General features: G+C 71.3%; 52 protein-coding genes and 2 pseudogenes (2 of these 54 running past the window's edge). 39 read left to right on the plus strand and 15 right to left on the minus strand.

Going from position 1 to position 56917, the window contains the following annotated elements; all coding sequences use genetic code 11:
• Positions 1 to 754, minus strand: partial view of an amino acid ABC transporter permease gene (locus tag BLU79_RS37910; protein WP_093910553.1) — the 5' portion only. The gene continues 308 nt to the left of window position 1, outside the view; 754 of the gene's 1062 nt are visible here — the first part of the coding sequence; it begins with the start codon at positions 752 to 754; its stop codon lies beyond the left edge, outside the window.
• A 609-nt stretch (positions 755 to 1363) separates the two neighbouring features.
• Between BLU79_RS37910 and BLU79_RS37915 the strand changes: the two genes are divergently transcribed.
• From BLU79_RS37915 to BLU79_RS37950, 8 genes are all read left to right on the plus strand, one after another.
• Positions 1364 to 2500 (plus strand): LLM class flavin-dependent oxidoreductase, encoded by a 1137-nt coding sequence (locus BLU79_RS37915; RefSeq protein ID WP_093910554.1) that lies wholly within the window; start codon positions 1364 to 1366, stop codon positions 2498 to 2500.
• Positions 2497 to 3033 (plus strand): GNAT family N-acetyltransferase, encoded by a 537-nt coding sequence (locus tag BLU79_RS37920; RefSeq protein ID WP_093910555.1) that lies wholly within the window; start codon positions 2497 to 2499, stop codon positions 3031 to 3033. The genes BLU79_RS37915 and BLU79_RS37920 overlap by 4 nt, the downstream gene beginning before the upstream one ends.
• A 44-nt stretch (positions 3034 to 3077) precedes the next feature.
• Positions 3078 to 3986, plus strand: coding sequence for an ABC transporter substrate-binding protein (locus BLU79_RS37925; RefSeq protein ID WP_093910608.1), 909 nt, complete (start codon positions 3078 to 3080; stop codon positions 3984 to 3986).
• Positions 3987 to 3989: 3 nt separating this feature from the next.
• Positions 3990 to 4922 (plus strand): amino acid ABC transporter permease, encoded by a 933-nt coding sequence (locus BLU79_RS37930; RefSeq protein ID WP_093910556.1) that lies wholly within the window; start codon positions 3990 to 3992, stop codon positions 4920 to 4922.
• Positions 4919 to 5683 carry an amino acid ABC transporter ATP-binding protein gene (locus BLU79_RS37935; RefSeq protein ID WP_093910557.1) on the plus strand — a complete coding sequence of 255 codons (765 nt, stop codon included), beginning with the start codon at positions 4919 to 4921 and terminating at the stop codon, positions 5681 to 5683. The genes BLU79_RS37930 and BLU79_RS37935 overlap by 4 nt, the downstream gene beginning before the upstream one ends.
• A gap of 54 nt (positions 5684 to 5737) precedes the next feature.
• Complete coding sequence (locus BLU79_RS37940; protein WP_093910558.1) at positions 5738 to 6724, plus strand: ABC transporter substrate-binding protein; 987 nt, start codon at positions 5738 to 5740, stop codon at positions 6722 to 6724.
• 32 nt (positions 6725 to 6756) lie between these two features.
• Positions 6757 to 7275, plus strand: a complete 519-nt coding sequence (locus BLU79_RS37945) for a P-loop nucleotide/nucleoside kinase family protein (RefSeq protein WP_093910559.1) — start codon at positions 6757 to 6759, stop codon at positions 7273 to 7275.
• Between the two features lie 295 nt (positions 7276 to 7570).
• Positions 7571 to 8860 (plus strand): sulfite oxidase, encoded by a 1290-nt coding sequence (locus BLU79_RS37950; RefSeq protein WP_093910560.1) that lies wholly within the window; start codon positions 7571 to 7573, stop codon positions 8858 to 8860.
• Here the strand turns inward: BLU79_RS37950 and BLU79_RS37955 are convergent.
• Positions 8861 to 9807: pseudogene (locus BLU79_RS37955) on the minus strand (LysR family transcriptional regulator).
• 137 nt (positions 9808 to 9944) lie between these two features.
• Between BLU79_RS37955 and BLU79_RS50140 the strand changes: the two are divergent.
• From BLU79_RS50140 to BLU79_RS37990, 8 genes and pseudogenes are all read left to right on the plus strand, one after another.
• Complete coding sequence (locus BLU79_RS50140) at positions 9945 to 10025, plus strand: putative leader peptide (RefSeq protein WP_351078001.1); 81 nt, start codon at positions 9945 to 9947, stop codon at positions 10023 to 10025.
• A gap of 189 nt (positions 10026 to 10214) precedes the next feature.
• Positions 10215 to 11264: pseudogene (locus BLU79_RS37960) on the plus strand (LLM class flavin-dependent oxidoreductase).
• Between the two features lie 66 nt (positions 11265 to 11330).
• Positions 11331 to 11888, plus strand: a complete 558-nt coding sequence (gene ssuE / locus BLU79_RS37965) for an NADPH-dependent FMN reductase (RefSeq protein WP_093910561.1) — start codon at positions 11331 to 11333, stop codon at positions 11886 to 11888.
• Positions 11885 to 13081 carry an SfnB family sulfur acquisition oxidoreductase gene (locus tag BLU79_RS37970; protein WP_093910562.1) on the plus strand — a complete coding sequence of 399 codons (1197 nt, stop codon included), beginning with the start codon at positions 11885 to 11887 and terminating at the stop codon, positions 13079 to 13081. Before ssuE ends, BLU79_RS37970 begins: the two co-directional genes overlap by 4 nt.
• A gap of 96 nt (positions 13082 to 13177) precedes the next feature.
• Entirely contained in the window at positions 13178 to 14356 is a 1179-nt protein-coding gene (locus BLU79_RS37975) for an LLM class flavin-dependent oxidoreductase (RefSeq protein WP_093910563.1), read from the plus strand.
• 122 nt (positions 14357 to 14478) lie between these two features.
• The gene (locus BLU79_RS37980) at positions 14479 to 15708 is read left to right on the plus strand and encodes an acyl-CoA dehydrogenase family protein (RefSeq protein ID WP_093910564.1); all 1230 of its coding nucleotides are present in this window, start codon (positions 14479 to 14481) and stop codon (positions 15706 to 15708) included.
• 51 nt (positions 15709 to 15759) lie between these two features.
• Positions 15760 to 16218: an RrF2 family transcriptional regulator gene (locus BLU79_RS37985; RefSeq protein ID WP_093910565.1), complete on the plus strand. Its 459-nt coding sequence runs from the start codon at positions 15760 to 15762 to the stop codon at positions 16216 to 16218.
• A gap of 430 nt (positions 16219 to 16648) precedes the next feature.
• On the plus strand, positions 16649 to 17494 hold the full coding sequence (locus tag BLU79_RS37990; RefSeq protein WP_093910566.1) for a glutathione S-transferase C-terminal domain-containing protein: 846 nt from the start codon (positions 16649 to 16651) through the stop codon (positions 17492 to 17494).
• A gap of 58 nt (positions 17495 to 17552) precedes the next feature.
• Here BLU79_RS37990 and BLU79_RS37995 read toward each other — a convergent pair whose 3' ends face one another.
• Positions 17553 to 18293, minus strand: a complete 741-nt coding sequence (locus tag BLU79_RS37995; RefSeq protein WP_093910567.1) for a class I SAM-dependent DNA methyltransferase — start codon at positions 18291 to 18293, stop codon at positions 17553 to 17555.
• Positions 18294 to 18470: 177 nt separating this feature from the next.
• Between BLU79_RS37995 and BLU79_RS38000 the strand changes: the two genes are divergently transcribed.
• On the plus strand, positions 18471 to 20072 hold the full coding sequence (locus BLU79_RS38000) for an FAD-binding protein (RefSeq protein WP_093910568.1): 1602 nt from the start codon (positions 18471 to 18473) through the stop codon (positions 20070 to 20072).
• Here BLU79_RS38000 and BLU79_RS38005 read toward each other — a convergent pair.
• Both BLU79_RS38005 and BLU79_RS38010 read right to left on the minus strand, forming a co-directional pair.
• On the minus strand, positions 20059 to 21366 hold the full coding sequence (locus tag BLU79_RS38005; RefSeq protein WP_093910569.1) for a cytochrome P450: 1308 nt from the start codon (positions 21364 to 21366) through the stop codon (positions 20059 to 20061). The two genes, BLU79_RS38000 and BLU79_RS38005, sit on opposite strands and share 14 nt — an antisense overlap.
• 16 nt (positions 21367 to 21382) lie before the next feature.
• Positions 21383 to 22702, minus strand: a complete 1320-nt coding sequence (locus BLU79_RS38010; protein ID WP_371132020.1) for a glutamine synthetase family protein — start codon at positions 22700 to 22702, stop codon at positions 21383 to 21385.
• A 383-nt stretch (positions 22703 to 23085) separates the two neighbouring features.
• On the opposite strand from BLU79_RS38010, the gene BLU79_RS38015 reads away from it, so the two are divergent.
• From BLU79_RS38015 to BLU79_RS38060, 10 genes are all read left to right on the plus strand, one after another.
• On the plus strand, positions 23086 to 23274 hold the full coding sequence (locus tag BLU79_RS38015) for a ferredoxin (protein WP_093910571.1): 189 nt from the start codon (positions 23086 to 23088) through the stop codon (positions 23272 to 23274).
• 4 nt (positions 23275 to 23278) lie between these two features.
• Complete coding sequence (locus tag BLU79_RS38020; protein ID WP_093910572.1) at positions 23279 to 24487, plus strand: NAD(P)/FAD-dependent oxidoreductase; 1209 nt, start codon at positions 23279 to 23281, stop codon at positions 24485 to 24487.
• Positions 24488 to 24498: 11 nt separating this feature from the next.
• On the plus strand, positions 24499 to 25311 hold the full coding sequence (locus BLU79_RS38025) for an acetoacetate decarboxylase family protein (RefSeq protein WP_093910573.1): 813 nt from the start codon (positions 24499 to 24501) through the stop codon (positions 25309 to 25311).
• Between the two features lie 96 nt (positions 25312 to 25407).
• Positions 25408 to 26871: an aldehyde dehydrogenase gene (locus BLU79_RS38030; RefSeq protein WP_093910574.1), complete on the plus strand. Its 1464-nt coding sequence runs from the start codon at positions 25408 to 25410 to the stop codon at positions 26869 to 26871.
• Positions 26864 to 27799: a 3,4-dihydroxyphenylacetate 2,3-dioxygenase gene (locus tag BLU79_RS38035; RefSeq protein WP_093910575.1), complete on the plus strand. Its 936-nt coding sequence runs from the start codon at positions 26864 to 26866 to the stop codon at positions 27797 to 27799. The genes BLU79_RS38030 and BLU79_RS38035 overlap by 8 nt, the downstream gene beginning before the upstream one ends.
• An 11-nt stretch (positions 27800 to 27810) precedes the next feature.
• A complete protein-coding gene (locus BLU79_RS38040; RefSeq protein ID WP_093910576.1) occupies positions 27811 to 28656 on the plus strand; it encodes a fumarylacetoacetate hydrolase family protein in 846 nt (281 codons plus the stop codon).
• Between the two features lie 62 nt (positions 28657 to 28718).
• Positions 28719 to 29363 (plus strand): TetR/AcrR family transcriptional regulator, encoded by a 645-nt coding sequence (locus BLU79_RS38045; RefSeq protein ID WP_093910609.1) that lies wholly within the window; start codon positions 28719 to 28721, stop codon positions 29361 to 29363.
• A gap of 186 nt (positions 29364 to 29549) precedes the next feature.
• Positions 29550 to 30998, plus strand: a complete 1449-nt coding sequence (locus BLU79_RS38050; RefSeq protein ID WP_093910577.1) for an APC family permease — start codon at positions 29550 to 29552, stop codon at positions 30996 to 30998.
• Positions 30999 to 31099: 101 nt separating this feature from the next.
• Positions 31100 to 32590, plus strand: a complete 1491-nt coding sequence (locus BLU79_RS38055; RefSeq protein ID WP_093910578.1) for an aldehyde dehydrogenase — start codon at positions 31100 to 31102, stop codon at positions 32588 to 32590.
• Positions 32587 to 33288: a gamma-glutamyl-gamma-aminobutyrate hydrolase family protein gene (locus BLU79_RS38060; RefSeq protein ID WP_093910579.1), complete on the plus strand. Its 702-nt coding sequence runs from the start codon at positions 32587 to 32589 to the stop codon at positions 33286 to 33288. Before BLU79_RS38055 ends, BLU79_RS38060 begins: the two co-directional genes overlap by 4 nt.
• A 14-nt stretch (positions 33289 to 33302) precedes the next feature.
• On the opposite strand, the gene BLU79_RS38065 is transcribed toward BLU79_RS38060, so the two are convergent.
• Complete coding sequence (locus BLU79_RS38065) at positions 33303 to 33875, minus strand: MarR family winged helix-turn-helix transcriptional regulator (protein ID WP_093910580.1); 573 nt, start codon at positions 33873 to 33875, stop codon at positions 33303 to 33305.
• Positions 33876 to 34288: 413 nt separating this feature from the next.
• Between BLU79_RS38065 and BLU79_RS38075 the strand changes: the two genes are divergently transcribed.
• The 3 genes from BLU79_RS38075 to BLU79_RS38085 all read left to right on the plus strand — a co-directional run bounded on the left by BLU79_RS38075 (position 34289) and on the right by BLU79_RS38085 (position 37083).
• Complete coding sequence (locus tag BLU79_RS38075) at positions 34289 to 35020, plus strand: extracellular solute-binding protein (RefSeq protein ID WP_256333620.1); 732 nt, start codon at positions 34289 to 34291, stop codon at positions 35018 to 35020.
• The gene (locus BLU79_RS38080; protein ID WP_256333621.1) at positions 34950 to 35312 is read left to right on the plus strand and encodes an amidohydrolase family protein; all 363 of its coding nucleotides are present in this window, start codon (positions 34950 to 34952) and stop codon (positions 35310 to 35312) included. Before BLU79_RS38075 ends, BLU79_RS38080 begins: the two co-directional genes overlap by 71 nt.
• A 292-nt stretch (positions 35313 to 35604) precedes the next feature.
• Positions 35605 to 37083, plus strand: coding sequence for a glutamate-cysteine ligase family protein (locus BLU79_RS38085; RefSeq protein ID WP_093910581.1), 1479 nt, complete (start codon positions 35605 to 35607; stop codon positions 37081 to 37083).
• Between the two features lie 7 nt (positions 37084 to 37090).
• On the opposite strand, the gene BLU79_RS38090 is transcribed toward BLU79_RS38085, so the two are convergent.
• The 3 genes from BLU79_RS38090 to BLU79_RS38100 form a co-directional block, all read right to left on the minus strand.
• Entirely contained in the window at positions 37091 to 38218 is a 1128-nt protein-coding gene (locus BLU79_RS38090; protein ID WP_093910582.1) for a Gfo/Idh/MocA family protein, read from the minus strand.
• Complete coding sequence (locus BLU79_RS38095; RefSeq protein WP_093910583.1) at positions 38188 to 38898, minus strand: ThuA domain-containing protein; 711 nt, start codon at positions 38896 to 38898, stop codon at positions 38188 to 38190. The genes BLU79_RS38090 and BLU79_RS38095 overlap by 31 nt, the downstream gene beginning before the upstream one ends.
• A 90-nt stretch (positions 38899 to 38988) precedes the next feature.
• Positions 38989 to 39861: a class I SAM-dependent methyltransferase gene (locus BLU79_RS38100; RefSeq protein ID WP_093910584.1), complete on the minus strand. Its 873-nt coding sequence runs from the start codon at positions 39859 to 39861 to the stop codon at positions 38989 to 38991.
• Positions 39862 to 39935: 74 nt separating this feature from the next.
• Between BLU79_RS38100 and BLU79_RS38105 the strand changes: the two genes are divergently transcribed.
• On the plus strand, positions 39936 to 40319 hold the full coding sequence (locus BLU79_RS38105) for a helix-turn-helix domain-containing protein (RefSeq protein WP_093910585.1): 384 nt from the start codon (positions 39936 to 39938) through the stop codon (positions 40317 to 40319).
• Positions 40320 to 40328: 9 nt separating this feature from the next.
• On the opposite strand, the gene BLU79_RS38110 is transcribed toward BLU79_RS38105, so the two are convergent.
• The 3 genes from BLU79_RS38110 to BLU79_RS38120 form a co-directional block, all read right to left on the minus strand.
• Entirely contained in the window at positions 40329 to 42515 is a 2187-nt protein-coding gene (locus tag BLU79_RS38110) for an NACHT domain-containing protein (protein ID WP_093910586.1), read from the minus strand.
• Between the two features lie 70 nt (positions 42516 to 42585).
• Entirely contained in the window at positions 42586 to 43188 is a 603-nt protein-coding gene (locus BLU79_RS38115; RefSeq protein WP_093910587.1) for a response regulator transcription factor, read from the minus strand.
• Complete coding sequence (locus BLU79_RS38120) at positions 43185 to 44414, minus strand: sensor histidine kinase (protein ID WP_093910588.1); 1230 nt, start codon at positions 44412 to 44414, stop codon at positions 43185 to 43187. The genes BLU79_RS38115 and BLU79_RS38120 overlap by 4 nt, the downstream gene beginning before the upstream one ends.
• A gap of 157 nt (positions 44415 to 44571) precedes the next feature.
• Between BLU79_RS38120 and BLU79_RS38125 the strand changes: the two genes are divergently transcribed.
• From BLU79_RS38125 to lpdA, 4 genes are all read left to right on the plus strand, one after another.
• Positions 44572 to 45162 carry a hypothetical protein gene (locus BLU79_RS38125; RefSeq protein ID WP_093910589.1) on the plus strand — a complete coding sequence of 197 codons (591 nt, stop codon included), beginning with the start codon at positions 44572 to 44574 and terminating at the stop codon, positions 45160 to 45162.
• A 120-nt stretch (positions 45163 to 45282) separates the two neighbouring features.
• Entirely contained in the window at positions 45283 to 48465 is a 3183-nt protein-coding gene (locus BLU79_RS38130) for an amidohydrolase family protein (protein WP_093910590.1), read from the plus strand.
• A gap of 263 nt (positions 48466 to 48728) precedes the next feature.
• Positions 48729 to 49466, plus strand: coding sequence for an SCO2400 family protein (locus BLU79_RS38135; protein ID WP_143052552.1), 738 nt, complete (start codon positions 48729 to 48731; stop codon positions 49464 to 49466).
• 174 nt (positions 49467 to 49640) lie between these two features.
• Complete coding sequence (gene lpdA, locus BLU79_RS38140) at positions 49641 to 51053, plus strand: dihydrolipoyl dehydrogenase (RefSeq protein WP_093910592.1); 1413 nt, start codon at positions 49641 to 49643, stop codon at positions 51051 to 51053.
• A 4-nt stretch (positions 51054 to 51057) separates the two neighbouring features.
• On the opposite strand, the gene BLU79_RS38145 is transcribed toward lpdA, so the two are convergent.
• The 3 genes from BLU79_RS38145 to BLU79_RS38155 form a co-directional block, all read right to left on the minus strand.
• Positions 51058 to 51759, minus strand: coding sequence for a CPBP family intramembrane glutamic endopeptidase (locus BLU79_RS38145; protein WP_093910593.1), 702 nt, complete (start codon positions 51757 to 51759; stop codon positions 51058 to 51060).
• Positions 51760 to 51789: 30 nt separating this feature from the next.
• Entirely contained in the window at positions 51790 to 53733 is a 1944-nt protein-coding gene (locus tag BLU79_RS38150; RefSeq protein ID WP_093910594.1) for a glycoside hydrolase family 5 protein, read from the minus strand.
• A 79-nt stretch (positions 53734 to 53812) separates the two neighbouring features.
• Positions 53813 to 54271 carry an Lrp/AsnC family transcriptional regulator gene (locus BLU79_RS38155; protein ID WP_093910595.1) on the minus strand — a complete coding sequence of 153 codons (459 nt, stop codon included), beginning with the start codon at positions 54269 to 54271 and terminating at the stop codon, positions 53813 to 53815.
• A gap of 62 nt (positions 54272 to 54333) precedes the next feature.
• Here BLU79_RS38155 and BLU79_RS38160 point away from each other — a divergent pair, with 62 nt between their 5' ends.
• From BLU79_RS38160 to BLU79_RS38175, 4 genes are all read left to right on the plus strand, one after another.
• A complete protein-coding gene (locus BLU79_RS38160) occupies positions 54334 to 55044 on the plus strand; it encodes an AzlC family ABC transporter permease (protein WP_093910596.1) in 711 nt (236 codons plus the stop codon).
• A complete protein-coding gene (locus BLU79_RS38165; protein ID WP_093910597.1) occupies positions 55037 to 55366 on the plus strand; it encodes a branched-chain amino acid transporter permease in 330 nt (109 codons plus the stop codon). Before BLU79_RS38160 ends, BLU79_RS38165 begins: the two co-directional genes overlap by 8 nt.
• A 32-nt stretch (positions 55367 to 55398) precedes the next feature.
• Positions 55399 to 56175, plus strand: coding sequence for a class I SAM-dependent methyltransferase (locus BLU79_RS38170; RefSeq protein ID WP_093910610.1), 777 nt, complete (start codon positions 55399 to 55401; stop codon positions 56173 to 56175).
• Between the two features lie 88 nt (positions 56176 to 56263).
• Positions 56264 to 56917 carry the start of a galactose-binding domain-containing protein gene (locus tag BLU79_RS38175; RefSeq protein ID WP_256333622.1) on the plus strand. The gene runs 1455 nt beyond the window's last position, so 654 of the gene's 2109 nt are visible here — the first part of the coding sequence; the start codon lies at positions 56264 to 56266; the stop codon falls past the right edge of the window.

Raw genomic sequence — 56917 nt, forward strand, 5'->3', positions numbered from 1 at the left:
TGCCGATCAGCATGTTCCCGGCGGTCGGCACGATGGAGCGCATCGCCTGCGGGACGACGATCCGGCGCAGGGTGCGGCGTCTGCTGAGCCCGAGCGCCTGGGCGGCCTCGGTCTGCCCGGAGTCCACGGAGAGGATGCCGCCGCGCTCCCCCACTCTCGAATTCGCTCGAGCGGGGGGACCCCCATCCTCGGCGGCGTAGGCGGACTCGTGCAGGGTCAGGCCGATGACGGCGGTGAGGGTGGGGCCGAGCAGATTGACCGTCTTCACGGTGAGGAACTGCGGTCCGAACGGGATGCCGAGGCCGAGCGTCGGATACAGCGCGCCGATATTGAACCAGAACAGCAGCTGCACCAGCAGCGGAGTGGACCGGAAGATCCACACATAGCCCCAACTCAGCGTGCGCAGCACCGGGTTGGCGGACAGTCGCATCACTGCGAGCACCGTGCCGAGCAGGAACCCGAGCACCATCACCACGGCGGTCAGCCACAGGGAGAGCAGCAGCCCGTCGAGCACGGCGGTGGTGGTGAAGTACCGGCCCACCACGTCCCATTGGAAGGCCTCGTTGCGGACCACGGAGTTGAGCACCATCGCGAACAGCAGCAGGGTGAGGGCGGCGGTCAACCACCGGCCGGCGTGTCGGCGCGCGACGATCAGCGGCAGGTCGGCGTCCGCGGTGCCTTGGCGGGCGGGTGCTTCGGGTGCCTGGGGCGTCTTCGTGGCAGGGGTGGGTGTGACATGGGGCGGCGTGACCATGGGGAGGCTCTCTCCGGGGAGGGGATCGCAGGCGTGGATGACCCCGGTGGCACCCGCAGGGCGGCGCGGTACGGGCGCTGCGCGCGGGTGCGGTGCGGCCGGGGCTCGGCGTCGTCACGCTGCCGCGTCCCTCAACGCGGCCGGAGAGGCTGCCGCGCATCGCGGAGCCGGTCCGCCGTCGATCGTATGTGCCCATGGCATCGATGTGTCAACAGCGCCGTGGGCGGCGCTGGTCGGGCCCGTCCGGCATCCGGGCCCTGCTTGACGAAGAGCGCGATGTACTGCTCAATTAATCGCATGAATGCCCAGCAGCGCTTGGTCACGCGCGATCACATCGACTTCTGTCGGGTGTGGTCCGCGGCGTGTTGCGCCTGACTCGGCAGCGGGCCGTCTGACCGGCCCTTCCCTCCCTCGGTGACCCCGTCGCGGGCCGAGTTCTCCCTTCACGCGCGCTGCCGCCGCACTGTTTCCACCGACGCCCGGCGTCGTCACGCCCGTATCGACTCGCCCTTCCTCTCGTCGCTGCTCTGACGAGCCATCACTCATGCCTGCACGCCCGTCAGTTCAGCCATGCGGGCGTGCCGCCGCATCCCCTGAAAGGCCACGCCCATGCCCGTGGAGTTCCTCGGCATCGCCGCCACCAACGACGGCTCCGAAACCACGCCGCGCTCCGGCGCCGCGTTCGACAAGGAGTACACGCTCCGGCTCGCCCGGGCGCACGAGGACCACGGCTGGGACCGGGTGCTGTTCGCCTACGGTTCCGGATCGCCGGACCCGGCACCGGCCGCCGCGTACATCGCGAGCCGGCTGGACCGCCTCCAGATCCTGCTCGCCCACCGCCCGAACGTCTCGTACCCCACCTTCGCCGCCAAGACCTTCGCCACCCTCGACCAGATCAGCGACGGCCGGCTGACCGTCCACTTCATCACCGGCGGCAACGACCACGAGCAGGGCCGCGAGGGCGACACCCTCACCAAGGACGAGCGCTACACCCGCACCCGCGAGTACATCCGGATCGTCAAGAAGATCTGGACCACCCACGAGACCTTCGACCACGAGGGCGAGCACTACCGCTTCCACGACTTCGTCAGCGACGTCTTCCCCGTCCAACAGCCCCGCCCGAACGTCTCGTTCGGCGGCTCGTCCCCCGCCGCGTACGCCGCGGGCGGCGCCGAGGCCGACATCTACTGCCTGTGGGGCGAGCCCCTCGCGGAGACCGCCGAGCAGATCGAGAAGGTGAAGGCGGCAGCGAAGGCCGCGGGCCGCACCGACGTGCCGCGCATCCAGGTCGCCTTCCGCCCGATCATCGCACCGACGGAGGAGCTGGCCTGGGAGAAGGCCTATCGCACGGTCGGCGCGATCAAGGCCCGCAAGGAGCGGGGTGAGGCCATCACCAAGCGCCACAACGGGCAGGCGCAGCCGCAGAACACCGGCTCGCAGCGGCTGATCGCCATCGCCGAGGCGGGGGAGAGGTACGACCGTGCCCTGTGGACCCCGACCGCCGCCGCGACCGGCGGAGCGGGCAACTCCAACGCCCTGGTCGGCACCCCGGAGACGGTCGCCCGGGCGCTGCTCGACTACTACGACCTCGGCGTCGACATCCTCTCCGCGCGCGGCTACGACCTGCTGGGCGACGCCGTCGACTTCGGCCGGTACGTGATCCCGATCGTCCGCGAGGAGGTCGCCAAGCGCGACGCCGAGCGGGCCGCCCGCGGCACGCAGACCCTCGCGGCGGTGAACGGATGACCTCCGTCGCCCAACCACCGGCCAGGCCGGGCGAGTTGACGGTCCTGGAAGTACCGGTGTCCGACCCCTTGGTGGAGCCGCTCCTGCGGGAACTCGGAGACGAGTACTCCGCGCGGTACGGCGGGGACGCCCACGGCGAGATGGCCCGCTACCCCGACGAGGAGTTCACCGCGCCGTACGGCGGCGTCCTGCTCCTGCTCCTGGAGCACGGCGATCCGGTCGCGGGCGGCGCCTTCCGCCGGTACGACGCGACCACGGCCGAGCTGAAGCGGATCTGGACGCACTCCGCCCACCGCCGGCGCGGCCTGGCCCGGCGCGTCGTCGCCGAGCTTGAGCGCGAGGCGGGCGCCCGCGGCTACCGGCGCGTCTACCTGACGACGGGACCGCGCCAGCCCGAGGCCCGCGGCCTGTATCTGGCCACCGGCTACACACCGCTGTTCGACACGGAGGCCGACCCGGAAACCATCGGTCCGCTGCCGTTCGAGAAGCACCTGACCGCCGAAGCACCCACGGGAAAGGCCGCCGAGCTGTGAACGTCCACGGCATCAGACCACGCCTGCGCGCCGCCGCCGCCCTCATGTTGCTGCCGCTGCTCGCGCTGACCGCCTGCGGCTCCGGCGACGCCGACGGCACGGCGGCGGTGGGCGCCCAGGCATCCCCCGCACCGACCGACGACCCGGTCGCCGCCGTACGCAAGGTGGACTCCGCCGCCGCCCTGCTCCCCGCCGACGTACGCAAGGCGGGCACGCTCCGGGTCGGCAGCTCGGTCGGCTTCCCGCCCGGCGCGTACTACCCGAACGGCCCGGACGAGGCGCCCGCCGGCCAGGACATCGACCTCGCCGACGCCGTGGCCAAGGTGCTCGGCGTGAAGCTTGAGCGCCAGGATGCCTCCTTCGAGACGATCCTGCCCGCCCTCGGCAGCGGCAAGTACGACGTCGGTACCGGCAACTTCGGGGTCACGAGCGAGCGCCTCAAGACCATCGACTTCGTCACCTACATCAACGACGGCCAGGGCTTCGCGGTCAAGAAGGGCAACACCACGCTCAAGTCGAAGGTCACCGACCTCACCCAGCTGTGCGGGCTGACCATCGGCACCGGCGCCGGCACCACCTTCGAGGCGACCCTCAGCGCACAGAAGGGGGTGTGCGCGAAGGCGGGCAAGAAGCCGTACGACGTGAAGGTCTACTCGGAGAACGCGGCGACGCTCACCGCGCTCCAGCAGGGCCGTATCGACGTGATCATGTCGACCATCAACGGCCTGCGCTACCAGGCCGCACAGCCCGCCTCGCAGACCGCGTTCCTCGGCGAGTTCCACCGCCTCGACGTCGGCTTCGCCTTCAAGAAGGGCTCCGAACTCACCAAGGCGTTCCAGGCCGCCGTCAACGTGCTGATCAAGGACGGCACCTACGCCCGGATCCTCGCCAAGTGGAGCACCTCCGCCTCCGCGATCGAGACCTCGCGGATCAACCCGCCCGAGCACAGGTGACCCATGAGCAGCGACACCATCACCCCACCAGCCATCCAACTCGCCGAAGACCCGGCCGAGTTGAAGGTCGTGCCTGCCCGCCACCACGCGCGCTGGGCCGCCGGCATCGCCGTCGTCGTGCTGGTCGCCCAGTTCGCGCACGGCCTGGCCACGAACCCCGTCTGGGAGTGGAACGTCTTCCGGGACTACGTCTTCTCCGAGACGATCGTCCAGGCCGTATGGGTCACCCTCCAGCTCACCGCCTACGCCACCGTCCTCGGCTTCCTCCTCGGCACCGTCATCGCCTTCATGCGGCTGTCGCGCAGCCCGGTGCTCTCGACCGTCGCCTGGACCTACATCTGGATCTTCCGGTCCATCCCGATGATCGTCCAGCTGGTGTTTTGGTTCAACCTGAGCGCGCTGTACCGGGAGTTGGGCGTCGGCATCCCCTTCGGCCCGGTGTTCTGGTCCGTCGACAGCAACACCCTCATCGGCACCATCGGCGCCGCCATCATCGGACTGACCCTGCACCAGGCGGCGTACGCCGCCGAGATCGTCCGCGGCGGCGTCCTCTCCGTCGACCACGGGCAGCTGGAGGCGGCCGCGGCGCTGGGCATCCCCCGACTGCGGCAGATCCGCCGGATCGTGCTGCCGCAGGCCATGCGCGCCATCCTGCCCACGGCCGGCAACGAGATCATCGGCCTGCTCAAGGGCACCTCGGTGGTCTATGTCATGTCGATCGGCGAGCTCTTCTACCAGGTGCAGGTGATCTACGGCCGCAACGGCCGGGTCATCCCGCTCCTGTTGGTCGCCACCGCCTGGTACGTCGTCCTGACCTCCCTGCTGTCGATCGCCCAGTACTACGTCGAGCGGCGCTACGCCCGCGGCGCGAACCGCGCACTGCCGCCGACCCCGTTCCAGCGCGTCCGGCGCCACCTGACGAAGGAGAGTTCATGAGTGCCGTCATGGTCGACGTCCACGGCGTCCACAAGAGCTTCGGCCCGCTGGAGGTGCTGCGCGGCGTCGACCTCCAGGTTCGGGCCGGCGGGGTCACGGTGATCCTCGGCCCGTCCGGCTCCGGGAAGTCCACGCTGCTGCGGACCATCAACCACCTGGAGAAGGTGAACCGTGGCTGGATCAGCATCGACGGCGAACTCATCGGCTACCGCCGCGCCGGGAACAAGCTGCACGAGCTGAAGGAGAAGGACGTTCTGAAGCAGCGGACCAACATCGGGTTCGTCTTCCAGAACTTCAACCTCTTCCCGCATCTGACCGTCCTGGAGAACCTGATCGAGGCCCCGGTCTCGGCGCTGCGCCGCACACGCAAGACGGCGGAGGACGCGGCCCGGCGGCTCCTCGACCGCGTCGGCCTCGCCGACAAGGCCGACGCCTACCCGCGCCAGCTCTCCGGCGGCCAGCAGCAGCGCGTGGCCATCGCTCGCGCGCTCGCCCTCGAACCGAAGGTGCTGCTCTTCGACGAGCCCACCTCGGCGCTCGACCCGGAACTGGTCGGTGAAGTCCTCGACGTCATCAAGGACTTGGCTAGTACCGGCACCACCATGATCGTCGTGACTCATGAGATCGGCTTCGCCCGTGAGGTCGCCGACACCGTGGTGTTCATGGACGGCGGAGTCGTCGTGGAGCAGGGATCGCCCAAGGCCGTCCTCGACAACCCGCAGCAGGAACGCACCCGCGCCTTCCTCTCCAAGGTCCTCTGAACTCCCCACCCTCACCCCCGTTCCGCATCTGTTCCGCACGCAAGGAGTACGACCGTGTCCACTCACCTCGCCCGCCGCCGCACCGCCGCAGCCGCGCTCGGACTCGCCTCCGCCCTCGTCCTCGCCGCCTGCAGCAACCCCACCGAGGGCGGCACGACCGAGGTCGCGGCCACGTCGGGCGCCAAGACGAAGATCAACATCAGTCCCGACCAGGACCGCGTCACCACAGGCAAGGTCGACTCCATAGCCGCCGAGGTCCCGGAGAAGATCCGCAAGAGAGGCGCCCTGGAACTCGTCGCCTCGTCCGGCTCCGCCGCGCCGCTGACCTTCTACGCCACCGACAACAAGACGGTCATCGGCGTCGAGCCCGACCTCGCGTACCTGGTCTCCGATGTGCTCGGCCTCAAGCCGCACATCAACACGGTGTCCTGGGAGAACATCTTCGTCGGTCTCGACAGCGCCAAGTACGACGCCGGCTTCAGCAACATCACCGTCACCGAGGAGCGCAAGGAGAAGTACGACTTCGCCACCTACCGCGAGGACAACCTGGCCTTCGAGGCGAAGAAGGGCAGCGGCCTGCAGATCACCGGGCCGAAGGACGTGGCGGGCCGGACCGTCGCCGTGGGCAGCGGCACCAACCAGGAGAAGCTGCTGATCGAGTGGAGCAAGGAGAACGAGAAGGCCGGTCGCAAGCCGGTCGACATCAAGTACTACCAGAACGACAGCGATACCTATCTCGCCCTCCAGTCCGGCCGTATCGACCTCTACCTCGGTCCCAACCCCACCGCCGCCTACCACGCGGCCACCACTGGCAAGACCGAGGTCGTCGGCACCTACTCCGGTGCCGGAGCCACCCTCCAGGGCCTCATCGCGGCCACCACCAAGAAGGACAGCGGCCTCGCCAAGCCCCTCGCCGACGCCCTCAACCACGTCATCGAGAACGGGACATACGCCAAGGTGCTGAAGCGCTGGGGTCTGTCCGACGAGGCCGTGACCAAGTCGGAGATCAACCCGCCGGGCCTGCCCAGGACCAACAAGTAGCCGCCGGCCGGGCGGCACCGGCAGGATCGGGCATGCTCATCGTCCTGTGCGGACTGCCCGGCACCGGCAAGACGACTCTGGCGAGGTTGCTGGCCACCCGGATCGGCGCGGTCCACCTGCGGATCGACACCATCGAGCAGGCGATCGTCCGCTCCGGTCTGGCCCGGCACCCCGTCGGGTCGGCCGGCTACGTCGTCGGATACGCCCTGGCCGAGGAACATCTCCGACAGGGAGTGACTGTCATCGCCGAGTCGGTCAACCCGCTGGCCGTGACCCGGGACGCTTGGCGTGACGTCGGCTCGGCGGCCGGAGCCGTGACCGTCGAGGTGGAGGTGGTCTGCTCGGATCCCGCCGAGCATCGGCACCGCGTGACGGCGCGGTCCGTGGACATCCCCGGACTGCCCCTGCCCGACTGGCCACAGGTGCTCGCCCGCGCCTACGAGCCGTGGGAGCGCGAGCACCTGGTGATCGACACCGCCGGACAGAGCCCGCACGAGTCGTTGGCCCGGCTCGTGCGACAGCTCGACGAGCGCGGAGCGGCACCGGAGTGAGCCCGAACGACCCGGCACGGACGGTCCGTTGACACCCTCACGCTCCGCGTGCTTGCATCGCGCCATGCCACCGCAGGAACCTCTGATACGCCGCCGCACCGTGGACCTCGTCCGCGTGGCCGCCGCGCTGTGTCGGTTCCCCGGCTGATCACCGCGCGCCCCCTCGCCACATCCTCCAACAGCCGTGCCCATCGGCCCTGTTGGATTCGACGGCCCGGTCCGTGGATGCCCCCAGCGCTCGGCCCGCGCCGTCCCCCACCATGTCCGGCCTCCACACTCACGACGAGGACCCGTCATGCCCGCATCCGCTGTGCCTCCGCCCCGTCCCGCGACCCGCGTCGACGAGTCCGCCTACGACCGTCGCAGGCTGCGCCAGTGGCTAGCCGGGGACGCCAGGGCGGACGGGGTCAGCCGCCGTCGGCTGCTCACTCTGCTCGCCGCCACGGCGGCCGCGACCGCGCTCCCCGCGCCGGCTCCGGCCCGCGCCGCCGACACCCCGATCGTCAAACCGCTGCCACCCGAGTGGTTCATCCAGCGCGGTACCAACGCCGAGACCCGCTGGGAGGCCCTGCGCGGCACCGGCCACCACACCCCGAACGAGCTGTTCTTCGTCCGCAACCACACCACCACTCCCGTCCTGGACGCCGCCGACTGGCGACTGCGGCTGTGGGGCAGCGGGCTGCGCGGCACCCCCGGCGAGGACAGGCCGGTGGAGTTCGGATACGACGATCTGCGCGCCCTGCCCGCCGTCACCCGGACCGCGTTCGTCGAGTGCGCCGGAAACGGCCGTAGCCACTACACGACACAGCAGGGCGAGACGGTCACCGGCACCGCCTGGACGCTGGGCGCGATCGGCGTCGCCCGCTGGCGCGGGGTGCGCCTCGCCGATGTCCTGCGCAGAGCGGGGCTGTCCCCGTACGCCGTGGATGTGCAGCCGCGTGGCCTGGACGCCGAGTTCGTCAGCGGCGGGGAGAGCCTCGGCCGGGTGCGGCGTCCGCTGCCGCTGGCCAAGGCGGTGGACGACGTGCTGCTCGCGTACGAGATGAACGGCGAGCCGCTGCCGTACGACCACGGGTATCCGGTGCGGGTGGTGGTGCCCTCGTGGGTGGGGATCTCGTCGATCAAGTGGGTCGGCGACATCGAGGTATCCGCGCAGCCGTTGTTCTCACCGTGGAACACCACCTTCTACCGGCTGTACGGCCCCTCCCACCCGCCGGAGGGCAGCGCGCCGCTCACCCGGCAGACGATCAAGAGCGCCTTCGAGCTGGCCAGTGGAGCCACCTTCCCGGTGGGGGAGGGTCAGGTGCTGCACGGCCGGTCCTGGTCGGGCGCGGGCGCCGTCGCGAGGGTCGACGTCAGCACCGACGGCGGCGCGAGCTGGCGCAGGGCCCGACTGCACGACCGGCCCCGCGCCGACACCTGGACCCGCTGGTCCGTCCCCTGGAAGCCCGAGACACCCGGCGCCACCCACCTCCTGGCCCGCGCCACCGACACCGCAGGCCGCCGCCAGCCGGACGTCTCCGTGCCCAACACACAGGGCTATCTGTTCGACGCGGTAGTGCGCCATCCGGTGACCGTGGTCTGATCAGGCACCCTCGCTGCGGGACGGAGCGCCGCACGCCCGGGCGTTGCGCACGAACAGCTCGTGCAGATCGCGTACCGCCCGGGGGACGGAGCCGGAGTCGCGGCGCTCCAGGACCAGCAGCACCTCGGTCGCGTCTCCCGCGAGCGGCCGTACGGTGATCGCGCCCCGCCGCGAGCGCAGCGAATGGGGGTCCCCCCGGCCGAAGGCTGGGGGAGGGTCGCCGAGGACACTGAAGTCGGGCAGCACCGTCGCCCCCAGCCCCTCGGCGACCATCAGCTTGCCCATCTCGGCGCCGTCGGTGGAGTACGAGAAGGAGGGCGTACGGCCGCTCAGCAGCCGGTGCAGGAAACGGTGCATGACATAGCCGGACCGCATCACGACCAGCAGGCTGTCCGCGTCCACCGCGTCCAGGGCCGCCAGCGGACTGTCCGGGCGCACGCACACCACCGGCCGGCCGCGCAGCACCTCGGTCGTCTCGAAGCCGGGCGGCAGGTCGTCGCCCTCCAGGTAGTTCACCAGCCCCAGGTCGAACGCGCCCTCCAGCAGCCCGCGATGGATCTCGGACTGCTGCGCGCCGACCAGCTCGACCTGGGTCACCGGGTGCGCGGCCGGAACTCCCGCACGGTCGGGATGACCAGCGGCACGGTGGCCGTGTTGACCGTGCCGAGCCGCACCATCCGGCTGATGCGGTGCTGGTCACCTGCCGCGCCCCGCAGCCGGTCGACCGCGTCCAGCACGCTCATGATGTGCGGCAGCAGCTCCCGGCCCTCGTCGCTGATCTTCGCCCCGGACCGCTTGCGCTCCAGCAGATCCACACCGAGCTCGCGCTCCAGGTTGCGCACGGTCTCGCTGAGCGCGGGCTGGGACAGATGCAGTTCCTCGGCGGCCCGCCGCAGCGACCCCGACCGGGTGACGGCGGCGATGTATTCGAGCTGTTCTATACGCACGACAGGAGACTGCTGCCCGCCGTACACCGGGTTCAAGGGAAACCCTGTCACAACCTGGTGAGTACCGACTCTCAGCATGTGGAATCACATCCGGGCATTCTTGACCGGTCGGACTCCCCGCTGCTTTGATCGAAGGCATGAAGCGACAGGACCTCACGCGGCGACGCCATGTCGACCTTGCGCGTGTCTCCAGCTCCTGCTGTCGCTGTCGGGTCTGAGCGCACCCGAGGGAAACCCTCGCACTCGCGCTGATCTTCCTGTGTGAATTCCAACTGCCGGCCGTTTCCCTCGGCGATTTCGGCTTTCCCGGGAACGGCGTGCCCGCACGCCCGACTCCCGATCACCGAACACATTTCCCTGTGGCCGCACGCGCCCTTTCGCGTGCGCATTCCCGCCAGGAGCCCTCCATGCCCGTCCCGCCCGGATCCGACCCCGCCCGCTTCGCCTACTGGGTGCCGAACGTCAGCGGCGGCCTGGTCACCAGCACCATCGAGCAGCGCACCGACTGGGGCTACGACTACAACCGCGAACTGGCCGTCCTCGCCGAGAACAACGGCTTCGACTACGCCCTCAGCCAGGTCCGCTACATGGCCGGCTACGGCGCCGAGTTCCAGCACGAGTCGACCAGCTTCAGTCTCGCCCTGCTGCTCGCCACCCAGCGGCTGGTTCAAGGGCGAGTTCACCGCCCTCGGGGAGCCCTGGCTGGAGCACGACGAGCTCCCCCAGTTCTCGGCTTCGCTCGAACCGGGGGGACCCCCATCCGACGCTCGGAGGAGTTCATCCGCGCCCTGCGCCAGATCTGGACGGAGGACCACACCGAACTCGCCGGAGACTTCTACCGGTTGCGCGACTTCTCCCTCAAGCCCAAGCCGCTGAACACCCCCGAGTGCCCCCACCCGGAGATCTTCCAGGGCGGCAACTCCACCGCCGCCCGCGCCATGGCGGGCCGTGTCTCCGACTGGTACTTCAGCAACGGCAAGGACTTCGACGGCGTCACCGAGCAGATCGCCGACGTCCGCGCGTCCGCCGCCCAAGTGGGCCGCAGGGCACCGAAGTTCGGCCTCAACGGCTTCCTCATCGCCCGGGACGCCGAGGCCGAGGCCCGCGACACGCTCCGCGAGATCGTCGCCAAGGCCGACACGCAGGCCGTCCACGGCTTCCGCGACGCCGTCCAACAGGCCGGCCGGTCCACCGCCGACGGCAAGGGCATGTGGCAGGACTCCAACTTCGAGGACCTCGTCCAGTACAACGACGGCTTCCGCACGGGCCTGATCGGCACGCCCGAGCAGATCGCCGAGCGGATCGTCGCCTTCAAGCGCCTCGGCGTCGACCTCTTCCTCCTCGGCTTCCTGCACTACCTGGAGGAGGTCGAGTACTTCGGCAAGCGGGTGCTGCCGCTCGTCCGCGAACTGGAGGCCCAGGAAGCCGAGTCCGAGCCCCTCGCCGCCCGAGCCTGACCCGGGGCCCTGTCGTCACGGGGCCCCAGCATGCCCGCATCCGACACTCCCCTGAGAGGTCCTCGCATGGCCACCGTCCTGTCCGTCTCCGGAAGCCCCTCCGCCACCTCCCGCACCGCCCGGCTGCTGCGCCACCTCGACGACCGGCTCGCCGCCCAGGGCCACGAGGTGATCCCGTTCGACGTCCGCACGCTCCCGCCCGAGGCCCTGCTCCACGCGCAGTTCAACCACCCGGCGATCGTCGAGGCCACCGAGCTGGTCGAGCGCGCGGACGGGATCGTGATCGGCACGCCCGTCTACAAGGCCGCCTACTCCGGCCTGCTGAAGTCACTGCTCGACCTGCTCCCGCAGTACGCGCTGGCCGGAAAGACCGTCCTGCCGCTGGCCACCGGCGGCAGCACCGCCCACGTTCTGGCCATCGACTACGCCCTGCGCCCGGTGCTGAACTCCATGGGCCCCTCCCACATCACGCCGGGCTGGTTCACCCTCGACAAGGACATCAGCGTGGGTGACGACGGCACCCTGACCGTCGCACCGGGCGCGGCCGAGGCCCTCGCCCACGTCACCGACCAGTTCTCGCTGGCCCTCGGTGGCCGGCCGACCCTGCTGGCGGCCACCGGATGAGCGCCGCGACGGTGATCGCCGACGATGCCGAGGCCCTCGCCGTCGCCGCCGAACTGGCCGCCGACTTCCGCAAGGATGCCGCCGAGCGGGACGCGCGACGCCGGCTGCCGCACCCGGAACTCCAGCGGCTGTCCGCCTCCGGGCTGCTCGGGGTGACGGTGCCGGCGGAGTTCCGCGGCGCGGACGTCCGTACGGAGACACTCGCCGGGATCTTCCAGCTGCTGGCCTCGGCCGACGCCAGCCTCGCCCAGATCCCGCAGAGCCACTTCGTGTACGTCAATGTGCTGCGCCGGCAGGGGACTCGGGAGCAGCGGGAGTTCTTCTTCGGTGAGGTGCTGGCGGGGAAGCGGTTCGGCAACGCCCAGTCCGAGGCGGGCACCAGCCGCGTACAGGACATCTGTACGCGGCTGCGGCGGCGCCCGGATGGGTCGTACGTCCTCGACGGCGTCAAGCACTACTCCACCGGCGCCCTGTTCGCCGACTGGATCCCCGTCCTCGCCCGCGCCGACGACGACAAGCTGCACGTGGCGTACGTACGGCGCGACGCGCCCGGCGTCACGGTCGTCGACGACTGGGACGGCATGGGACAGCGCACCACCGCCAGCGGCACCGTCCGCCTGGAGTCGGTGCCCGTGCCCGCCGACCGGGTGGTGCCGCACCACCTCACCTTCGAGGGGCCCCAACTCCATGGCGCCGTGGCCCAGTTGCTGCACGCCGCCATTGACGCCGGGATCGCCTCGGGAGCACTCGCCGAGGCCGTGGAGTTCGTCCGCACCAAGAGCCGACCCTGGTTCGAGAGCGTCGGTGAAGGACACGCGACCGCCGCCGAGGACCCCCTCCTGATCCAGCGGTTCGGTGAGCTGGCGATCCGGGTACGGGCCGCCGACGCGCTGCTCGCCACCGCCGCCGGGTCCGTGGACGCCGCCCGTGCCGACCTGACCGACGACTCGGCGGCCGAGGCCTCCATCGCGGTCGCCGCCGCCAAAGTGACCGCGGCGGAGGCGGCCGTGGAGGTCGGCAGCGCGCTCTTCGAGGTCGCCGGCACCCGCGCGGCCCTCGACTCCCTGGGCCTGCACCGCCATTGGCGCGACGCCCGCACCCACACCCTGCACGATCCGGCGCGCTGGAAGGTCCAGCACATCGGCCGCTATGTGCTGCGCGGCATCCGGCCGCCCCGGCACGGACTGTTGTGACGAACGATCCCCATGCGCTGAACGACCCCCATGCGCTGATCGACCCCCATCCGCTGATCGACCCCGATGAGTGAACGCCCCCGATCGGAGACCCCCATGGCCCTCACCTTCCACTGGTTCCTGCCCACCAACGGCGACAGCCGTCATGTCGTCGGCGGCGGCCACGGCACCCCCGCCACGGTGTCCGGCCGTGACCGGCCGCCGACGGTCGCCTACCTCAGCCAGATCGCCCGTGCCGCCGAGGACCTGGGCTTCGTGGGCGCGCTGACGCCCACCGGAGCCTGGTGCGAGGATGCGTGGCTGACCACGGCGATGGTCGCCCAGCACACCGAGCGGCTGAAGTTCCTGGTCGCCTTTCGGCCCGGCTTCGTCTCGCCGACCCTCGCCGCGCAGATGGCGTCCACCTTCCAACGGCAGACCGGCGGACGGCTGCTGCTGAACGTGGTGACGGGCGGGGAGAGCCACGAGCAGCGTGCCTACGGCGACTTCCTGGACAAGGACGACCGTTACCGCCGTACCGGTGAATTCCTCCAGATCGTCCGGGGGCTGTGGGAGGGCGGTACCGTCGACCTGGTCGGCGAGCACCTCCAGATCGAGGACGCGAAGCTGGCCCGGGTGCCCGATCCGGTGCCCGAGGTGTACTTCGGCGGCTCCTCGCCCATCGCCGGACAGATCGCCGCCCGGCATGTCGACGTCTACCTCACCTGGGGCGAGCCGCCGGCCGCCGTCGCCGAGAAGATCGCCTGGATCCGGGCGCTGGCCGAGAAGGAGGGCCGCAGCGTCCGCTTCGGCATCCGGCTGCACGTCATCACCCGGGACACCGCCGAGCAGGCGTGGGACGAGGCGCGGCGGCTGCTGGCCGGGTTCGACACGGAGACGGTACGGGCCGTACAGGCCGGACTCGCCCGGAGCGAGTCCGAGGGGCAGCAGCGGATGCTCGCGCTGCACGGCGGCAGCTCCGACGACCTGGAGATCTACCCGAACCTGTGGGCCGGCATCGGGCTGGTGCGGGGAGGCGCGGGCACGGCGCTGGTCGGCAGTCACGACGAGGTCGCCGAGCGGATCGCCGAGTACCACCGGCTGGGCATCGACGAGTTCGTGCTCTCCGGCTATCCGCACCTGGAGGAGGCGTACTGGTTCGGCGAGGGCGTGCTGCCGAGGCTGGAGGCGCAGGGGCTGTGGACGCACCCGTTCCGCGACGCGACGGCCGCCCGCACGGTGACTCAGGTCCCCTTCGTGGAGCGGGAATCAGCCAAGGTGACGCGCATTCCCTAGATTTCCTATCGAATTACTAGGGAAGTGTTGACCCCCGTCGGTGGAGCGAGTGAGGATGACGCTGACCGGGTCGGCCGGGCAGACCGGGACCGCGTTGTCTTCTGCCTTGAAGGAAGTCCGTCATGACAACTGCACCACCGGCCGACAAGACGGTCGCAGCGGTGATCGGGCGCTCCGACTGGCCGCACATCGCCCGTGAGCTCGCGGACGACCTGGCCACGGACGCGGTCGAGCGCGAGCAGGCCGGCAAGCCTCCGCTCGACGAGGTAGCGCGGCTGCGTGAATCGGGGCTCCTGACGCTGCTCGTACCGGCCGCACTCGGCGGCGGGGGAGCGGACTGGCGTACCGCCTACACGGTCGTGCGGACCGTCGCCGCGGCCGACGGCGCGGTGGGTCATCTGCTGGGCAGTCACTACTTCCTGTCCTACGGCGCCCGGTTCTTCGCCGCCCCCGACCGTGCCGCCCGGGTCGAGCGGGCGTTCACGGCGGGGCAGTGGTACTGGGGCGGCGGTATCGCCTCGAACGAACCGCCGCTCATGTTGACCCCGACGGTGGGCGGCTATCTGCTGGACGGCCATCAGCGGTACGGCTCCGGAGTCGGGGTCGCCGACCGGCTGGTGGTCCGTGCCGCCGTGCCCGGCACCGGTGAGCCCCTCGCCGTCCTCGTCGACCCCGCTCACCCGGGCCTCGTGAGCGGCGCCGGCGGCGACACCTTCGGGCAGCGGCTGGCGGCCGCCGGCAGCGTGGGGTTCGACTCCGTGCCGGTCGCGGCCGACGACGTACTCGGCTCGCTCTCCCCGGACGACGGTGCCCTCTCGCCCTTCGCCGGACTCGCCGTGCCGACCGCGCGGCTGGTCTCCGCCCAGTTCTGTCTCGGTGTCGCCGACGGCCTGCTCGGTGAAGTCCGGGAGCACGGAAGGGCGGTGCACAGCCCCTGGCAGCCCTTCTCACCCCAGCCCTGGCCGGGCGGCCCGTCGCAGGACCCGTACGTGCTGACCGCGTTCGGCGAGCTGGCCGTCGCCGCACGTGCCGCGTCCGCCCTCGCCGACCAGGCGGTGACCGCCCTCACGCAGGGCCTTGCACGGGGGCACGACCTCGACGACGAGGAGTGCGCGGAGATCGCCGTCCTGGCGAGCGCGGCCGAGGCCGCCGCCTCCCGGGCCGCGCAGGAGATCACCAGCCGTGCGCTGGACGCCGTCGGCGCGCACGCCGCCTTCGCCCGGCACGGCCTGGACCGCTTCTGGCGCGACACCCGCACCCACACCCTGCGCGAGCCGGTCGCCCACCGATTGCGCGAGGTCGGGGACTACTTCCTCAACGGCGCGCACCCCCCGTTCAGCCTTCCCGCCTGAGCGAGGGCCCGGCGGGTGAGTGCCGACACGGTAGTGATGGATAATCTCGCTATGCGGATCTCGGCGAGGGCGGACTATGCGGTGCGGGCGGCGTTGGAGCTGGCCGCGGCAGGGGACGACACGTCGCTCAAGGCCGAGGCGATCGCCGAGGCGCAGGGCATCCCGCACAAGTTCCTGGAGGGCATCCTCGGCGACCTGCGCCGGGGCGGCCTCGTGGTCAGCCAGCGGGGCGGCAAGGGTGGCTACCGGCTCGCCCGCCCGGCCGACTCGATCCCCATCGCGGACGTGATCCGGGTGGCGGACGGCCCCCTGGTCTCGGTGCGCGGCGTACGCCCGCCCGACCTCTCCTACGTCGGCCCCGCGGAGTCCCTGCTGCCGCTCTGGATCGCCGTCCGCGCCAACGTCCGCAAGATCCTCGGCGAGGTCACGCTGGCCCATGTCGCCGCGGCCAAACTGCCCGACGACGTCCTGAGCCTCGCGGACGACCCCGAGGCCTGGACGAACCCCTGACGGAACCACCGGCCGACTCTCTCCCGTCGGCCGACCCCCTACCACCGGCCGACTCTCCGGCCGCACCCGCTGCCGATTCCCCGACCGGCGTCTCATTGCTCGTCAGCCCTCTTGACGCGGCTCGGATCCGGCCTGAGACTCCATTACGGGAATCCTAGTGAATTGGTAGGGAAATATGGGCCGCTCCGCGCTGGACCTCGGCAGTGACACGGTCCGTGTCGCCGTCCGGCCGCTGCCCCTGCAGCCCCTGCTGACGTCCCGTCGCCACATCGACCTCGAGCGTGTGTGCAGTGCGGCAAGTTCCCCGCACGGTGCGGGCGGCGCCACAGCCCGCCCCTGAACCTCACCTCACGTACCGCATTCCGGCCGCGCCGAAGCCGCCGCGCGCCATCGCCGTCGTATGCCCGTGACCGAGCACCCAGGGAGACGTATGTCCGCCCCATCCCCGACCGCCGTGCCGTCCTTCCGGAGCAGGATCGGCTGTGACGCGCGCAGCGGGTACTACGCCGCGCCCCGCCGCTACCGCCTCCACCTGACCCTGTCGTGTCCGCGCTGTCTGCGCATCGCCGTCACCCACAGCCTGCTCGGCCTCGCCGACACCCTCCCGGTGACGCTGCTGCCCGCCGTGCCCGACGCCCCGGACGGTGGGCACCAGGAGCTGCGCCCGCTGTACGAGGCCAGTTCGCACCAGCACCCGGGACCGGCCGCGGCGCCGGTGCTCAGCGACACCTGGTCCGGCACGATCGTGAGCACCCATGCCCCCGACATCCTGCGGGACCTGGCCCGGCGGTTCGGCGGCGACGGCCCGGACCTCTTCCCGCGCGGCGCCGAGGAGGCCGTCGAGGGCATCGGCCGGCTCTGTGAGCAGGACATCACCGCGTCCGCGCAGCGCGCCGGGGAGCCGGACGTCGACCCGGCGGTGCGCGACACCGCGCTCACCACCCTGCTGGACGCCCTGGGCGCGCTGGAGCGGCGGCTTGCCTCCCAGGAGTACGTGCTGGGCGGCGAACCGACCCTCGCCGACGTCGAGTTGTGGGTGACCCTGGTCCAGCTGGACACCGTGCACCGCCACCACCTGGACGCCGCAGCGGTGCACCGCATCACCGGCCACCCCCACCTCTGGGCCTACGCCAAGCGCCTCGCGGCGCACCCCGCCTTCGGCCCCCACCTCGACCTGGACGGCATCGCCCGCAGGCACCACGCCCACTGCCGGGGTATGGAGGCGGCGGGCGCGGCGGTGCAGATCGTGGACTGGGCGGCGTACGCACGGGGATAGGTAGGGAGGGGGCAGGCGGCTACTCGGCTGCGAGCGGTCGGCAGGCCATGTGGAACGGTCAGTCGGCCGGCTTCTCCCACACCGACACATGCTTGCCGCTCTCGCTCGTGAACGGCGCGCGCGTCCAGTCCTCCCACCGGCCGCGCAGCCGCAGACCGGCGAGTCGCGCCATCAGGTCCAGCTCGGCCGGCCAGATGTACCGGAACGGGATGGACGAGTGCTCCGCGCGGCCGTCGACGATGGTCACGTAGTTCGAACTCATCGCCTGTGTGGCGGGGTCGTAGGTGTCGAACGCCCAGCGTGTGTCGCTGATGTGGAACGGTACGGCTTTCTGCCCGGCCGGGAGTTTCCGCAGTTCCGGCACCATGACCTCGACGACGAAGCGGCCGCCCGGCGCCAGGTGCGCGGCGACGTTGCGGAAGCAGTCGACCTGGGCGTCCTGCGTCGTCAGGTTCATGATTGTGTTGAAGACCAGATAGGCGAGGGAGAAGGTCTTCTCCACGCGTGCTGTCGCGAAGTCCCCGATCGTCACGTCGATCGCGTCGCCGCCGGGCTTGGCGCGCAGCCGTTCCACCATGGCGCGGGACAGGTCGATGCCGTGCACCGGGACACCGCGGGCGGCCAGCGGTAGCGCGATGCGGCCGGTGCCGATGCCGAGTTCGAGTGCCGGGCCGTCGCCGGCCAGTTCGGCCAACAGGTCGACCGTCCGGTCCACCACGTCAGTGCGGAACTCGCTCGCCTCCGACTCGTCGTAGTCGGCAGCGACGTTCTCTCCGAAGTAGCCATCGTCATCGATCACGCCCGGGACCGTACTCCGGGCCGTGCTTGCCGTGCACGCGATTTCCCGCGGACGGTCGACAGGGGGGGGCGGCACCACCATGACCGGGGGGTTGGGACGACTGCCCTCGGCGCCTTCGCCGCCTAGATTCGTGAACCGAAGGAAGTGAGGACCCGGAAGAAGGCACGAGGACACGTCATGAGCGCTTTGAGCAGGCGGAACGTACTGCGCGGCGGCCTGGTCGCCACGACGGCGGGGGTCGTGGCGCCCGGGCTCGGGAGGCCGGTCGCGGCGGCCGGCGACGGGGTGTCCTGCCCTCCGCCGCCAGGACCGGCCATGGTCGGGCCCGGCGATGCGCGGTTCCAGTCGCTGGCGACCCGGGGCTACAACCGCCGGTTCGTGGGCAGGCCGGAGCACGTCTGGGTGGTCGGCACGACCGCGCACGTCGTACGGGCCGTGCAGCAGGCGGTGGACAGCGGACGGCGGATCACGGTGCGCAGTGGCGGCCATGGCTTCGAGAACTTCGTCGCCGACCCGGCCGTGGAGGTGGTCGTCGACATGTCCGCCATGAACGGCGTCGCGTACGACCCGGGGCGCCGCGCCTTCTCCGTCGAGGCCGGGGCCCTGCTGGGCGAGGTGTACCGGCGGCTGTATCTGGGCTGGGGCGTGACGGTCCCGGCGGGCTGGTGCGCCGATGTCGGCGTCGGCGGACATGTCCTGGGCGGTGGCTACGGTCCGCTGTCCCGGCTGATGGGCCTGTCCGTCGACCACCTGTACGCGGTCGAGGTGGTCGTCGTGGGCCGCGACGGCAGGGCACGCAGTGTGGTCGCCACCCGCGAACTTGCCGATCCGCACCGGGACTTGTGGTGGGCGCACACCGGCGGCGGAGGTGGCAGCTTCGGCATCGTCACCCGCTACTGGTTCCGCACCCCCGGAGCCGACGGCGACGTCCCGTCCGCCCTGCTGCCCGCACCGCCGGCCGGTGTGCTGAGCTTCTCGGTCTCCTGGGACTGGCAGCAGCTCGACAAGACGTCCTTCGCCCGGCTGGTCCGCAACCACGGCGAGTGGGCCGAGAAGCACAGCGCCCCCGACTCGCCGTACCTCGCCCTCTACAGCGAACTCGCTCTCACCCGCCGCCTGTCCGGGACGGTCTTCATGATCGGTCAGGTGGCCGCCGAGTCCGGCGCCGAGCGGATGCTGGACGAGCACATCGCCGCGATCAACCGGGGCGTCCCGGTCCAGCCGGTCCGCACGCTGCGCAAGCAACCCTGGCTGGCCGCGGCCCTGGCCGGCTCACCGGGTGACCCCGGCCCGGTCTACCGTCTGAAGGTCAAGTCGGGCCATCTCCGCCGACGCTTCAACGGCCGGCAGATCGACGCCCTGCACCATCACCTCACCCGGTCCGACTACGACCACCCGGGCGGCAGCGTGAGCCTCTACACGCACGGCGGCAAGGTCAACACCGTCGCGCCGGACGCGACCGCGACACCCCACCGCGACGCGAGCATCAAGATGTTCTACGTCAACGGCTGGGAGGACCCCCGCGACGACGCTCGGCACATCGGCTGGCTGCGCGAGCTCTACGAGGACCTGTACGCCGGCACCGGCGGCGCCCCCGGCCCAGCCGACGGCGCGTTCATCAACTACCCGGACACCGACCTCGCCGACCCCGCCCGGAACACCGGAGCCCCGTGGCACGACCTGTACTTCGGCGACAACTACCGCCGCCTCCAAGGCATCAAGGCGAAGTGGGACCCCCGTGACGTCTTCCACCACGCCCTGTCGATCAGGCGAGCGTGACCTCGACCGGCAGCTTCTTGATGCCGTTGACGAAGTTGGAGCGCACGCGCGGCACGTCGCCGGCCAGCCTGATGTCGGCGATCCTCGGGATCAGTTCCTCGAACATGATGCGGATCTCGGTACGGGCGAGCAGGTTGCCCAGGCACAGGTGCGGGCTGCCCTTGCCGAAGGTGACGTGGTCGTTGTCGGTGCGGGCGACGTCGAAGTCGTACGGATTGCCGAAGACCTCCTCGTCGCGGTTGCCCGAGGCGAACCACATGACGACCTTGTCGCCCTCCTTGACCAGCTTGCCGCCGAGTTCGACGTCGAGCGTCGCCGTTCGGCGGAAGTGGTAGACGGGGGAGGCCCAGCGCAGGAACTCCTCGACCGCCGTGGGGATCAGGGACGGGTCCTCCTGGAGGCGGGCCAGCTGCTCGGGGTGCTGGAGGAGGGCCAGCATGGAGTGGGAGATGGTGTGCCGGGTGGTCTCGTTGCCGGCCACGACCAGGAGCAGGAAGTAGTTGTCGAAGTCCTGCGGGGAGAGCGGGACGCCGTCCCGCGGGGTCGTATTGACCAGCCGCGAGACCAGGTCCGTACCATCACCGCCGCGCCGCTGCCGGGCCAACTCCCGCCCGTACTCGAAGACTTCGATGGAGGCGGGGGAGCGGAACGGCAGATCGCGGTACTTCTCGCTCTCCGCGCTGTGCAGCAGCACGTCCGCGTAGTCGGGGTCGGTGTTGCCGATGATGCGGTTGCCCCAGTCGATGAGCCGCTGGTTGTCCTCCGGCGGCACGTCGAGCAGCCGGGCCAGGACGTTGATCGGGAAGTCCGCGGAGACATCGGCGACGAAGTCGAAGGTGCCCTTGGCCAGGGCCGTGTCCAGAGTCTTGGCGGTCAGGCCGCGCAGGAAGTCGGCGTAGCTGTTGATGACGCCCGCGCCGAACTGGCGCTGGATCACGCTGCGCAGTGCACGGTGCCGTACACCGTCCAGCTCCAGGATGGAGGCCCGCTTCTTGATCTGGTCGTCGTCGACCTCTTCGAGGTTGACGAACCGCGTCGAGGTGAAGGTCTCCGCGTCCCGGTCGACCCGGGCGATGTCGGCGTGCCGGGTCACCGCCCAGAAACCGGAGTTGGGCGCCTCCTCGGGCTGCCAGTGCACCGGGTCCTCATGGCGCAGGGTGTGGAACATCCGCCACGGGGTGACCCCGTCGGTGAAGTTGTCCAGGTCGGCGAGGTCGACGTCCGCCAGTGGCATGGGTTCGTCAGCGGCAGCGGCAGCGGTGGGGGACTGGGAAGGGGTCTGCGTCTCGGTCATCAGGGGCTCCAGGGCGTCACAGGTGGTAGGCGTACTCGGTGAACTCCCAGTCGGTGACATGCCGTTGGAAGCGTTCGACCTCGTTGCGCTTGTAGGTCAGGAAGGATGAGGTGAAGCCCTTGCCGAGCAGGTCGGTCAGGGCGGTGTCCGCCTCCAGCGCGTCCAGGGCGGCGGACAGGTCCCTGGGCAGCACGGCCGCCCTGGCGGTGTCGTAGCCGTAGCCCTCCAACGGGGCGGGTGGCTCCTCACCGGCCTGGATGCCGAGCAGCGCGGCGGCGATCGTGCCGGCGACGAGGAGGTAGGGGTTGGCGCCGGCGTCCCCGAGGCGCAGTTCGACGCGGGCACCCGAGCCACGCTCCGGCGGGATGCGGACCATCGCGCTGCGGTTGTCCAGCCCCCAGTCGATCAGCCAGGGCGCGAGGGTGTCGGGCCCGAAGCGTTTGTACGAGTTGACGGTCGGGTTGGCCAGGGCGGCGAGCGCGGGAGCGTGGGCGACGATGCCGGCGACGGCGTGCCGGGCGACGGCGGAGAGGCCGTAGGCGCCCGCGGGGTCGTCGAAGGCGTTGTGCCCCTCGGCGTCGTCGCAGGACAGGTGCAGATGGAAGCCGGAGCCGCCCGCGTCGCCGTACGGCTTGGCCATGAAGGTGGCGAGCCGGCCCTCCTTGCGGGCCAGCTCCTTCACCGCGGCCTTGAAGCGGAACGCGCGGTCGGCCGCGTCCAGCGCCTCGGAGTGGGTCAGGTTGATCTCGTACTGGCCGCCGTCGAACTCGTGGTTGCCGGTGATCACGCCGAGGTTCAGATCGCGCAGGTGCCGCAGAGTGCGCAGCAGATGGTTGTCGGGGTCGGCGCGCAGGCCCGCGGTGTAGACGGCGCCGGTGGTCTCCGGGGCGCGGCGCCAGCCGGTGGGCGTGCCGGGGGCGGGCTCCAGCAGGAAGTACTCCAGCTCCGGGCCGATGACGGGACGCAGGCCCTGCTCGGAGCAGCGGGCCAGCACCGCGCGCAGCAGATCGCGCGGTGACTCCGGGGCGGGAGCTCCGGTCGCCGGGTCGGTGACCTCGCCGAGACAGGTGGCGACTCCGGGCTCCCAGGGCAGCACGGCCAGCGTGGACAGGTCGGGGCGTACGGTCACGTCCGGCAGTCCGGCGTCGATGCCGCCCGCCACCGGTACCACGTCGCCCTGCGGGCTGGTGTGGTAGACGGCCCGGCAGAAGGCCAGACCGTGCTCGCGGGCCGACGGCAGATGGTCCACCAGGACGTCCCGGGCGCGGTCGGTGCCGATGAGGTCGGGATAGATCACCCGGACCACGTCCACACCCTCGGCGGTGAGCCGCTCCATGTGCCGGCGGATGTCTGGGTTGTCGTGAGCGCTCACCGATGTCTCCTCGGGCGGATGGGAATGGGTGGCGTGGGGACGACCTGAGCGGTGGGTGCGGGGCGCATCGGCGGGTGCGGAGTGCGGAGGGGCGACCCGGGGTCGTCGTTTGAACCCGAACGGTATGGACAGGATTCGCTGTCCCGCAAGGGGGTGGTCTCCAAAATTTATCCACCTGGACAGGTATTGACCAGGGTCGAGCGACTTCCTATGTTGTTTGAAGCCAAACGAGTCAGGGGTTCGGTACTCGCACCCCTTTGGCCAAAGGGCCCGGCCGGCCAGGAGCCGGCCGGGCCGCCACCCCCTTCACCCCCGCTCCGACGCCCTCACTCCCAGGAGGACCGGCCATGAAGGTCGTCGTCGACATGAACAAGTGCCAGGACCACGGGCAGTGCGTCTTCGCGGCCCCCGACGTCTTCTCGATGGACGACGCCGGACACCTGCTGTACGTCTCCGACCCCGACGACGCGCTGCGCGACGAGGTCGAGGAAGCCGCCGATGTGTGCCCGCTGCAGGCCATCCGGATCGAGGGCTGAGCCCATGGCCGGACGCATAGTCGTCGCCGGCGCCTCGATGGGCGGCCTGCGCGCGGCGGAGCAACTGCGCGCGGCGGGCTGGACCGGCCCGATCACGGTCGTGGGCGACGAGCCCCACATGCCCTACAACCGGCCTCCGCTCTCCAAGGAGGTCCTCGCGGGCAAGGCGCCCTTCGAGTCGCTTGCCTTCACCCCGAAGGCGGCAGCCGCGGACGTCGAGTGGCGGCTGGGCACGAAGGTCGTCGCGGCCCGGCTTGCCGAGCGCACCGTGGAACTCGACGACGGCGAGGTGATGCCGTACGACGGCCTGGTCGTCGCCACCGGCATGCGCCCCCGGCGCCTGAGGTGCCCCGGCCCGCTCGCCGGCCGCCACACCGTCCGTACCCTCGCCGACGCCCAGGGCCTGCGGGACGGGCTGACCCGCCCCGGTGCCCGCGTCGTCGTGGTCGGCGCCGGGTTCATCGGCTGCGAGGTCGCCGCCACCGCCGTAGGACTCGGCGTCCATGAGGTGACCGTCGTCGATCCGCTGCCCCTGCCCATGGTCGGACCGCTCGGCGAACTGCTCGCCCGCGCGCTGCTGAAGCGGCACGAAGAGCGCGGGGTGCGCTTCGCGCTCGGTGCGGGGGTCGCCGGGTTCGAGGGCGAGGACCGCGTCACCGGTGTCGCCCTGAGCGACGGGACCGTGCTGCCCGCCGACGTGGTCGTGGAGTCGGTCGGTTCGCTCGCCAACGTCGAGTGGCTTCGGGGCAACGACCTCGACCTCACCGACGGCGTCCTCACCTGTGAGCGGCTGCGGGTGGGCGGACGCCCGGAGGTCGTCGCCGTCGGCGATGTCGCCCGCTTCCCCAACGCCCGCTACGACGGCGTGCCCCGGCGCGTCGAGCACTGGTCGATCCCGACCGAATCCGCCAAGCACGCCGCGAAGGCGCTCGTCGCTCATCTCAGCGATGCGGAGGGGGAGTTGGCTCCCTTCGCGCCCCTGCCCACCTTCTGGAGCGACCAGCACGACTTCCGGCTCCAGTCGTTCGGCGTGCCCGTCCTCGGCCTCGACGACGTACGAGTCCTGGACGGCGACCCCGACGGCGACGTCCTCGTGGGCTACCACGCCGACGACCGGCTGGTCGGCGTCGTCGCGCTCGGCGGCCACAGCGCCGCCATGGGCGCCGCCCGCTATCGCGCCCAGCTGCTGAAGCAGCCCGCCCTCACCGCGTAAGGAACCCCGTCATGTCCTCAGTCCGTGGTTACTTCCAACCCAAGACGGCGACCGGTGCGTCGTCGCTGATTCCGTCGCCACCGTGGCGTTACTCGGGTGACCTGCTGACCGTCGAGTACCGGACCGATCCGGCCCGGGTGCGGGAACTGCTGCCCGAGCCGCTGGAGTTGGCCGATGAGGATCCCGGTGCCGTTGCCCTGATCTGGGCCGACTGGCAGTCGTGCTCGGATGCGGGGGCGGAGCTGCTCGATCCTGTGCTGGCCCAGTACAAGGAGGCGTTCGCGGTCGTCCGGTGCCAGTACCGGGGGCAGACGTACTCGCGATGTGTCTACATCTGGGTGGACAAGGACTTCGCCATCGCGCGCGGGCTGCATCAGGGGTATCCGAAGAAGCTCGGGTCCATTCATCAGACTCGGCCGCATCCGTACGGGCCCGCTCCGCGGATCGAGGAGGGGGCGCGGTTCGGGGCGACGCTGGCGGCTGCGGACCGGCGGCTGGCTCAGGCCGTGGTGACCTTGCGGGAGCCGTCGGATGCGAACGGGTTCGTCAATGGGCATCCCATGGCCCATCACCGGTGGTTGCCCTCGATCGAGAAGGGCAAGGGGCTGGCTCTCGATGAGCTGATCGAGTCCGGGGCCGCTTCCTTCGAGGGGGGCCAACCGTGGGTCGGGGACGCCGAGTTGGAGTTGTTCGAGGCGCCCACGGAGGAGTTGGCCCGGCTGGAGGTTCGTGAGCCGATCGCCGCGTATTACCGGCAGGTCGGGGTGGTCTGGGATGGGGGGCGGCTGCTGGAGGTCGGTACGTCGGAAGCGTCTGCCGGGTGATGCCGGTGGGCAGCCGCGCGTTGTTCGTGGCTGGTCGCGCAGTTCCCCGCGCCCCTGGTTGGCGCGGTCACCCCTCGATTGATTGGAACCCTTCCCATGACTGACAAGATCGTCGTCGGCGGTGTTTCCGTCGACACCCGGCACTGGATCGGCGGCCGACGCGTCGCCTCCGGCGACACCTTCACCGATACCTCTCCCATTGACGGCAGCGCTCTCGGTGAGATCGCCCGAGGCGGTCCCGCCGAAGCCGGCGCCGCCGTGGCCGCCGCGCGCGACGCCTTCCCCGCCTGGGCCGCCACCCCCCGCGCCGAGCGCGCCCGCATCCTGCACGCCATCGCCGACGGTGTCGAGAAGCGGCTCGAAGAGCTGGCCATCGTCGAGACCACCGACAACGGTGCGCTCCTGCGCTCGCATCGCCGGGGTGTGATGCCTCGGGTCGCCCACAACTTCCGGTTCTTCGCCGACTGGCTGCTGACGCTGGAGCACGAGGACTTCGAGACGCGTGGGCACACCAACCACGTCTCGTGGGACCCCGCCGGTCCCTGTGTCCTCATCACCCCGTGGAACGCACCGCTGATGCTGGCCACCTGGAAGGTCGCCCCGGCGCTCGCGGCCGGTGACACCGTCGTCCTCAAGCCCGCCGAGTGGTCCCCGCTCACCGCCTCCCTCCTCGCCGACATCGCGGCCGAGGCGGGACTCCCCGCCGGTGTTCTCAACGTCGTCCAGGGCTATGGCTCCGAGATCGGCGACCCCCTCACCTCGCACCCGGACGTGCGCCGGATCAGCTTCACCGGCTCGGTGCCGACCGCCCGGCGGATCGCCGCGTCCGCCGCCGCGAACCTGACCCCGCTCAGTCTCGAACTCGGTGGCAAGTCACCCCTGTTGGTGTTCGCCGACGCCGATCTCGACCTCGCCGTCGACCTCGCGGTGGAGCAGTACGACAACGCCGGGCAGGTCTGTCTCGCGGGGACGCGCCTCCTCGTCGAGGCGTCGATCGCCGAGGAGTTCACGCGCCGGTTCGTCGAGAAGGCCGAGGGCCTGACGCAGGGCGATCCGCGGGACGAGGCCACCGACATCGGGCCGAACATCCATCCCCGCCAGTTGGAGAAGATCGACGGCTTCGTGCGGCGGGCGGTCGCGGCCGGGGCCCGTGCGGTCATCGGCGGGCAGCGCAAGGACGGGCAGTACTACGCGCCGACCCTGCTCACCGACGTCGCCCAGGACTCGGAGATCGTGCAGGAGGAGGTCTTCGGACCGGTCCTGACCCTGCAGACCTTCGACAGCGAGGAGGAAGCCGTACGTCTCGCCAACGACACCCGCTTCGGGCTCGCCGCCACCCTCGCCACCGGCGATCCCGAGCGCGCCGCACGCGTCACCGCGCGGCTCGTCGCGGGCACGGTCTGGGTCAACTGCTTCTTCGTCCGTGACCTCCAGGCGCCCTTCGGCGGCTCCCGCCTCTCCGGCGTCGGACGCGAGGGCGGCACCTGGAGCTTCGACTTCTACTGCGACCTCAAGAACACCGTGACCGCCCCCAAGGGATGGAGCCGCAACCATGGGTGAGATCGTCGGGGCCGGGCTGCTCGCACACGTCCCCACCATCGTGCTGCCGGAGCAGGACCGGCTGGAGCTGAACGAGGGCAGGGAGATCACCCTCGTCACCGGGCTTCGGCAGCTCCGCGGGGACGTCTTCGAGCGGGACGACTACGACACCGTCGTCGTCCTCGACTCCCACTGGGCGACCACCGTCGAGTTCGTCGTCACCGCCCAGCAGCGCCGCGCCGGGCTCTTCACCTCCGAGGAGCTGCCGCGCGGGATGTGCCGGATGCCGTACGACTTCCCGGGCGACCCCGAACTCGCCGGCAACATCGAGAAGTTCGCGGACAAGCACGGCACCTGGATCACCGCGATCGAGGACGACTACCTGCCGATCTACTACGCCACCATCAACCTCTGGAAGTTCCTGGGGGAGGGGCTGCCGGACAAGCGGTGGGTGACCATCGGGGTCTGTCAGACCGGTGACATGGAGGACCATCTGCGGCTCGGGCGGGCGCTGGCCGACGGTATCGCCGCCACCCCCGGGCGACGGGTTCTGCTCATCGCCTCCGGTGCGCTGTCGCACACCTTCTGGCCGCTGCGCGAACTGCGCGACCACGAGGCGAGCGACCCGGTGCACATCTTCACGCCCGAGGCCCGCGAGGCCGACCACGAGCGCATCGGCTGGCTCAAGGACGGCCGCCACGACAAGGTCCTCGACACCATGGACGAGTTCTGGAAGTACAAGCCCGAGGCGAGGTTCTTCCACTACTTGATGATGGCCGGCGCCCTCGGCGAGCAGGCCTGCGTCGCCAAGGCACGCCAGTACGGCGAGTACGAGAACTCCATCGGCACCGGCCAGGTGCATCTGTGGTTCGACCGTCCCGCCGACGGCTGGACCGGCACCGGCCTGCCCGCCGCCGACAGCTCCCCGCACAACCCCCACCGCGCCTAGGAAGGCCCGCCATGCCCGAATACCGCCGCATCCTCCTCGACGGCGCCGCCGTCCAGGTCACCGTCGACGGCGACGAACTCGTCGCCGGGGACGGCCGCCGTGTGAAGATCGAGGAGGCCCGGCACCTGCCCCCGGTCGTCCCCTCCAAGGTCATCGCCGTCCACCTCAACCACCGCAGCCGGGTGGACGAGTTCCGCATCGACCTCCCGGAGACCCCCACCTACTTCCACAAGCCGACCTCCTCCCTCAACTCCCACAAGGGCGCCATCGTCCGCCCCGAGGGCTGCAAGTGGCTCAACTACGAGGGCGAGGTCGCCATCGTCATCGGCAAGACCGCGCGCAACGTCTCCCCGGCCGAGGCGGGGGAGTACATCGCCGGCTACACGGTCGCCAACGACTACGGGCTGCACGACTTCCGCGACACCGACGCCGGTTCCATGCTGCGGGTGAAGGGGTCGGACACCCTGTGCCCGCTCGGCCCGGGCCTGGTCACCGACTGGGACTTCCACGGCAAGCGGCTGCGGACGTACGTCAACGGGGAGGTGGTGCAGGACGGTTCGACGGACGAGATGAAGTGGGACATGCACTATCTCGTCGCGGACATCGCCCGCACGATCACCCTGTATCCCGGGGATGTGCTGTTGTCCGGGACGCCCGCCAACTCCCGGCCCGTGCGGCCCGGCGACCTCGTCGAGGTCGAGGTGGAGGGCCTGGGGCGGCTCACCAACCACATCGTCACCGGACCCACCCCGATCCGTGCCGACGTGGGCGCCCAGCCGACCGAGTCCGAGGAGGTGCTGTCCACCGCGCTCGGCGGTGACTGGGAGTTCCGCGGCATCCGGCCGCCGCGGCGGTGACCAGGCGTGCGGCGGTGACCGGGCCTACGGCGGTGTCCGAGGCGGCGGGTAAGGTCGCGAACATGACCGCACCCGCCGAAGGGCCCGAGGAAGGCCAGGGGCCCGAGGACCGCAAGCCGCGCCGGCGCATGAACTACGGCGAGGGCCGCGAGGCCCTGCTGAACGCCGCCGTGCGGGTCGTGGCGCGGGGCGGGCTGCGCAAGCTCACCTACCGGGCGGTCGCGCAGGAGGCGGGCACCACGCACGGACTGGTCGTCCACCACTTCGGCTCGCGCGACGCGCTCATCGAGGAGGCCCTCGCCCACGCGATCCGCACCTCGCTCAGCACCAGCGCGCTCGAACCCGGCACCGGCAAGGTCGCCGACTTCTCGGTCGGCGTCTCCGACATGGTCACGGCCGATCCGGACATCCAGGCCTTCCAGTACGAGCTGCTGCTGGAGGCCCGGCGCCGCCCCGAGCTCCTCCCGCAGATCCGTGCCCTGTACGACGACTACTTCGACGCCACCGAGCGCGAGCTGTCCCGCATGCTGCCCGACGGCGCCGACCGCCCGCTCACCCGGCTGATCTTCGCCGCCCTGGACGGGCTCGTGCTGCACCAGCTCGTCTTCGGCGAGCCCGAGACCACCGACGCGGCGATCGAGGAGCTGCGGGGCCTGCTCCGGCTGCTGGCGGCCGACGGTGACGACGTGCCGGAGAACGACGGCTGACCTGCGCACCGCAGAACGACGGCTGACCTGCGCTTTCCGGCACCCCGGGCGCCTGTGGCCCGCGGTCCTCTTCGGCGTCGTGCCAATTCTTGGGCGCACCCCTTGCCAAACGGATAGTTCCAGCCCACCATGAGGCAACTCGTTTGGCCTGAAACGAAGTCCTCTTCTCCCAGGCAGGTGATCCGAGTGGACAGTCAGACGGCGGTCAGGAACCAGACGCCCGATGCCTCCACCGCAGGCAAGCTCAAGCCCAACTCCCTCGGCGTGCTGGGCATCCTCTTCTTCGTCCTCTCCGCCCAGGCGCCGCTGACCGGCATCGCGGGCGCCGTACCCATCGCCGTCGCCATCGGCAACGGCGCCGGGGCCCCCGCCGCCTATCTCGCGGCCGGTCTGATCACCCTGCTCTTCTCGGTCGGCTTCGTCGCCATGGGCCGGCATGTAGTGGACGCCGGGGCCTTCTACCGGTACATCGGCAAGGGGCTCGGCAAAGACCTCGGCAACGGCAGCGCGGGGATCGCCCTCTTCGCGTACTGCGCGGTCCAGGCCGCCATGTACGGCCTGTACGGGGCGACCGTCAGCGGCCTGCTGGCGCACTACACCGGCGCGGACGTGCCCTGGTGGCTGTGCGCCCTGGTCACCATGGCGATCGTGCAGGTTCTCGGCGCCCTCGGCATCGAGATGGGCGCGAAAGTGCTGGCCGTGTTCGTGCTGGCCGAGTTCAGCATCCTGAGCGCCTTCGCCGTCGTCACGCTCGTCAAGGGCGGCGGGCCCGAGGGGCTCGGCTTCGCGGACACCTTCTCGCCGGGCGCCGCCCTCGACGGCGCTCCGGGCGTGGCGCTGATGTTCGCCGTGGCGTCGATGATCGGTTTCGAGGCCACCGCCATCTACGGCGAGGAGGCGCGCAAACCGCGAAAGACCGTGCCCCGCGCCACCTACCTCGCCGTCGCCCTCGTCACCGGCTTCTTCGCCTTCGCCTCCTGGATGCTGATCTCCTCCTACGGCGCCTCGAAGGCGGCCGGGGCCGCCGGGCAGGCGCTGGAGAGCGGCGACTCGACGGCGTTCGTCTTCGCGCCGATCGCCGCCCAGTTCGGCACCTGGGTCAACGACGTCCTGCCCGTCCTGCTGGCCACCTCCCTCTTCGCCGGCATCTTGGCCTTCCACAACTCGGCCAACCGCTACCTGTTCTCGCTCAGCCGTGAGGGGCTCCTGCCGCGCAGGCTGTCGGCCGTCAACCGACGGCACTCGCCCGGTGCGGCGGGCTTCGCGCAGACGTCGATCGCCGTCCTGCTGGTGATCCCGTTCGCGCTGGCCGGCAAGGACCCGGTGCTCACCCTGTTCTCGTGGGGGAGCGGTATCGCCGTCCTCGCGATCATGCTCCTGTACTTCCTGACCTCGGCCTCGGTCGTCGCCTTCTTCCGGCGCGAGCGCCTCGACACCCGGCCGTGGAACACGCTGATCGCGCCCGTGCTGGGGGCCGTGGGGATCGCCGGGGCCATCTGGCTGATCGTCGAGAACTTCACGACCCTCATCGGCGGCGACCGGACCACCGCGCTGTGGCTGCAGGGGACCGTTCCGGCCGTGCTGGTGCTGGGGGTGGTCGCCGGTCGACTGACGCGCTCGGCGGCCCGTCCGTAGGGCAAGCCCGTCGTCCGGCCGGGGCGCCGGCCGGACGACGGTTCACGGCCGGCCACCTCTGACCGCATTGTTTGAAATCAAACGTTATCTGGAGGTCCCGCATGCTGGACGCCACCCACGAGGAGTGGCTGCGTCGCGCCAAGTCCCTGGATCCGCCCGGCGCCCATCACATCGACGGCGCCGACGAACCGGGTGGGGGAGGGGCCTTCGCGGTCGTCTCGCCCCGCGACGGACAGGTGTTGGCGCAGGTCGCCGACGGGGGTGCCGCCGAGGTGGACGCGGCCGTCGCCGCCGCGCGCCGGGCCTTCGACGCCGGGCCGTGGCCGCGCCTCGCTCCGGTCGAGCGCGGCCGGGTACTGCTGCGGCTGGCCGACCTGCTGGAGGAGCGGCGCGCGGAACTGGCCCTGACCGTCAGCCTGGAGATGGGCAAACCGATCACGGACGCGTACGACATCGAACTGCGCGCCGCCATCACCACCTTCCGCTGGTACGGCCAACTCGCCGACAAGCTCACCGACGAGTCCCCGCACAGCGCCCCCGACGCGCTCGCCCTGGTCACCCGCGAACCGACGGGTGTCGTCGGCGCGGTCGTCCCCTGGAACTTCCCCCTGACCCTGGCGAGTTGGAAGATCGCCCCGGCGCTCGCGGCCGGCTGCACGGTCGTACTGAAGCCGTCCGAGAACTCCCCGCTGTCCGCCCTCCTCCTCGGCCGTCTGGCCACCGAGGCCGGTCTGCCGCCCGGCGTGCTCAACGTGGTGAACGGCTACGGGCCCGTCGCCGGACGCGCCCTCGGACTCCACCCCGACGTCGACGTCCTGGCCTTCACCGGCTCCACCGCCGTCGGCCGCCACTTCCTGCACTACGCGGCCGACTCCAACCTCAAGCGCGTCTGGCTCGAACTCGGCGGCAAATCGCCGAACATCGTCCTCCCCGACGCCCCCGACCTGGAGCGGGCCGCCGCCACCGCGGCCTGGGGCATCTTCTTCAACCAGGGTGAGATGTGCACGGCTCCCTCCCGGCTCCTGGTGCACTCCTCCGTCGCCGAACGCGTCACCGAGGCCGTCATCCGCCGCGCCCGCGAGCTGCGCGTCGGTGACCCCCTCGACCCGGCCACCGAGATGGGCGCCCTGGTCGGCGAGGCCCACCTGGGCCGCGTCCTCGACCACATCGGCACCGGCCGCGACGAGGGCGCCCGGCTGCGCACCGGCGGCGAGCGCGTGAACGCCGAGTCGGGCGGGACGTACCTGGCGCCGACCGTCTTCGACCGGGTCGAGCCGGGGATGCGGCTGGCCCGTGAGGAGATCTTCGGCCCCGTCCTGTCGGTCCTCGCCTTCGACGACCTGGACGAGGCGGTACGGCTGGCCAACGCCACCGAGTACGGTCTCGCCGCCGGCCTGTGGACCTCCGACCTCTCCACGGCCCACCGCGTCTCCCGCGCCCTCAAGGCCGGCACGGTCTGGGTCAACTGCTACGAGGAGGGCGATCTGACCGTCCCCTTCGGCGGCATGAAGCAGTCCGGGAACGGCCGCGACAAGTCCGTGCACGCCCTGGAGAAGTACACCGAGCTCAAGACGACCTGGATCCAGCTGTGACCCGCCCCCTCATCGCCGTACCCGCCCGCTTCTCCGCCACGACCTCGGCGCTCCGGTACGCCGCCGAGGTGAGCGCCCGCGCCCTGATCGAGGCGGTGTGGCGAGCGGGCGGCGAACCGGCGAGCATCCATCCCGCCTCCGGGGACGTCGCCGCACGCCTCGCCCGCTTCGACGGCGTCCTGCTCCCCGGCGGCGGCGACCTCGCACCGCACCGCTACGGCTCCGCCGACATCCACGACAGCGTCTACGACGTGGACGACCTCCAGGACACCTTCGACCTCGAAGTCGCCTGGCACACACTGGACTTGGGCGTGCCCCTGCTGGCTGTCTGCCGCGGTCTGCAGGTCGTGAACGTCGCGCTCGGCGGCACGCTGGAGCAGGACATGGGCGGTCCCGAACGTGAACACCGGCACAGCGTGCACCCGGTGCCGATCGGGCCCGGCACCCTGCTGGAGCAGGCCACCGGCGCGGAGAAGGCGGAGGCCTCCTGCTACCACCACCAGCGCGTCGACCGCCTCGGCGAGGGACTCGCGGTCACCGCGCGCGCCGACGACGGAACCGTGGAAGGGCTCGAACTCCCGGGCGCGAAGGGCTGGTTCACGGCCGTGCAGTGGCACCCCGAGGACACCGCGCACCGGGATCCGGCGCAACAGGGCCTCTTCGACGCCCTGGTACGGGCCGCGCGCGAGCGTCGCTGAGCAGTGGGCGCGGGTCAGGCCTTCGGCCGGCGCCCACTGCGCCGCGGTGCCGGCTCGGCCCCGTCGAGGAGGGCGATCCGGCGTTCCTCGCCCTGCTCCTCGACCTGGAGCACCACCCGGCGCAGTCCCTCCGCGACGCTCCGGCACTCCTCGCCGCTCAGCCGCCCGGCGACGAAGGCCTCCTCCTCGTTGAACGCCGGGAACAGGCGCCGCATCAGCGCCTCGCCCTCCTCGGTCAGGCTGAGCAGCACCAGCCTGCCGTCGGTGGCGTGCCCGGCCCGCTTCAGCAGCCCCCGGCCCTCCAGCGTCCGCGACACACCGGTGAGCGTCCCCTTGGAGATACCGGCCTCCTCCGCGACATGCCGGGTCTCCGATTCGCCCCACACCCACACCACCCACAGCACCACGAACGCCGTCCAGGTCAGATCGGCCCCGCGCAGCACGGAGTTCTCCAGGTGCTGCCGGACCGTCGAGGCAGCGCGGTAGATGTTGGCGACGACGGCCATCTGCTCCCGGTGCAGCGGGATGCCGCCGAGCTTGGCCTCGGCCAGTTTCTCGGCTTCGGTGATCGATCGTTGGCCGGGCATGGCACACTCCTTCGCCGCGGGCGCGTCGGACAGCGGTGTCGTTCGGGTTCAAATTGTACGGAGGCGCGACGGCTGTCCGCCGCGAGGGAGCCCGCGGCCCGCTCGCTCCGCCCAGTCGAGCTGATGCTCGGGCGTGCCCACCGACCTTCCGTACGCGATCGCCTCGGCCCGGCCCGCCGCGTCGCCCCGCCGGTATCGGAACACCTTCCCGGCGAAGACGACCACGCGTTCGTCCCCGAACGTCCACAGCGTCGGCTGCCCCGCGGCGGCACTCGCCGATGAGGTATCCGATCGCCCACGCATCGCGCACACCCCGCACTCACGGGCACACCCCGCACTCAGCCGGCTGGTCGCGACAGCAAAGGAGTGGCGTGTTACGCGCACCGAGGTTCAGGCAGGTTCCGATGGCCGCGATGGCAGTCGCCCTTGCCCTCGTACTCGCCGCCTGCGCCGGTGACAGCGGTCCGGAGGGAACCGGCACCGCTCCCGCCTCGCTCGACCCCGAGGCGGACCTGAGCGAGCAGCGGCTCACCGTCTCGAACTGGGACGGCTACATGCCGGAGGACCTGCCCGCCCGTTTCAAGTCCTCCGCCGAACCACCCGTCACCGTCGCGAAGCACGCGACCAACGAGGAGATCGTCGCCAAACTGACCGCCTCCTCCGACAGCGGCATCGACGTGGCGTTCGTATCGGGCCAGTACGCCCAGGCACTCGCCGCACAGGGCCTGCTCGAACCGATCCACCGCGACCTGGTCCCCCACCTCAAGAACCTGGATCCGCTGGCCTCCCGGCTCGCCCACGACAAGGGCAACGTCTACTCCGTCCCCTACACATGGGGCACCACCGGGCTCTGCTACCGCAAGGACCTCGTCGGCGCGGCACCCGACAGCTGGAACGACCTGCTGAAGCCGCGCCCCGAGCTCCAGAAGAAGATCACCATGCTCAAGACCGAGCGCTGGCTCTTCCTCCCCGCGCAGAAGTCGCTCGGCTGCTCGGTGAACACGGCACGGCCTCGGAGGCAAGGTCAACCCGCCGCTGCGGCCCCGCGACGACGTCGAGGCGCTGGGGGAGTACGTGCTCGACGGCACCGTCGACTGGGTCGTCAGCGATCACGCGTGCTGCCGGGAGGAGCTGAAGTTCGGTGAGTCGAAGGACCCCAAGGACGCCGTCTTCCTCACCAGGGCCGGTTTCGGCGGGGCCGAGTACCTCCTGCCCGGCCTCCTCACCGAGGGCACGAAACGCGGCCTGCCGCCGGGCCGCATAGCCGCCCTGACCTCCTGGAACCCCGCCCGCCGTTACGGCCTGCCCACCAAGGGCGCCCTCGCACCCGGCTACGACGCCGACATCGCCCTGGTCGACCCGGACCGCACCTGTCCGTGCGCGCCGAGGAGTCGGAGTCGTCGCAGGAGTACACCCCCTTCGAGGGCTTCGAACTGACCGCCCGGGTCACCGACACGTTCCTGCGGGGCCACCACATCCTGCGGGCGGGCCGGATCGCGGGCGGGCCCATGGGCGTGTACCTCCACCGCCCGACTACCTCTACCGCCCGCCCCTGAGGGCCTGATCACTCTGTGCCGCACGGACGAGCACGTTGTGTGCCCCGGTGCGCCATCCGGCCGTCTGCCCATGCGGTACCGCGGGACTGCCGCGCTGCCCCGACTGTCCTGCTCGCCCCCGAAGTGCCACTCTGGGGACGAGAGGATCCGCCGAGGGAACTCGGGAGGGCCCGATGGGACGTGATGTGCCGGCCCTGGTGTTCACGCGGGAGGACCGCCGTCGGTACCGGGAGAAGATGCACACCTGCCTCGACGTGCTGGCGCAGATGCTGCGCGAGTCGACGTTCGAGAGCGAGCGGCCTCGGGTCGGGCTGGAGATCGAGCTGAACCTGGTGGACGCCGACGGGCTGCCGGCGATGCGGAACACCGACGTGCTGCAGGCGATCGCCGACCCGGCCTGGTCCAGCGAGCTGGGCCGTTTCAATCTGGAGATCAACATTCCGCCCCGGGAGCTGACCACCGGCGGCCCCGGCGCTTGGGAGCAGGCGATCCGTGACGCGCTCAACCACGCCGAGGAACGCGCCTCGGCCGTGGGCGCGCATCTGATCATGATCGGTATTCTGCCGACCTTGGGGGAGACCCACGTCGACGAGGCCGCCCTGTCCGGCGATCCGCGCTACCGGCTGCTCAACGAGCAGATCTTCGCAGCGCGCGGCGAGGACCTGCGGATCACCGTGGACGGCGTGGAGCGGCTCGCGACGTACGCCGACACCATCACCCCCGAGGCCGCCTGCACCAGCACCCAGTTCCACCTTCAGGTCTCACCGAAGGACTTCGCGAGCTACTGGAACGCCGCCCAGGCCATCGCGGGCGTACAGATCGCCCTGGCGGCGAACTCGCCCTACCTCTTCGGCAAGGAACTGTGGCGCGAGACCCGCATCCCCCTGTTCGAGCAGGCCACCGACACCCGCCCGCAGGAGATCAAGGCCCAGGGCGTACGACCCCGGGTGTGGTTCGGCGAGCGCTGGATCACCAGCGTCTTCGACCTGTTCGAGGAGAACGTGCGCTACTTCCCGGCGCTGCTCCCGCTCTGCGACGACGAGGACCCGCAGCAGGCCCTCGACAGCGGCGGCGCTCCGCAGCTCGGCGAGCTGACCCTGCACAACGGCACGATCTACCGCTGGAACCGCCCCGTCTACGCCGTCACCGACAGCGGCCCGCATCTGCGCATCGAGAACCGCGTCCTGCCCGCCGGCCCCACCGTGGCCGACATCATCGCCAACGGCGCCTTCTACTACGGCCTCACCCGCGCCCTGGTCGACGAGGACCGGCCGATCTGGACGCGGATGTCGTTCGCGGTCGCCGAGGAGAACCTCCACACCGCCGCCCGGGACGGCATCGACGCCCGTCTGTACTGGCCCGGCGTGGGCGAAGTGCCGGTCACGGAACTGGTGTTGCGGCGCCTGCTGCCCCTGGCCCATCGGGGCCTGGAGCTGGCCGGCATGGACACGAGCTGGCGCGAACCCATGCTCGGCATCGTCGAGCAGCGCTGTGTCACCGCCCGCAACGGCGCCCTGTGGCAGGCGGAGACGGTCCACCACCTGGAGAAGGGCGGCACCACCGACCGGTACGAGGCGCTGCGGCAGATGACCAGGACGTACATGGACTTCATGCATCTGAACGCGCCCGCGCACACCTGGCCCGTGGACTGACCTCCGCTCACCGCGTTGCCGAGGGTCCGCCGGCGGTTCCCCGCCACTCCTCGGCGGGCGTCAGTGGGACGGGGACGGGCGGCTGCGCCGACGTCGTCAGCTCGATGCGGCGCCCCTCCGCCGACGAGCGCAGCAGCGCGCTCATCGTCTCCAGCACATGCAGGGCGAGGTCACCGTTCGCCCGGGGTGCCCGCTGCCCGTCCGCGGCGATGAAGTCGAGCAGACCCACGCCCCGTGCGGCGTCCACGTAGCCCGCGGACGGCGGCAGCGCACGCCACCGAGTGCCGCCGAGTTCGAAGAGCCGTACCTCACCGTCGAAGTGGTTCGGATCCGGAACCGCCAGGGTGCCCGCGTCACCGTGGACCTCGATCGGCGCGGCTGTCGTGGCGACGCCGTCGAAGCTCGTCGTGATCGTCGTCAGCGCCCCGTTCACGTGCTCCAGCACGCCCGAGACATGACTGTCCACCTCGACCGGAATCCGCTCGCCCGCACGTGGGCCGGAGCCGATCACGCGCTCGGTGCGCAGCCGACTCGCCGCCCCGGTCACGGCACGCACCGGTCCCAGCAGATGGACCAGGGACGCGAGATAGTACGGCCCCATGTCCAGCAACGGGCCGCCCCCGGCGGTGTAGTAGAAGTCCGGGTGCGGATGCCAGCGCTCGTGCCCCGCGGTGACCATCACGGCCGAGGCGAACTGAGGGCGCCCGATACCGCCCGCCGCCACGGCCGCCCGTGCCGTCTGGATTCCGGTGCCCAGGACGGTGTCCGGCGCGCACCCGACCCCGACGCCGGCCTTCGCGGCGGCTTCCCACACGGCTTGGGCGTCCGGGAAGTCGGCGGCCAGCGGCTTCTCTCCGTAGACGTTCTTCCCCTCGCCGATCGCGCCGAGGGCGATCTCCGCGTGGGCGGCGGGGACGGTGAGGTTCAGCACCGTGTCCACGTCCGGGCTGCTCAGCAGCTCCTCGACGGTCAGCGCCTCGACGCCGGGGAACTCGGCGGCGACCGCGGCCGACCGGGAGGCGTCGAGGTCGGCGACCGCGGTGATCCGTACGGCGGGATGGCCGGCGAGGGTGTCCAGATACGCGCGGGAGATGACCCCGAGTCCTACGACGCCGACGCGGTGCGGGTCGCCCACAGCATGCCCCTCTCGATGACGGTGCGGACGTTCGGGTCCTCCAGCACGTCGAGGCTGTGCCCCGGCGTCGTCACCACGATCCGTCCGGCGCCCCAGCGGCGGGTCCAGATCGCCGGCGAGGTGACCGGCCGGTGCCAGGGCTGCCACGGCCGGGCGGGATGGGTGGTGGTGGCCAGGACGTCGATCAGGTCGTCGTGGAGCACCCAGTACTGCTCGGTGTGCAGCTCGAAGTCCTCGATGCCCGCCGTGACAGGGTGCTCGCGGCCGAGCTCCGTCAGGGTGACGACGTACGGCAGATAGTTGTCCTCCTGGCCGCCCTGGCGATCGCACGGCTCTTTGCCCGGGTGGGTCGCGAACTGTCCGCCCACCAGGTGGAGATAGTCGGAGGAGGCGCGGAAGGAGTCGGCGATGCCGCCGTGCCAGCCGGTGAAGCCGGTGCCGGCCTCGACCGCCGCGCTCAGTCCCGCCAGTTGCCCGGCGGAGATCTGCGACATCGTGACGCACTGCACGACGAGATCGGTGGCGGCCATCTCGGTGGCGTCGGCATAGACGTCGGTCGACTCCTCGACCCGGACGGTGTAGCCGTTGCCCCGCAGGAAGGGCAGGAAGAGTTCCGTGGCCTCGACCGGCTGGTGCCCCTCCCAACCGCCGCGCACCACCAGGGCTTTCTTCAGCGTCATCTCGTTGAATCACCGTTCCCGTGGCCGACCCCGTAGCACCGCTCCCTCACTATGTGCCGGTTCGCTCGCCCTCAGGAAGGGGTGCCGAGATCACGAAAGTTTCGCGTCGGGGCCGTGGGCACCGGCTCGGGCGTCGACCAGCCAACAGGCCCCGGTGAAGCGGACTTCGGCGCCCCGCACGAACGGATCGAACGCCGCGCGGACCGTCTCGACGACCCGTGCGCGGGTCTGCTCGTCCGCCTCGGGCAGCACCTGACCGACCGGCCCGAGCCGGGTGAAGTAGCCGATCAGTTCCGGCTCGGGCAGCGTGCAGGGCACGTCGACGGGACGGATGTCGATCCCGGCCCAGCCGCTCTCCACCAGGATGCGGTCGACCATGCCGGCGTCCGCGAAGGCGAACTGTCCCGGCCCGTCCGGTCGGCGGGCGGGAAGGCTCGGCAGGAGCGGTGCCGCGGCGCGCTCGGCCGTCGTCATGAACGGATTCTCCTCGGGACCGCGCCAGACGATGAACCGCAGCCCGGCCTCGTCCCTCACCGCGCGCCGAAGATTCGCGAAGGCCCGGACGGAGTCGTTGAAGAACATGACACCGAAACGCGAGATCACGGTGTCGAAGGCAGCCGGTTCGAACGAGTGATCCTCTGCGTCGGCGCAGACGAAGGAGGCCGGTACCGCCTCGCGCTCGGCGCGCTCCCGCGCAGCGGTGATCATCGCCTCGGAAATGTCGACGCCGACACAGCTACCGCCAGGGCCGAGCCGTCGTGCGACGGCCACCGTGGTGCCGCCGGTGCCGCAGCCGACGTCGAGCACCCGACCTTCGTGCCCGGCGGGTACCGCTTCGAGGAGCAGGTCCTCGTACGGCTTGAGGGTCCTGTCCAACAGTGCCTGCGCCGCCACCCAGGCATGGGCGGCGGGGCCTTTCCAACGGGCCGCCTGCTCGTCGTCCGTCCTGCGTGTGACGTCCATGATCGCCTCCTGGGCTTGTCCTCACCGGGCCGTAATGACAGCGTGCTACTTCAAGCCGACTTGAGGTCAAGACCATGACGGACCTGGACATCGCCGAGGTGGCGCGACGCGCCGGAGTGCCCGCCTCGACACTGCGCTACTACGAGGAGAGAGGGCTGATCGCCTCGATCGGCAGGCGGGGCCTGCGCCGTCAGTACCATCCCGGGGTACTGGAGCGCCTGGCCCTGATCGCGATGGGGCGGACCGCCGGATTCTCGCTCGACGAGATCGCCCGCATGTTCGCGCCGGACGGCCGGCCGGACCTCGACCGGCAGCTGCTCGCGACCAAGGCGGACGAGCTGGACCGGCGGATCCGCGAACTCGCCCTCCTGCGCGACTCCCTACGGCATGCCGCCGCCTGCCCCGCCCCGAGCCACATGGAGTGCCCCACCTTCCGCCGCCTCCTGAAGGGACGCTGAGCCACGGCGTCACACCCGGGTCATCGGTTCCCTCTCCGCGTGCCGTCGGCGTGGGATCCAGGGCCAGGGCCGGCGCGCTCGCGGCACTCCGGACTCCTGGGACGCCTCCGGTGCGGCCAGATGATGTTGCAGGTCGATGTGGCGGAACTGGTGGACCGCTCCCGTCTGGCGCAGCACGCCGCGGTGTTCGTGGGCGTCGGTGAGGAAGGCCGTCAGGTCCCGGGGGAGATGCCTGCGGGTGGCCAGGTGGTGGCGGGTGAGGGTGTAGTACCACCAGGCGTTCTGGCTGAGCGCGGCGGCCAGGCCGACGGTGAGGCCGTAGGCCAGGCCGCGGTCGAGGATGTGGGCCGGGGTCATCGAGATGGCCCGGCCGTCCGTGGTTCCGCGGCCCAGCCCGTAGGCGAGCCCGTCGTGGACGACGTACTCGACGCCGTAGCAGAGCAGGAAGGCGGCGCCGACCGCCAGGCCCACGGCGAGCCACACTCTGGCGAAGATCCGCCGGTCCTGCTCCAGCAGGGTGACCGGACCGGTCGGGGCCGTGAGATCGGCGGGCTTGCCGGAGAGGCCGTGCGCGATGCCCACCGCCAGGCCGAACGCGCAGGAGAAGGTGAGCATCGTGGAGACCGGGTAGGAGGCCGTGCCGGAGAGGAGCGACTGGAGTCTGGTGACGGCCCAGTGGGTGACGCCGATGGCGCAGCCGCCGGCGAGCCCTGTCGAGAAGCCCCGCCAGTCCCAGGCCCACCGGGTGCGGACGGTCGGGATGGCACCCGGGCGGTGTGCGGACAGGCGTCCGGCACGGCTGCCGAAGACGCCGCCCGCCAGCGCGGACACCAGGGCGGCGGCGAGAGCTCCCACGGCAGCGGCCGTAGCACCGTGGTTGAGGCGGTACGCGAAGAAGAGCGTGCCGCCGGTGACGAAGCCCACGGCGCACATGCGGTGGTCCCAGGTCCAGCCCTGCCCGGTCGGAGAGCCTCTGCTGGAGAGCGCGCCGACGATGCCGCCGACGAAACCGTAGGCCAGCCCGTTGGCCATCGTGGCCGCCGGCCACTGCGACTGCCCGGTCGCGAGGACATGGGTCAGGCCCTCGGCGGCACCTCCGGCCAGGCCTGCGACGAGGCCGCAGCCGATACCGCCCGCGATCCCTCCGGCCAGGCCCGCGACCATGGCCGCCGGCGGTCCCGTCAGCCATCCGGAGTCGAGGCCGGCGAGCAGTGCCGTGAGCCGGCCCGCGCCGGTCGCGGCGACCCAGGCCACCGCGCCGAGGACCACTCCCGTCCACACCTGGGCGAACCGCCTCGGCAACGCCCGGCGCACCTGCCACCAGCCGAGGTCGGTGGTGCCGCCCAGGGTGCGCTGCAGATGCCGTGCCAAACGGCTGGTCAGGACCAGCGGTCGGCCGGGCGGCAGCGCCGAGTTGACGGCGTCCAGGGCCCTGGCGCGGAACGGTTCCGGGATCTCGTCGAAGCCGTCCAGGATCGGCAGGATCAGCCGGTGCTCCAGGAGGGCGTTGCCGACCGCGTGGCCGGACTCCGGGGCGCCGAGGCCGCTGTAGTCGCGCTGGAGCCGTTGCGCCATCCAGGATTCCAGCGTCTGCACCTCGGGATTCCACGACGCGAGCGAGAACAGCACCGGAACGGGGCCGCCTTGGGTGCGTACGGTCGTCAGGGCCAGCAGCAGGCGGACCAGCAGCATGCTCTTCCCGGTGCCCGGACCGCCCAGGATCAACAGGCGGCGCGTCGGTACGCGCTCCAGGAACACCTCGGTGATCTCCCCGCCCGTTCCGCTCAGTTCATCCGGTCCGCCGGCCCAGCCGGCGCGAGGAACCGTCCCGTCGTCGGCCAGTTCCCTCAGCAGCGACCACGATTCGCCGAACCGGGCGTCGGCCGCCCGCCAGGAGACCGGCAGCGGATAGGGGTCGTTCAGGCGCCGCACCCGGGCTTCGGCCTCCCACTGCTGCCGCACCGCCAGCGCCAGCCGATCCGCGACCCGGGCCAGGTCCTCCTCGCCGTCGTGCCGATCGGCGCGCAACGTCGCCCACGAGAGGTACATGCCGCCCACCGACGGCAGCAGAGCGGCCAGCGTCTCGGCGATCCGCAGGTCGAAACGGACGGCGAGGAACACCGCCCCGATCATGCCGCCGACCGACAGCGCGAGATAGACCGCACCGACCCGTCGACTCTGCCCACCAGTGCCCATGGCCGGATTTTCGGCGCGCGGCGACACCGGATGAGGGACATCGGCGGATCGGCCCCTCGGACGAGTGATGTCAGATCCAGCCCTGCTCCCAGGCGCGATGGGCGGCCGCGTGCCGGGTGGGGACGCCCAGCTTGGACATGGCGGAGGAGAGGTAGTTGCGGACCGTGCCGGACGCCAGGTGGACCTCGGCCGCGATCTCCGCGATCGACGCGCCCTTGCGCGCGGCGCGCAGGACCTCCAGTTCGCGGCCGGTGAGGGGGCAGTCGTCCTCGGTCAGCGCGGACGCGGCGATGTCCGGGTCCACATAGCGGCGGCCGGCGGCGATGTCACGGATGATCTCGGCCAGCCGCGCCGCCGGGGTCGTCTTGGGGACGAAGCCGCGCACACCGGCGGCCAGCGCCCGGCGCAGTACGGCGGGCCGCGCGTGCCGGGTCACCAAAACGATCCGCGTGGGCAGTTCGGCCCGGATCTCCTCGGCGGCACGCAGCCCGTCGGCGGGCGGCATCTCCAGGTCCAGGACGGCGATGTCGGGGCGGTGCTCGCGGGCCAGCCGTACCGCCTCGGTCGAGGTGGCCGCCTCGGCGACGACGGTGAGGTCCTGCTCCAGCCCGAGCAGGGCGGCCAGGGCGCTTCTGAGCAGATCCTCGTCGTCGGCGATCAGCAGGCGGATCATCGGGCGGCTCCGTCCGCGGGGTTCGGCGACGGGCACGGCTGCGCCGGCAGTGCGGCCGCGACCAGGAAGAGGTCCCCGTCGTGATGCCAGGTCAGCTCGCCGCCCGCCGCCTCCAACCGCTCGGCGAGCGTGCGCAGTCCCGTGCCTTCCAGGGCGGCGGGATGCCGCTCGGCGCCGTCGTTGCTCACCCGCAGTCGGGCGAGACCGTCCGCGATCCGGTAGTCGACCTCGGCGTGCCTGGCGCGGCTGTGCCGGAGCACGTTGGTGGTGGCCTCCCGCATCACCAGACCGAGGAGGTGCCGGGCGGAGTCCGTGAGCTCGGTGGCCACGGCGGCGGGTTCGAGGGTCGTCCTCGCGTCGATGTCGGCCGCGGCCAGCACCCGCGTCGCATTGCCGATCTCGGCGTCCAGTGACGTACGACGGTAGCCCTGCACCACGGCCCGGGTGTCGCTCAGGGCGTCCGCCGACAGCTGCCGTATCTCCTTCAACTCCGTGGCCGCGCGCGCCGGGTCCACCTCGACGAGCCGTGCCGCCAACTCGCTCTTCAGCGCGATGACTTGGAGGTGGTGACCCTGGATGTCGTGCAGGTCGCCGGCGAACCGCAGCCGCTCCTCCCGGACCGCCAGCTCCGCCTCCAGCCGCCGTGCCTCGTCCAGTCGCCAAGCCGTGTCCCAGGCCCACAGGGGGCCGAGCGTCACCCAGGCCGTGAAGGCGACCAGCCCGGCCGGGAACAGCGCGGCGTACGCCAGCTCCCCGTCCCCCTCGACCAGGCTGACCACGCCCCCGGGCAGCAGCGCGAGGACCACGGCGCCCGCGATCAACGGTCGCCTGCGGGGCGGCGGGAGGTACGTGGCGACGATCGCCACGACCAGGGCGGGCGCGACCGGCCACAGCCCGTAGTCGCGTACGGCCAGGGGGAGGGCCGCGAGCACGACGCCGGCTCCCACGGCGGCGAGCAGCAAGCCCGGGGGCGGGCCGGCGGGGTGTGCGTCCGTCACCGGCAGGAGCGTCAGGCGGCGGCTCAGCAGTACGGCGCTCGCCCACACCTCGACCGCGAGCGCGACGGCGGCCGGGCCGCGGGCCCACAGCGGGACGTCACCGTCGAGGACCCACGCGCCCACGAAGACGGTCAGGACGCACACGGTCATGCCGGGCACGGTCCACCAGGTGTAGCGACGGAAGCTCGAAAGCCCCGCCGCCTCGTGATCGATCCGCCCGTCCCCCATCCGGTCATTGTGGCCCAGGCCGGATGACAAATGTCATGCGCGGACGTGACAACGCCACGTGTGCGCATGGGGTTTCGGCACTACTGACGGGCTTGCCGGGAGAACAGGCTGAACGTGTCGAGCAGATACCCCGCGCCGGTACCCACGGAGGTTCCCCATGTCCACCCCAGCCCCGCACGCGACGGCGGACCGGCCGCACCCGGCCACGATGCTCAAGCGGCGCTGGCCCACGGTGCTGGCCATCGCGGTCGTCGCCGTCAACGTGCTCGCGTCGGGCTCGCAGGACGTGGCCGACGCCGTCGGCGGCTTCGCGGAGACCCTGCCGTTGCTGCCTCTGATCTATCTGGTCGTCAACCAGACAGGAAAGCCCCGGGCCACCTGGCCGGTGCTCGGCGCCGGCATGGTGCTGGTGTTCACGCTCCCCTTCCAGGACGTGGTCGCCCCGTCGACGGTCCTCGTGGCCCTCGCGCTGGCGGTCCTCGCCTGGGGTGCCGTCCGCGGGACCCCGCACGGGCGGGCCACCTTCGGGGTCCAGGCGGTGGGCGCGCTCGTGTTCTGCGGGCTCGCGCTGGCCGGGATAGCGGTGGATCCGGATCTGGGCCGCTATCTGCTGGCGGCGGGCTGGTTCTTCCACGGTGTCTGGGACTTCGTGCACCTGTGGCTCGACAAGGTCGTGGCCCGTACGTTCGCCGAGTGGTGCGGTGTCATCGACGTACTCGTCGCCGTCCAACTGCTCTTTCTGGTCTAGCCGGCACGAAGAACGGCCGAGAAACGCCGGGGCGGGGCCCGTAACCGGGCTCCGCCCCCTACGTTGCCCACCAGTGGTCTCTCCTGTCCGGCCCGCCAACTCCGCGCACTGGGAGCTTCCTTGGACCCCACAGACCCCTCCGACACCCCCCACCTCGGCCCGCTCTCCCGCCGTGGATTCCTCCAGGCCACCGCAACCGCCGGCATCACCGCGACGGCGCTCACCACCATCGGCACCCCGGTCGCGACCGCCGCCACCGGCACCACCACCCTCTCCCTCACGGCCGCCACCGGCGGTTCCGCGACCCTCGCCCCCTCCGGTGACCGGCTCGTCGCCGAGGTCCAGCACGTGCTCTGGTCCATCCCGAGGGCGGGCGGCACCGCCGTACCGCTCACCCCGCCCGGCCTCGAACCCACCCGCCCGCAGTTCTCGCCCGACGGCAGCCGACTCGTCGTGTGCGCCTACCGCGGCGGAGGCTTCCACCTCTGGACGCTGCGGCCGGACGGCACCGGGTTACGGCAGCTCACCGACGGACCGTGGGACGACCGGGGCCCGGCCTGGTCGCCGGACGGCACCCGGGTCGCGTTCGCCTCCGAGCGCGGCGGCGACACCGTGACCGGCGCCCCGTACCGCGTCTGGGTCGTGGACGTACGCACCGGCGCGCTGACCCGGCTCACCGGGCGCCCCGGACAGCAGGGCCCGGGGCAGGACGCCCGCTGGGAGGACTTCGACCCGGCGTGGTCGTCCGACGGGGAGCGCGTGCTGTTCGTCCGCGCCGGCGTCACCTCGACGGGCACCCTGCGCGCGACCACCATCGCCTCGGTGCCCGCCGACGGCGGGGGCCCGGTCGCCACCGAGCACACCGACGACTCCGGCGCCCAGCTCATGACCCCCGCCGTCGCACCCGGCGGGCGCCTGGCCTACCTGCGCACCACACCCTCGCCCGCAGCCTCCTGCACCCTCGTGGTGGACGGCCGACCGGTCACCGTCGAGGGCGACCTCCTCCCCGCACCGCCCCGCTGGACGGACGGCGAACGACTGCTCCTCACGGTCGACGGACGTTTCCGCCTGATCGACCCGGACGCGCCGGCCACCGCGGAGGAGATCCCGTTCACGGCCGCCCTGCCCGTGCACCGCCCCCGCTATCGCGGCAAGGCCTACGACTTCGACGGCGCCGGCACCCGCCCGGTGCGCGCCCTGCACCTGCCCGCCCTGTCACCGGACGGCCGCAGCGTCGCCTTCGCCGCGCTCAACGCGCTGTGGATCGGCGGCACGACGGGCGGCCGCGCACCCCGCAAGGTCCTTCAGGTGCCCGCCACCCGCTACGTGCTGGCACCGACCTGGACACCCGACGGCACGGCGTTGGTGTACGCCGACGACCGCGACGGACTCTTCGCCGTGCGGCGGCGAGACCTCGACTCCGGAGCGGAGACCGTGCTCGCCGAGGGCGGCCGGGTCTTCCCCGCCCTGTCGCCCGACGGGACGCGGCTCGCCTGCCTGGACATGTCCGGCAACCTCGTGGTGCGCGACCTGCCCGACGGCAGCGAACAGATCCTCGCCGCGCCGCTCGGCACCGGCGGCCTGCCCGGCCGGCCCAACTGGTCGCCCGACGGCCGGTACGTGGCCCTGTGCGACCGCAACCGCCTCAACCAGCGTTTCCGCGAGGGCTACAACCTCATCCGCGTCGTCGACACGACCACCGGAACCGCCACCCCGCACGCCCTCGCCCCGCACACCTCGCTCTCCGACCGCTACGACTCCGGCCCCGTCTGGTCCCCGGACGGCCGCTGGATGGCCGTCATCGCCGAGTCGGCGCTCTGGCTGCTGCCGGTGCGGGCCGACGGCACCCCGGAGGGCGAGCCCCGCCAGCTCACCACCGAACCCGCCGACCACCCGTCCTGGTCCGCCGACGCCCGCACCTTGCTGTACCTCTCCGCCGGTACCATGCGCCTGCTCGACATCGACAGCCGCCGGACCCGTACCGTCCGCGTTCCGTTGGGCCTTCGCAGACCGCGCCCGGCCGACACGGTCGTGCACGCGGGCCGCCTCTGGGACGGCACCGGCTCGGACGTCCGCGAGAACATCGACGTCGTGATCCGCGACGGCCGTATCGCGGAGGTGTCCCCTCACCGCACCGGCCGTCCCGCCGAACGCCGCGTCGACGCGAGCGACCGCACCGTGCTGCCGGGCCTGTGGGACGCGCACACCCACCCCTGGCAGACCACGTACGGCGGCCGTCAGACCGCGCTCCAACTCGCCTACGGCATCACGACCGCCGTCTCGCTGGGCGGCTTCGCCTACGAGCAGGCCCGTATCCGGGAGGCGGTCGCCGCCGGCGCCCTCGCCGGACCCCGGCTGCTGACCACCGGCGAACTGCTCGACGGGGCGCGGGTCGCCTACAGCATGAGCCGCGCCCACCGCACCCGCGAGGGACTGCACCGTTCGCTGGCGCGCGGGGCCGCGCTGGACTGGGACTTCGTGAAGACGTACGTACGCGCCCCGGGCTGGGTGATGAAGGAGGCCGCGGAGTTCGGGCACGAGCGGCTCGGGGTGCGCAGCGGCAGCCATCTGTGCACCCCGGGTGTGCAGCTGGGCCAGGACCTGACCACCCATCTGCAGGCGACGCAGCGGCTGGAGTACGGGCACGCGACCTCCGCCACGGGCCGTGCCTACCAGGACGTCGAGGAGATCTACACCCGCGCCGGCTTCCACCTCGTCGCCACTCCGTTCACCGCGCTCCCGCTGCTCGGCGCAGACCCCGCCCTCGCGGACGACCCGCGCGTCACCGCGCTCATGCCACCGTGGGACACGGCGCTGGTCCGCGAGCAGGCCGGAAGGCCGCCCAGCGACGCCCAACTGGCCACGTTGGCAAGGGAGATGAGCGTCTACCGCAGGATCCTCGCGGGCGGCGGCCTGGTCGTCCTCGGCACGGACCAGCCGCTCGTCCCGGTCGGCCTGCACCTGCATCTGGCCCTGCGCGCCCTGCACCGCGCCGGCCTGTCACCGGCCGAGGCGCTGCGCACCGCCACACTGCTGCCCGCGCGCGTCTTCGGCGCCGACGCCGACCTCGGCACCGTGGAGGAGGGCAAGCTCGCCGATCTCACGGTCGTGGACGGCGACCCCTTCACCAACTTCACCGAACTGACCCGTACGGTGGCGGTCCTGCGCGGCGGCGTTCTGTTCGAGCAGGCCGACCTTGTCGACGCCTTCGCCACCGCCGCCACCCCCACCGGGCGACGGGCGGACGAGGAATGGCTGGAGGTGAGCCGCCGCATGCGCCGCGAGGGCTGCTGTGACCTGTGAGCCGGTCGTGGTCCCACACATCTCCTGGGACATCTGCACAGGAGTATCACTTGGACTGCGCACAGCCTGTCCAAAGCCTCGTTAGCGTTGCGAGCCGTTCGATCACTGCCGTTCGACCCCCAGGAAGCCCGCAGATGGACTACTGCTCCTCGTGCCGTCGGCACCTCAACGGGGCCCTTGTGTGCCCCGGGTGCGGCGCCTACGCCCCGGACATCGCTCCCTCCGCGACAGGGGGTTCCGCCGCGTCGGTCATGCCGGGAGCGGTGGCGACCGGAACGCCGGGGTGGGAGACGCCCGCCGTCGACACCTGGTACGACGGCTACTTCCGGGACGAGCCGGCGCCGCACGCCGACCTAGACGAGACGGCACCTGTCCCCTCGTCTGCCGACGTGCAGGACGTGGAAGGTGTGCCCGTCGCCTCGGAGGGCCGGGCCGCACGGCGGCGCCAGCGGGCCCGTTGGAAGAAGAACCAGCGCCGGGCCGTCGTCGCGACCGCCGTCGCCCTGGTCGGAGGTGGGCTGACCGTCTCCGCGATGAACCGGGGAGCCGCCGACAAGGCCCAGGCGGCCACCGCGCCGGAGAGGCCAACCGCGGAGCTTCCGGAGCAGCAGCAGACGGAGTTCACCCGTCCGGCGTCCACTCAGCCGGACACCGAGGATGCCCCGGGCACTGCCGCGACCCCTTCGCATCTGTCGCCGACCAACGCCGAGCGGGAGTCCGTCACCACGCCGCACACCACGCGGCAGTACACCCGACCGGACGTGGCGGGCACGCCCAGTCCCACGGCGACCACGGCTCCGCAGACGCAGGCCGTGTCCCCGACCGCAGGAGGCTCGAACTCCGGCGGCAGCGGTGACTCGTCGGCCGACCAGCAGCAGACGCCGGCCCCGACGACGACCGAAGGCTCCGACACCGGAACCTCCACGTCACCGGAGAGCCCCGCACCCGAAGAGACCTCACCGGCGCAGCTCTGCGTGCTCAATCTCGTCTGCCTCGGCTGACCAACCGCGGAACCGACCTGACCGCCGGAGCGGACACCACCTGAGATCACCGTCACCCTCCCGCATCGCCACACAACATCGTCGATGCGGTCATGCTGGAAGAAGCCGTACGCCGTGCCCGGCACGGCCCGGCCACCAGCAGAGCGGTACGTCGCACTCAGGAAGGAACTCTCCATGGTCGAGCAGGACGAGCGCTTCGATGTCGTGGTCCTCGGCGCGGGCCCCGGCGGCTACGTCGCCGCCATCCGCGCCGCCCAGCTGGGCAAGCGCGTCGCCGTCGTGGAGGAGAAGTATTGGGGCGGCGTCTGTCTGAACGTGGGCTGCATCCCCAGCAAGGCGCTGCTGCGCAACGCCGAACTGGCGCACATCTTCACGCGCGAGGCGAAGACCTTCGGCATCAAGGTGGAGGGGCAGGTCTCCTTCGACTTCGGCGAGGCGTTCCGCCGTAGTCGCAAGGTCGCGGACGGCCGGGTCAAGGGCGTCCACTTCCTGATGAAGAAGAACAAGATCACCGAGATCGACGGCCGCGGCACCTTCCTCGACCCGCACACCCTCCAGGTGGCGGGCTACGACGGCAACACCCGCACCATCGGCTTCGACCACTGCATCATCGCCACCGGCGCCACGCCGAAGCTGCTGCCCGGCACCCGGCGCAGCTCGCGCGTGGTGACGTTCGAGGAGCAGATCCTGGCCGAGGAGCTGCCGCGTTCGATCGTCATCGCGGGCGCCGGCGCGATCGGCGTCGAGTTCGCGTACATCCTGCACAACTACGGTGTGAAGGTCACCATCGTCGAGTTCCTGGACCGGATGGCCCCGCTGGAGGACGCCGAGGTCTCCGCCGAACTCGCCAAGCAGTACCGCAAGTTGGGCATCGACGTGCTGACCTCCACGCGGGTCGACGCCGTCGACGAGTCCGGCGAGCAGGTGCGCGTCACGGTCACCGGCAAGGACGGCGCCCAGCAGGTACTGGAGGCCGACAAGGTCCTCCAGGCGATCGGCTTCCAGCCGAACGTCGAGGGCTACGGCCTGGACAAGACCGGCGTGACGGTCACCGAGCGCGGCGCGATCGACGTCGACGGCCGCTGCCGTACGTCCGTCCCGCACATCTTCGCCATCGGCGACGTGACCGCGAAGCTGATGCTCGCCCATGCCGCCGAGGCCATGGGCATCATCGCCGCCGAGACCATCGCGGACGCCGAGACGATGGAGCTGGACTATGTGATGATCCCGCGCGCCACCTACTGCCAGCCGCAGATCGCCAGCTTCGGCTGGACCGAGGCACAGGCGCGCGAGCGGGGCTTCGACGTGAAGGTGGCGAAGTTCCCCTTCACCGCGAACGGCAAGTCGCACGGCCTGGGCGACGCGACCGGATTCGTGAAGCTGATCAGCGACGCCAAGTACGGCGAACTCCTCGGCGGCCACCTGATCGGCCCGGACGTCACCGAGCTGCTGCCCGAACTGACCCTGGCCCAGCAGTGGGACCTGACCGTCCATGAGGTCGCCCGTAACGTCCACGCGCACCCGACCCTCGGCGAGGCGGTCAAGGAAGCGGTGCACGGCCTCGCCGGCCACATGATCAACTTCTGAGGGTTCAGCCGTCGAGCCACCAGCGGGCCGCCGCCCAGGCCATGACGTAACCGAAGCCGTTGACCGCCCAGTGCAGGGCCATCGGCGCCGGCAGACTGCCGGAGCGGCGGCGCAGCTCACACAGGACGACCCCGGCGACGGCCGTGGCGGCGATCGCGACGGCCACCGTCGGCGCCACGCCCGCCGGGCCGTCTCCGAAGAGCGAACCGACGGCGGCGTTGGACCGGTTGATGCCGCGCGACGGCAGCAGATGCCACAGTCCGAACAGCAGCGACGACAGGCCGGTGGCCCAGGCCGTACCGCGCCGGCGCCGGATCATGGCCCACAGCACCCCGCGGAACGCGGTCTCCTCCAGCAGCACGGTCCCGACCGGCACCCGCACCAGCGTCACCCACAGCACCTGCGCCACGGACAGGTCCGCCGCCCTGGAGTCCCGGAACGCCTCGCGGCCGGCCGGGACGGCGAGGAGGAGCACCACCCCGAGCAGGACGATCCCGGCCAGCACGGGAGCCCAGCGCAGTCCCCGGCGCAACCCTGCCGCGTCGAGCCCCAGGTCGGCCCGGGTGAGACCGTCCCAGCGGGCGAGGAGCAACAGGACGGCGGTCGCGGCCACGCAGATGACCACGTACATGCCGGGGCTCCGCGCGAGCCAGTTGTTCAGCAGGTTCGCGGCGGCGAGAACGGCGACAACACAGACGATCGGCATCCGGGTTCCAGGATGCCCCGACCGCGCCGTTCAGCTCAGCTTGCGGCAGTACAGCGCGTCAGGGGTTCGGGATGAACCCACCCGGCCGGTGTAGCCGACGCCGGCCGCGTACTCGTCGTCCGCGCACTGCCCCTTGTAGTGGCCCTGCGCGAAGTCCCCGCCCTTGGGAGCCGACCCCCGGTTGTCGCCCCGGTCGAACCAGACCGTACGACCGCTCGTGCCGAGCCTCCCGGCCGGGGCGGTGGCGCACAGGGCGGCGGAGACCGCGGCGCCGCGCACGCTGTACCCGATGAGGAACCGGCCGTCGGGGCACTGGAGTTTGGTGTAACCGGACGCCCAGTCGCGCCCCGGGGCGACATACCGTTCGTCGACGACGACCTCGTGCCCGCCGGCCGGGTCCCACAGGGCACCGGCGGTCACGTCCGAGCACAGGCCCCGGTTGCCGGTGTGGCTCAGCCCCAGCAGCCGCTGTCCGTCGGGGCAGACGGCCTTGCGGGCGCCGGAGTCCCAGTCGGGCAGGGCCCGCATCCGCCGTGACTGGACGAAGTCGCCGTGGTCGGGGCTGAGCATGGACCAGTCGGCGACCGGTGCCACCGGCCCGGCGCGGCCCTCGGCCTCGATGAGCCGGGTCCAGGCCGAGGCGCGCCAGTCGTCGCCGTCGTAGAGGCCCATGCGATGGCCCTCGGCGTCCCAGTGCAGCAGAGCCCAGCCGTTGCCCTTGCGGCCCTCGTGCCAGCCGACGAGCGGCCAGTAGGCGAAGTCGGCGTCGGTGCGGATCAGCTGGTCCACGAAGTTCTCGAACCATGCGCGCTGCTTGGCGCCCGTCTCATCCCGGCCGCCGACGCCGAACTCGCTGATCCAGACGGGGGCGGTGAAGTGCCGGTCCTGTTCGGCGGTGACGAAGAAGGCCTGGCGGTTCAGGACGGCGACCAGCTCGCCGGGGCTCAGGTCGCGGTAACGGGGATCGCTGGTCTCGCCCGTGCCGGTGGCCCCGCTGTGGTTCGGGCCGGTGTAGTCGTAGAAGTGGGCGGAGTACACGAGCTTGCCGGAGTCGACGAGCGTGTGGGAGAGGCGGCGGGCGGGCTCCAGGGTGGGGCGTTCGTGCGCGAAGCCGTCGACCGGGATACCGGTCCAGTTGATGCCCTCGACGATGATCAGCAGACCCCGGTTGGCCTCGGTCAGGATGCGGTCGCCGACGCGCTGTGAGGCCGCGAACCAGTCGTGGTTGTCGCCGAGGCCCCAGTTGGGGTCGTCCCAGATGGTGCGACGGACCTCGTTGTAGAGGTCGGCTCCGACGACCCGCTTGTTGTCCTTGTAGCGGCGGGCCATGAACAGCCAGTCGTTCTCCCACTCCTCGGTGGACCGGCTCGCGTTCCAGCGTTCGTTCCCGTCGACTCCACAGCACCAACGGGTCGTGTTCGTATGGTTGTTGAGGATCACCGCCAGGCCGGCGGCGGTGAGCTCGCGCACCACGGCGTCGTACACCTGGAGCGGGGTCCTGCCGCGCAGTGCGGGATTGGCGGCGACGGCGTCGTCCGTGACCGGGCTGCTGTCGTGGACCATCTCGTTGGAGAAGGGCAGCCGGATGCTGTTGATCCCGATCTCTCGGAACCCGGCGATGATCTCGGCCATCGGCGCGCGATCCAGGCCGAGCGGAATCCGCCCGGAGTTCTCGCCGGCGTGGTGGCTCGCGTCGTCGGCCGGATCGCCGGAGCCGTTCCAAGTGCCGCTGGCCCCGTGCCAGTTGCCGGAGCGCAGCTTGAAGCGGTCGCCGTCGGCGTCGACGATCCAGCGGCCCCGGGTGCTCAGCGGCGGCGTCCAGTCCTTCGCGACGGCCGTCACGGCGGGCGGGGCGGCCTCGACGGCGGATCCCTGCTCGGCCGCGGCTGCGGCCCCGGGCAGGGACGTCAACGGGGACAGGAGGAGTACGGCGGCGAGTGTGGTCCTCACCAAGGATCCGCGCACGGGCACCATCCATCCCGACGACTACTTTGTCATGGCGGCGTCATCATGCTGGATGGCGGCGCACTGGTCCAGTCCTTCGCGCGGTCGGTCACGGGCCGGCCTTGATCGTCTTCATGGTCAGGTGGGACTCGACGTGGAGAACGCAGGGGATGCCGGTGAGCTTGCCGGTGAGGAAGGCCTCGTAAGCGGCGTGGTCGGCGACCGCGACGCGGATGAAGTAGTCGGGGCGCCCGAACATCCGACGGAACTCCGTCACCTCTTCGTAGGAGGCCACGGTGTCCTCGAAGTCCAGGAAGGTCTTGCGGTCGGTGGCGCTCACCTCGACGTCGATGAGGACTTCCAGCCCACGACCCACGGCCTCCGGATCGATGACGGCCCGGTATCCGGCGATGACACCGGCCTCCTCCAGCCGCTTGACCCGGCGCAGGCAGGGGGGCGGTGTCAGGCCGACCCTTTTGGCCAGCTCGACGTTGGTCAGTCGGCCGTCCTGACGCAGCTGGAACAAAATTTCCCGATCAAGCGCATCAAGGCTTACTTCATTGCTCATGAACTGATCATAGAGTCATTATCGGCAACCATATGAGGTGCGAGTTTTCCTAAAATGTCGCCATGTCTATATCCCCCGCCGCTGTCGGCGACTCGCCCCGGCATGCCGCCTTCCAGGACTCCGCCGCCGTGGGCCTGGGGTTCGTCCCGCTCGGCATCGCCTTCGGGGCGCTCGTCACCCAGTCGGGGCTCGACTGGTGGTGGGCCAGCCTGTCCAGCGCGCTCGTCTTCGGCGGATCGTTCGAGTTCCTGCTGATCGGCCTGGTCACCACCGTTGCCCCGCTGGCCACGATCGCCGTGGCCGCGTTCCTGGTGAACCTCCGGCACGTCTTCTACGCGCTCTCCTTCCCCCTGCACCGGGTGACGGGCCGCCTCGCCAGGACGTACAGCACCTTCGCGCTCTGCGACGAGGCCTACGCCCTGACCGCCGGGGGACAGGCCCGCTCCTGGTCCGGCCGACGCATCCTCTGGCTGCAGTTCTTCCTGCACCTGTACTGGACCGGAGGCGCCACCGTCGGGGCCCTGCTCGGCGCCCTGATCCCGGACGGCGTCACAGGCCTCGACTTCGCGCTGACCGCGCTGTTCACCGTGCTGGCCCTCGACGCCGTCCGCGACCGGCGCGGAGACCTGCCGACGCCGCTGCTCGCACTCCTCAGCGCCCTGGCCGCCCGGCTTCTCCTTCCCGGCCAGATGCTCCTGGCGGCCTTCACCCTGTTCCTCGCCGGACTCCTGGCCCGGCACCTCGCCACCACCCGGAAGCCGAGCCATGCCTGACGCCCGCTACGCCATCGCCGCCGTACTCGTCACCGCCGCCGTCACCTGGACCCTGCGCGCCCTGCCCTTCGCCGCCCTCGCCCCGCTGCGCGCGAGCACCACCGTGCGGTATCTCGGCACCCGCATGCCCGCCGGCATCATGGTGATCCTCGTCGTCTACTGCCTGCGTGACCTGCCGCTGACCCAACCCCGGGTCCTCGCCCCGCTGCTGGCCCTGACCCTCACCGTCGGCCTGCACCTGTGGCGTCGCAACGCCCTGTTGAGCATCCTCGGTGGTACGGCCCTCCACGTGGCGTTGACGAGCATGGTGTTCGCCCACTGAGGGCACCGCCTCCCGAGGAAGGCACGATGCGCATGCCGGCCAAGAAACTCGACGTCAACCGCTCGGCCCTCACCCATCGCCTCGCCTACGCCCTGCGCCACCCCGGCCGCGTGCCCCGCCATCTGGCCCGCACCGCCCGGGACATATGGCTGCGCAGCCGCCACCCGGACCACGTCTCCTACTACCGCGCCGTGATGCGCTCCGACACCCGGGCCGACCCCGACACGGCGGTCGGCAGCCACAGCCGCGAGCGGTGGCTGGCGCTCGGGGCGATGCAGTTCGACTACCTGGTCGGCCACGGCCTGCGCCCCGAGCACCGGATGCTGGAGATCGGCTGCGGCAACCTGCGCGGCGGCTGGCGGTTCATCCGCCACCTCGACCCCGGCCACTACTACGGCATCGACATCTCGCCCGACATCCTCTTCGCCGCCCAGGACACCCTTACGGAGATGGGCCTGCAGCAGCGGCTCCCCACGCTGACCCCGGTACGCGACCTGACGCTGCGGTTCCTGCCCGACGCCCACTTCGACGTCGTGCACGCGCACAGCGTCTTCTCCCACTCGCCGCTCCCCGTCATCGAGGAGTGCCTTGCCAACGTCGGCCGGGTGCTAGCTCCCGGCGGCTGGTTCGACTTCACCTTCGACCACACCGAGGGCGAGGAGCACCACGTCCTGCGGGAGGACTTCTACTACCGCACCGAGACCCTCCTCGCACTGGCCGAGAAGCACGGTCTGCGGGCCCGCTTCATGACGGACTGGGAGGTGCTGCCGCACGGTCAGTCCAAGATCCGGGTCACCCACGGCGACTGAACCGACGCCCTGTCATCAGGTCATCCGTCCCGGACTCTTGACTCGTACAGCGGGAATGGCGATCCTCTTTCGCACATCTTGCGAGGTCATGACAATCCGACCCCGCATCCCGCCGACCGAGGGACGTGGGCAGTTGACCAGTGCCGGACGCCCGTACCGCAGACGCAAAAACGTCACCGTTGTGTCGCTCCTCCTGCTCGTGCTGTCCATCGCGCTGGGCCCCACGCCGAGCTCGGCGGCCGGAACCGGCTGGTGGGAGCCGACCGCCCGGCCCGCGCCGGACTCCGCGATCAACGTCACGGGGGAGCCCTTCAAGGGCACCAACGCCCAGGGCGAAGTGCGCGGCTTCGTCGACGCGCACGACCACATCTTCTCCAACGAGGCCTTCGGTGGCCGTCTGATCTGCGGAAAGCCGTTCTCCGAGCAGGGCGTCGCCGACGCCCTCAAGGACTGCCCCGAGCACTACCCGGACGGCTCGCTCGCCATCTTCGACTTCATCACCAACGGAGGCGATGGCAAGCATGACCCGGTCGGCTGGCCCACCTTCAAGGACTGGCCCGCCCACGACTCGCTGACCCACCAGCAGAACTACTACGCCTGGGTCGAGCGGGCCTGGCGCGGCGGCCAGCGGGTGCTGGTCAACGACCTCGTCACCAACGGCGTGATCTGCTCCGTGTACTTCTTCAAGGACCGCAGCTGCGACGAGATGACGTCCATCCGGCTGCAGGCCAAGCTGACGTAC

Origin of the sequence: Streptomyces sp. cf386 (assembly GCF_900103585.1) — a bacterium.
Lineage (GTDB): Bacteria > Actinomycetota > Actinomycetes > Streptomycetales > Streptomycetaceae > Streptomyces.

Coding starts and splice junctions, on each gene's coding strand:
- BLU79_RS37915 (WP_093910554.1), top strand. CDS start 1,364: ATGCCCGTGGAGTTCCTCGGCATCGCCGCCACCAACGACGGCTCCGAA.
- BLU79_RS37920 (WP_093910555.1), top strand. CDS start 2,497: ATGACCTCCGTCGCCCAACCACCGGCCAGGCCGGGCGAGTTGACGGTC.
- BLU79_RS37925 (WP_093910608.1), top strand. CDS start 3,078: ATGTTGCTGCCGCTGCTCGCGCTGACCGCCTGCGGCTCCGGCGACGCC.
- BLU79_RS37930 (WP_093910556.1), top strand. CDS start 3,990: ATGAGCAGCGACACCATCACCCCACCAGCCATCCAACTCGCCGAAGAC.
- BLU79_RS37935 (WP_093910557.1), top strand. CDS start 4,919: ATGAGTGCCGTCATGGTCGACGTCCACGGCGTCCACAAGAGCTTCGGC.
- BLU79_RS37945 (WP_093910559.1), top strand. CDS start 6,757: ATGCTCATCGTCCTGTGCGGACTGCCCGGCACCGGCAAGACGACTCTG.
- BLU79_RS37950 (WP_093910560.1), top strand. CDS start 7,571: ATGCCCGCATCCGCTGTGCCTCCGCCCCGTCCCGCGACCCGCGTCGAC.
- BLU79_RS50140 (WP_351078001.1), top strand. CDS start 9,945: ATGAAGCGACAGGACCTCACGCGGCGACGCCATGTCGACCTTGCGCGT.
- ssuE (WP_093910561.1), top strand. CDS start 11,331: ATGGCCACCGTCCTGTCCGTCTCCGGAAGCCCCTCCGCCACCTCCCGC.
- BLU79_RS37970 (WP_093910562.1), top strand. CDS start 11,885: ATGAGCGCCGCGACGGTGATCGCCGACGATGCCGAGGCCCTCGCCGTC.
- BLU79_RS37975 (WP_093910563.1), top strand. CDS start 13,178: ATGGCCCTCACCTTCCACTGGTTCCTGCCCACCAACGGCGACAGCCGT.
- BLU79_RS37980 (WP_093910564.1), top strand. CDS start 14,479: ATGACAACTGCACCACCGGCCGACAAGACGGTCGCAGCGGTGATCGGG.
- BLU79_RS37985 (WP_093910565.1), top strand. CDS start 15,760: ATGCGGATCTCGGCGAGGGCGGACTATGCGGTGCGGGCGGCGTTGGAG.
- BLU79_RS37990 (WP_093910566.1), top strand. CDS start 16,649: ATGTCCGCCCCATCCCCGACCGCCGTGCCGTCCTTCCGGAGCAGGATC.
- BLU79_RS38000 (WP_093910568.1), top strand. CDS start 18,471: ATGAGCGCTTTGAGCAGGCGGAACGTACTGCGCGGCGGCCTGGTCGCC.
- BLU79_RS38005 (WP_093910569.1), bottom strand. CDS start 21,366: ATGACCGAGACGCAGACCCCTTCCCAGTCCCCCACCGCTGCCGCTGCC.
- BLU79_RS38010 (WP_371132020.1), bottom strand. CDS start 22,702: ATGGAGCGGCTCACCGCCGAGGGTGTGGACGTGGTCCGGGTGATCTAT.
- BLU79_RS38015 (WP_093910571.1), top strand. CDS start 23,086: ATGAAGGTCGTCGTCGACATGAACAAGTGCCAGGACCACGGGCAGTGC.
- BLU79_RS38020 (WP_093910572.1), top strand. CDS start 23,279: ATGGCCGGACGCATAGTCGTCGCCGGCGCCTCGATGGGCGGCCTGCGC.
- BLU79_RS38025 (WP_093910573.1), top strand. CDS start 24,499: ATGTCCTCAGTCCGTGGTTACTTCCAACCCAAGACGGCGACCGGTGCG.
- BLU79_RS38030 (WP_093910574.1), top strand. CDS start 25,408: ATGACTGACAAGATCGTCGTCGGCGGTGTTTCCGTCGACACCCGGCAC.
- BLU79_RS38035 (WP_093910575.1), top strand. CDS start 26,864: ATGGGTGAGATCGTCGGGGCCGGGCTGCTCGCACACGTCCCCACCATC.
- BLU79_RS38040 (WP_093910576.1), top strand. CDS start 27,811: ATGCCCGAATACCGCCGCATCCTCCTCGACGGCGCCGCCGTCCAGGTC.
- BLU79_RS38045 (WP_093910609.1), top strand. CDS start 28,719: ATGACCGCACCCGCCGAAGGGCCCGAGGAAGGCCAGGGGCCCGAGGAC.
- BLU79_RS38055 (WP_093910578.1), top strand. CDS start 31,100: ATGCTGGACGCCACCCACGAGGAGTGGCTGCGTCGCGCCAAGTCCCTG.
- BLU79_RS38065 (WP_093910580.1), bottom strand. CDS start 33,875: ATGCCCGGCCAACGATCGATCACCGAAGCCGAGAAACTGGCCGAGGCC.
- BLU79_RS38075 (WP_256333620.1), top strand. CDS start 34,289: ATGGCAGTCGCCCTTGCCCTCGTACTCGCCGCCTGCGCCGGTGACAGC.
- BLU79_RS38085 (WP_093910581.1), top strand. CDS start 35,605: ATGGGACGTGATGTGCCGGCCCTGGTGTTCACGCGGGAGGACCGCCGT.
- BLU79_RS38095 (WP_093910583.1), bottom strand. CDS start 38,898: ATGACGCTGAAGAAAGCCCTGGTGGTGCGCGGCGGTTGGGAGGGGCAC.
- BLU79_RS38100 (WP_093910584.1), bottom strand. CDS start 39,861: ATGGACGTCACACGCAGGACGGACGACGAGCAGGCGGCCCGTTGGAAA.
- BLU79_RS38105 (WP_093910585.1), top strand. CDS start 39,936: ATGACGGACCTGGACATCGCCGAGGTGGCGCGACGCGCCGGAGTGCCC.
- BLU79_RS38110 (WP_093910586.1), bottom strand. CDS start 42,515: ATGGGCACTGGTGGGCAGAGTCGACGGGTCGGTGCGGTCTATCTCGCG.
- BLU79_RS38115 (WP_093910587.1), bottom strand. CDS start 43,188: ATGATCCGCCTGCTGATCGCCGACGACGAGGATCTGCTCAGAAGCGCC.
- BLU79_RS38120 (WP_093910588.1), bottom strand. CDS start 44,414: ATGGGGGACGGGCGGATCGATCACGAGGCGGCGGGGCTTTCGAGCTTC.
- BLU79_RS38125 (WP_093910589.1), top strand. CDS start 44,572: ATGTCCACCCCAGCCCCGCACGCGACGGCGGACCGGCCGCACCCGGCC.
- lpdA (WP_093910592.1), top strand. CDS start 49,641: ATGGTCGAGCAGGACGAGCGCTTCGATGTCGTGGTCCTCGGCGCGGGC.
- BLU79_RS38145 (WP_093910593.1), bottom strand. CDS start 51,759: ATGCCGATCGTCTGTGTTGTCGCCGTTCTCGCCGCCGCGAACCTGCTG.
- BLU79_RS38150 (WP_093910594.1), bottom strand. CDS start 53,733: ATGGTGCCCGTGCGCGGATCCTTGGTGAGGACCACACTCGCCGCCGTA.
- BLU79_RS38155 (WP_093910595.1), bottom strand. CDS start 54,271: ATGAGCAATGAAGTAAGCCTTGATGCGCTTGATCGGGAAATTTTGTTC.
- BLU79_RS38160 (WP_093910596.1), top strand. CDS start 54,334: ATGTCTATATCCCCCGCCGCTGTCGGCGACTCGCCCCGGCATGCCGCC.
- BLU79_RS38165 (WP_093910597.1), top strand. CDS start 55,037: ATGCCTGACGCCCGCTACGCCATCGCCGCCGTACTCGTCACCGCCGCC.
- BLU79_RS38170 (WP_093910610.1), top strand. CDS start 55,399: ATGCCGGCCAAGAAACTCGACGTCAACCGCTCGGCCCTCACCCATCGC.